The sequence below is a fragment of the Streptacidiphilus pinicola genome, assembly GCF_003258295.1.
Taxonomy (GTDB): domain Bacteria; phylum Actinomycetota; class Actinomycetes; order Streptomycetales; family Streptomycetaceae; genus Streptacidiphilus; species Streptacidiphilus pinicola.
The window spans coordinates 1-57,671 of record NZ_QKYN01000039.1 but is presented as its reverse complement, the minus strand read 5'-3'; the positions used below and the strand labels follow the sequence as shown (position 1 = coordinate 57,671).

Below are 57,671 nucleotides of genomic sequence, written 5' to 3'. Positions count from 1 at the left end.
CCGAGGCCGCCGGGCAGTTCGCCGCGGCCTGCGCGTTCGGGTGGTTCCCCGAGTCCCCGCACTGGCGGGCGGGTGCGCTGCGGTCGCTGGAGCGGCACCTGCGGAGCAACACGTTCGACTCCGGCCTCAACCGCGAGCTGGCCACCGAGTACCACGGCCTGGTGCTGGAGCTCGGCCTGGCCGCGCTGGCCGAGGCCGACGCGGTCGGTGTGCCGGTCCCCGTGTCGATCCGGACGGTGCTGCTGCGGATGACCGACGCGCTCGCGGCCGTCGTGGACGTCCGGCTGCGGCCGCCGCGCCAGGGGGACGCGGACGACGGGTACGGCCTGGTCGTCGACGGCGCGGGCACCGACCGCTGGGCCTCGCTGCTGACCACCGGGGAGGCCGTGTTCGGGCGCCTCGCCTGGTGGCCGGCGGTGACCGGCACCGATGTGCGCACCTCGCTGCTGGCCGCGCTGATCCGGCCCACCACACCGGCGGAGATCCGCCCCGCGCGCCGGCCGGACCACCTCGCCGACGCGGGGATGACCCTCCTGCGTGACCCGGGTGCGGGCGGCGCGGGGGAGATCTGGTGCCGCTGCGACGGCGGCCCGCACGGCTTCCTGTCCATCGCCGCGCACGCCCACGCGGACGCCCTGTCCGTGGAGGTCCGGCACGACGGCGTCGACGTGCTCGCCGACCCGGGGACGTACTGCTACCACGGCCAGCCCGAGTGGCGGCGGTACTTCCGCTCGACCCTCGGTCACAACACCCTCCAGCTGGACGGCGCCGACCAGTCCGTCTCCGGCGGCCCGTTCCTGTGGACCCGGCACGCCCGCAGCCGTGTCCTGCTCGCGGACACCTCCGAGGAGGGCGTCCTCCGCTGGGGCGCCGAGCACTCCGGGTACCGGCCGACCGTGCACCGCCGCTGGGTCGAGCTGACGGCCGCGCGCCGGGAGCTGCGCGTGGTCGACGAGGTGCGCGGGCCGAGCCCGGAGGTGCGCCTGGCCTTCCACCTCGGTCCGACGATCGCCGCGGAGCTGACCGGGAGCCGGGCGGAGCTGCGCTGGACCCGCGACGGCGAGGACCGCTCGGCGGTGCTCGACCTGCCGGAGCAACTGAGCTGGCGGGCCCATCGGGGCGAGATCGACCCGCCGCTGGGCTGGTACTCGGTCGGCTTCGGGCGCAGGGAACCCGCCACGGTCCTGGTCGGCACCGGCCCGGCCGACCGGGTGCGGGGACTGACGACGGTGCTCACGTTCGGGTAGCCGGGGAGTCCGGGACCAGGGAGGGGAGGACGGGTGGGGGGCACGATGCGGCGTCGGACGCTGTCGCTCGCGTGGCCGGTGGCGGCTCTGCTGGCGTTGGCCGGCTGTGTGAGCACGCCGGGCACGGGCACGGTGCCCTCTGCTGTGCCCTCCACGTCCGCCGCGCCCGTGGCCCGGGTGTGCGCCGCACCCGCGGCCGGACCGGCGCAGGCGCCCGCGGGCGCGGTGACGGTCGACCCGGCGGTGGTCGGCGACCTGGCCACGAAGACCCTCGACAGCCCTCCGCACACCACGTTCTGGCTCCGACCGGGCACCCACACCCTGAAGCCGGACCGCTACGCCCAGGTCGTCCCCAAGGAGGGGGACGTCTATCTCGGCGCGCCCGGCGCGGTGCTCGACGGCCGGAAGGTCAACGCGTACGCGTTCAGCGGCCCCGCCACCGGCGTCGTGATCCGCGACCTGACGGTGCAGCACTTCGTCGCCCCGCCCGACGAGGGAGTGGTCAACCACGACTCGGCCGACGGCTGGGTGATCGACCACGCGACGGTGCAGGAGAACTCCGGCGCCGGGCTGATGGCCGGCGCCCATCAGCAGGTCCGCGACAGCTGTCTGCGCGCCAACGGCCAGTACGGCATGAACGCCTACAAGGGCACCGGCGCCCTCACCGGTCTGGTGCTGGAGGGCAACGAGATCACCGGCAACAACACCGACGACTGGGAGCACAGGCGCCCGGGGTGCGGCTGTTCCGGGGGCGTCAAGTTCTGGGCCGTCAACGGCGCCGACGTCCGCGGCAACTGGGTGCACGACAACCGGGGGGCCGGGTTGTGGGCGGACACGAACAACAACGACTTCCTCATCGAGGACAACGTGATCGAGGCCAACGACGGCCCCGCGCTGATCTACGAGATCAGCTACAACGCGGTCATCCGGAACAACACGATCCGGCGGAACACCTGGGTCGAGGGACGCGCGTACGCCGACCGCGGCGACGACTTCCCCTACGGATCGGTCTACGTCTCTGAGTCCGGCGGCGAACCGCGGATCCCGGCCCGCACGAACAAGATCGACATCTACGGCAACCTGCTGGACGACAACTTCTCCGGGATCACCCTGTGGGAGAACGCCGACCGGTTCTGCAACAGCCCCGCCAACACCTCCTCGGGTGACTGCACGCTGCTGGTGAAGTCCGCCGGCAGCTGTGTGCGGCCGGGGATCGCCGCCGCTCCGCTCTACGACGACTGCCGGTGGCGGACCCAGCGGGTGGACATCCACGACAACCGCTTCGTGCTGGGCGCGGACGCCGCCGAGTGCCCGGGGAGCTGCGGCCGGATGGCCCTGCTCTCCAACTACGGCACCTATCCCGACTGGTCGCCCTACCAGGGCGACCGGGTGGCCGACGCGATCACCTTCAAGCAGCAGAACGTCTGGCACGACAACCTCTACGTCGGACCGTGGAGCTTCGTCGTCCACGACGCGAGCCAGACCATCGACTACGCGCGGTGGCGGGACACGCCCTACCAGCAGGACGCGGGCAGCACCTACCGTCCCGGGGACGGTGACTACGATGGCTGAAGCCAGCGGCACACCGAAGACCGTCGGGACCGTCTGGGGCCTGCTGATCCTCAACACGCTCGGCTCCGCCGGCGCGAAGACCATCGTCCCGCTGCCCCGCTCCTTCATCCAGATGGTCACCATGGGAGCGCTGGTCAGCGCCTTCCTGCTGGCGCTGGTCCTCAACCCCCGGGTGCGCATCCGCACCAGCGCCTACCTGCTGCTGCTGACCCTGCTCCTGGTGGCGAGCGTGGTGTCCAGCGCCCGCCTGGAGTCCGGGCTCGGCTCGCTGTTCCGCTGCTTCCGGCTGACGCTCTTCGTCGGCACGCTGTGGCTGCTCAGCCGCTGGTGGGACGGTGGCCTGGGCTTCGTCCGGCATCACGTCCGGTGGTACTTCGCGGTGCTGGTGACGGTGGCCGCGGGCCTCGCCGTCTCACCGGGCGCGGCCCTGCCCGATCTCTACGGCGGGCGACTGGTCGGCGATCTGTGGCCGCTCACCCCGCCACAGATCGGGCAGTACGCCGCGGTGATCATCGGACTCGCGGTGCTGCTCGCGCTGGGCCGGCAGACCACCTGGCGCAGTGCGGCGGTCGTCATCGTGCCGTCGTTCGTCCTGCTGGCGCTCACCCACACCCGGACGGCCACCCTCGGCCTGATCGTCGGTCTGGTGCTGGCGATCGGCTCGCTCATCCTGACCAGCGCCGCCGCGCGCCGGTTCTTCTCCTGGACGGTGCTGATCGCCCTGGTGGCGGCGGTCGGGTTCAGTTCGGCGCTGCAGACGTGGTTCCTGCGCGGACAGAGCCAGGACAACTTCAGCAGTCTCACCGGCCGGGCCAAGGTCTGGGACGCCCTGCTGACGGCCCCTCGGACGGCCCTGGAGACGACGTTCGGGGTGGGCCTGGGCGACAAGTCGTACGGCGGGCTGCCGATCGACAACAGCTGGCTGGCCGTCTTCCACGAGCAGGGCCTGGTCGGCGTCGCGCTGGTGGCCGCGTTCCTGCTGGTGCTGGGCGGCATCGCGCTGCTGCGGCCGCCGTCGCTGGCGCGGGCCTGCGCGATCTTCCTGATCAGCTACTGCGTGTCCGCCTCCTACACCGAGGCCGGGTTGGGCGACGCGTCTCCCTATCTGCTGCATCTGGCCCTGGCCGCCTCGCTGTTGGCGGCTCCCGCCCAGGCGGTGAACGTCCCGGTGCCCCCGCTGCCCCGGCCTCGGCGGCCCCGACCCCGGGCCCCCGGCACCACCGCGGCCGGCCCCACGGCAGAACGCGCCACGGCAGAACACACCACGGCAGGAAGGGAGGTGGCCTGAGCATGCACGTCCTCGTCGTGCACAACCGCTACTCCTCGGGGCAGCCGAGCGGGGAGAACAACGTCGTCGACCAGGAGGTGGGTCTGCTGCGCGAGGCGGGCCACCGGGCCGAGGTGCTCGAGCGCCGCAGCGACGACATCGCCCGCAGGTCCCTGGCGGGCAAGGTGGCGGTGCCGCTGCTGGTGCCGTGGAACCCGGCGGTCCGCGCGGAGCTCGCCGCCCGGCTCCGTACCGAGCGGCCGGATGTCGTGCACGTCCACAACGTCTTCCCGCTGCTGTCGCCCGCGGTGCTGGCCGCCTGCGCCGACGTCGGCGTGCCCGTCGTCGCCACGCTGCACAACTACACCCAGGTCTGCCCGCCCGGCACGCTGCAGCGGGACGGGCGGCCGTGCGGCGAGTGCGTCGGGTCGGCCCCGCTGCCCGCGGTCCGGCACGGCTGCTACCGGGGTTCCCGACTGGCGACGGTGCCGCTGGCGGTCAGCCTGGCGGTCAACCGGCGGCGGTGGTGGTCCGGGGTGGAGCGCTTCTTCTGCATCTCCGCGGCGCAGCGCGACGTCCTGGTGCGGGCCGGCATGCCGGCCGAACGGCTGGCGGTGAAGCACAACTTCGTGCCGGACCCGGGTGCGCTCCGGGTCGGGGCCGGCGAACACGTGCTCTTCCTCGGCCGGCTGGCGGAGGCCAAGGGGCTGCGGCTGCTCATGGCCGCCTGGGACGCGCTCGCAGCGGACGGCGGCGTGGGTGTGCCGCTGGTGGTCGCCGGCGCGGGGCCACTGGAGGGCGAGGTCGCCGCCTGGGCGGCGGGCCGTCAGGACGTGCGCCACCTCGGCCTGTGCGACCGGGCGGAGAGCCGGGCGCTGCTCGCACGGTCGGTCGCGGTGGTGGCCCCCTCGACGTGGCTGGAGGCCTTCGGCCTGGTGGTCGTCGAGGCGATGGCGGCCGGGGTCCCCACCGTCGCGGCCGGCCACGGGGCCTTCGTCGAGCTCGTCGAGGACGGGGTGACCGGGTTGCTGCACCGGCCGGGCGAGGCCGACTCGCTCGCGTCGTGCATCCGCCGGATCACCGCCGATCCGGCGCGCGGACAGGCGATGGGCCAAGCGGCCCGGCGCCGTTACGAGCAGGGTTTCAGCCCGGCTGTCGGGCTGGAGCGACTGGTGGAGGGGTACCGCTCCGCGATCGCGGAGCGGTCCGGCGGCGGGGACTTCGCGCCGCCGGTGGAACCGGGAGAAACAGCCTCGCGCGGGGATGCCCGCGCGAGCGCGGATGGGGGGCAGTAGATGACCCGATGCCGACTCTGCGGCTCGGCGGCGCTGGCCAGCGTCGTCGACCTGGGGGCGACACCGCCGTGCGAGAGCTTTCTCGCGGCGGACGAACTGGACCGGCCGGAGCCGGCGTACCCGCTGCACCTGCGGGTCTGCACCGACTGCTGGCTGGCGCAGATCCCGCCGCTGGTCACGCCGGAGGAGACGTTCACCGAGTACGCGTACTTCTCCTCCTACTCGACCTCCTGGGTGGAGCATGCCCGGACCTTCGTCGCCGACGCGGTCCGGCGGCTGGACCTCGGACCGGACGCCTTCGTGACCGAGGTCGCGAGCAACGACGGCTACCTGCTGCGGCATGTGGTGGACCGCGGCATCCGGTGCCTCGGCATCGAGCCGTCGGCGAACGTCGGTGCCACGGCGCGGGAGGCCGGGGTGCCCACGCTCACCGCGTTCCTCTCCCCGGACACCGGTGCGGCGGTCCGCGCCGAGCACGGTCCGGCGGACCTGGTCGTGGCGAACAACGTGTACGCGCACATCCCGGACGTGGTCGGGTTCACCGAGGGGCTGCGGGCCCTGGTCGCCGACGACGGCTGGGTCTCGATCGAGGTGCAGCACCTGCTGACCCTGATTGAGCAGAACCAGTACGACACCATCTACCACGAGCACTTCCAGTACTACACGGTCGCGTCCGCGATCCGCGCGTTGGCGAGCGGCGGCCTGACCCTGGTGGACGTCGAGCTGCTGCCGACGCACGGAGGCTCCGTCCGGCTCTGGGCCAGGCCGGCGGAGGCGGCGGGCGAGCCGACCCAGCGCGTGCTCGACGTGCTGGCCAGGGAGAAGGCGGCCGGGCTGCAGGAGCTGTCCGGCTACACCGAGTTCTCCGCCCGGGTGGCCAAGGTCCGCCGGGACCTGCTGCGGTTCCTGATCGAGGCGGCCGACCGCGGCGAGACGGTGGTCGGCTACGGCGCCCCGGGCAAGGGCAACACCCTGCTCAACCACTGCGGCATCCGGCCCGACCTGCTGCCGTACACGGTGGACCGGAACCCCTACAAGCACGGCCGGTTCACCCCCGGCACCCGGATTCCGATCCTGCCGCCCGAGCAGATCGCCGTCGACCGGCCCGACTACGTGCTCGTCCTGCCGTGGAACCTGCGGGCCGAACTGGTCGAGCAACTCGCGTTCGTGCACGCCTGGGGCGGCCGACTGGTCTTTCCCATCCCGGAACTGAGCATTGTCGAGGTGGAGCGATGAAGGTCGTCCTGTTCTGCGGCGGTTACGGACAGCGCATGCGCAACGGCGCCTCCGACGACACCCCCAAGCCCATGGCGATGGTCGGCCCGCGCCCGCTGATCTGGCACGTCATGCGCTACTACGCGCACTACGGGCACAAGGACTTCATCCTCTGCCTCGGCTACGGGGCGCACCACATCAAGGAGTTCTTCCTCAACTACGAGGAGACGACCTCCAACGACTTCGTGCTGCGCTACGGCCGGACCGAGCTGCTGTCCACGGACATCGCCGACTGGACGATCACCTTCGCGCAGACCGGGATCGAGTCGCCGATCGGTGAGCGGCTGCGCCGGGTGCGGCACCACCTGGACGGCGACGAGATGTTCCTCGCCAACTACGCCGACGTGCTCACCGACGCCCCGCTGCCGGAGATGATCGACCGGTTCGCCGGGGTCGACGCCGGCGCGTCGCTGATGGTGGTGCCGCCGCAGTCCTCGTTCCACTGCGTGGACCTGGGCGAGGACGGCATGGTGGGCGGCATCACCGCGGTCAGCGAGATGCCGCTGTGGGAGAACGGCGGCTACTTCGTGCTCCGGCAGGAGGTCTTCGACCACATCCCGGAGAACGGCGACCTGGTGGCCGACGGCTGCGCCCAACTGGCCAAGCGCGGCCGGCTGGCCGCCTACCGGCACCGCGGCTTCTGGAAGCCGACCGACACCGTGAAGGAGCGGGCCCAGCTCGACGCCGCCTACACCCGTGGCGACCGCCCTTGGGTCGTCTGGGAACGGGACCGGGACGGCGCCGCGGTGGGTACCGCGTGATCCGGCTCGGGACCGGGCGGCTGCACCGGATCGTCGCGGTGGGCGCGCACTGCGACGACATCGCCATCGGCGCCGGCGGCACGCTGCTGGCCATGAGCCGCGCCCGGCCGGGCCTGCGTGTGGACGCCATGGTGCTCTCCGGCGGTGGCACCGAGCGGGAACGGGAGGAGCACGCCGCGCTCGCCGCCTTCTGCCCGGACGCCGAACTCCGGTTGACCGTCCACAAGGTGCCGGACGGACGGCTGCCCGCGCACTGGGACGAGGCCAAGGCGGCCGTCGAGGAGCTGCGCGCGCAGAGCGACCCCGACCTGGTGCTGGCGCCACGCACCGACGACGCGCACCAGGACCACCGGGGCCTCGCGAAGCTGATGACCACCGCCTTCCGCGACCACCTCGTGCTCGGCTACGAGATCACCAAGTGGGACGGCGATCTCGGCCGCCCGGCCGCCTACCAGCCGCTCTCGCCGGACACGGCCGAGCGCAAGGTGCGGCTGCTGCAGGAGCACTACCCCTCACAACGGCACCGGCCCTGGTACGACCGCGAGGCCTTCCTCGGGCTCGCCCGGATCCGTGGCATCGAATGCCACGCGCGCTACGCCGAGGCGTTCGCCGTCACCAAACTCACTCTGAACCTGGGGGATTGACCCGTGCGCGTGCTGCTGACCGGACACCAGGGCTACCTGGGCACCGTGATGGCCCCGATCCTCACCGCCGCCGGACACGAGGTCGTCGGCCTCGACGCCGGCCTCTTCGCCGACTGCGTGCTGGGCCCGACGCCCGCCGACCCGCCCGGGGTGCGGGTGGACCTGCGCGACGTCACGGCCGACCACCTGGCGGGCGTGGACGCGGTGATCCACCTGGCCGCGCTCTCCAACGACCCGCTGGGGTCGCTGGCGCCCGAGCTCACCTACGACATCAACCACCGCGCGTCCGTGCGGCTGGCCCGGCTGGCCCGCGACGCCGGGGTACGACGGTTCCTGTACGCCTCGACCTGCTCGGTCTACGGAGCCGCCGGCGGCGACGACCTGGTCGCCGAGGACGCCCCGCTGCGCCCGGTGACGCCCTACGCGGAGTCCAAGGTGCGGGTGGAGGACGACCTGCACGCGCTGGCCGACGGGGACTTCACCCCGGTGTACATGCGCAACGCCACCGCGTTCGGCCACTCGCCCCGGCTCCGCGCCGACATCGTGCTGAACAACCTGGTGGGCCACGCCTGCCTGTCCGGCGAGGTCCGGGTGCTCTCCGACGGCACCCCGTGGCGCCCGCTGGTGCACGCCGCCGACATCGCGCGGGCCTTCACGGCCGCCCTCGAAGCGCCCCGGGAGGCGGTGCACGACCGGGCGTTCAACATTGGCAGCGAGAGCAACAACGTCACGGTCGCCGAGATCGCCGGTCAGGTCGCCGAGGCCGTCGCCGGGTCACAGGTGGTGATCACCGGGGAGACCGGCGCCGACCCGCGCTCGTACCGGGTGGACTTCTCCCGGTTCCGCGCCGCGGTGCCCGGCTTCGACTGCGAGTGGTCGGTCAAACGCGGCGCGCTCGAACTCGCCGACGCCTACCGGGCCCACGGGCTGACCGCGGTGGACTTCGAGCGGCGCTTCACCCGGCTGGCCGTGCTCCGCGCGGCCGCCGAGGCCGGGTCCGTCGACGAGACCCTGCGGTGGCGCCGATGAGCTCGACCGGCGAGGACATGTACGGGCTGGTGGAGCGGCTGTACCCGCTCTGCCGGAGCATCACCGGCGACGGGGTGCGCGCCACCCTGGACATCGTCGGCGAGTACCTGCCGCTGGACGTGCACGAGGTGCCGACGGGGACTCAGGTGCTCGACTGGACGGTGCCGCAGGAGTGGAACATCCGCGACGCGTACGTCGCCGACACCACCGGCCGCCGGGTCGTCGACTTCGCCGCGTCCAACCTCCACGTGCTCGGCTACAGCGTGCCGGTGTCGGCCACCATGCCGCTCGCCGAGCTCCGCGCCCATCTGCACACCCTGCCGGAGCAGCCGACCCTGGTGCCCTACCGCACCAGCTACTACGCGCCGACGTGGGGGTTCTGCCTGTCCCAGGAGACCCTGGACGCGCTGCCGGACGGCGAGTACGAGGTGCGGATCGACTCCACCCTCGCGGACGGCCACCTCACCTACGCCGAGCACGTGGTGCCCGGTCAGGTCGCCGAGGAGGTGATCGTCTCCTGCCACGTCTGCCACCCCTCGCTGGCCAACGACAATCTGGCCGGGATCGCGGTGGCGACCTTCCTGGCCCGGGAGTTGGCGGAGCGGACCCCGTGGTACACCTACCGCTTCCTGTTCGCCCCCGGCACCATCGGGGCGATCACCTGGCTGGCCCGCAACCGAGTGGAACGGGTCCGCCACGGGCTGGTGCTGGCCTGCGCGGGCGACCCCGGGCAGCTGACGTACAAGCGGAGCAGGCGCGGCGACGCGGACATCGACCGGGTGCTGCAGCACGTGCTGACCGCATCCGAACGCCCGCACCGCGTCGTGGAGTTCACGCCCTACGGCTACGACGAGCGGCAGTTCTGCTCACCCGGCTTCGACCTCGGCGTGGGCTCGCTCACCCGGACCCCGTACGCCGGCTACCCCGAGTACCACACCTCGGCGGACAACCTGGACTTCGTCTCCCCGGAGGCGATGGCCGACACCCTGGCCGTCTGCCGCGAGGCCTGCGCGGTGCTGGACCGCAACCGGCGCTACCTCAACCTCAGCCCCTACGGCGAACCGCAGTTGGGCCGCCGAGGGCTGTACGGGTCGCTCGGCGGCCGCAGCGACGCGAAGGACGCCCAGTTGGCCATGCTGTGGGTGCTCAACCTCTCCGACGGAGAGCACAGCCTGCTGGACGTCGCCGAGCGGTCCGGCCTGCCGTTCGCGTCGGTGGCCGCCGCGGCCGACGCCCTGGACGAGGCCGGGCTGATCAAGGCGGGGAGCCCGTGACCACGGACAGCGGGACGGCGCCGCCGGGGACCGCGACCGGAGCCGCCCCCGCCTGGCGGACCGCCACGCGGGCCGTGGCCGGCCGGCTGTCCTGGGGGCTGGCCGACCAGGCGGCCTGCAGCCTCAGCAACTTCGCGGTGGGGATCTATGTCGCCCGCTCGCTGGGGCTGGCCGCCTTCGGTGTGTTCAGCCTGGCGTGGGCGACCTACGGCGTGGTCATCAACGTCTCCCGCGGTCTGGCCACCGACCCGCTCATGGTGCGCTTCAGCGGTGTGCCGGTCGCGTCCTGGCGCGGAGCGGTGGCCAAGGCGACGGGCACCGCGCTCGGGGTCGGGGCCGCGCTCGGCACGGCGTGTCTGGTGCTCGGCCTGGGCGTCGGCGGCCAGGTGGGGTCCGCGTACGTGAGCCTCGGCGTCATCCTGCCGGGCCTGCTGCTCCAGGACGCCTGGCGGTTCTCGTTCTTCGCGGCCGGCACCGGGCGGAAGGCGTTCGCCAACGACGTCGTCTGGGGCGTGGCGTTGATCCCGGCCATGGTGGTGGCGGCCCGGGTGGGCAGCGTGGCCGCCTTCCTGCTCGCCTGGGGCGCCTCCGCCGCGGTGGCCGCGGGCTACGGCTGCCTCCAGTCCGGCCTCCGGCCGCAGGTGACCGGAGTGCGCGGATGGCTGCGCGAGCAGCGCGACCTCGGCTACCGGTACCTGGTCGAGAACGTCAGCCTCAGCGGCGCGTACCAGCTGCGGGCGTCCGGACTCACCGCGCTCGTCGGGGTCAGCGCGGTGGGGGTGGTCCGGGGCGTCGAGCTGCTGCTCGGGCCGTTCTACGCGGTGCTGACCGGGCTGTCCCTGGTCACCGTGGCGGAGGCGGCGCGGGTGCTGCGGCGGGCCCCGCACCGGCTGGGCCAGTTCTGCCTGCTGCTCAGCGTCGGGCAGGCCGTCGCGGCGCTGCTCTGGGGCGGGGCGCTGCTGCTGATGCCGGACCGGGTCGGCCACCTCCTGCTCGGCGGGGTCTGGCACTCCTCCGAGCAGCTCATCGTGCCGGCCACCCTCAGCGTCGCCGGCGCCAGCCTCGGCATCGGCGCGACGGCCGGGCTGCGCGCGCTCGGCGTGGCCCGGCGCAGCCTGCGCGGCCAGCTTTTCGCCTCCGCCTGCTACGCGGGCGGCGGGATCGGCGGGGCGGCCGTGGCCGGCACCGTCGGCTCCGCCTGGGGCGCCGCCGCCGCGACCTTCAGCGGCTCGGTCGTGTGGTGGCTGCAACTGCGGACCGCCCTGCGCGAGCACCAAGAGAACCCATCCGTGAAGTGAGGACGCCATGACCGCGCCCAGGACCGCCCGGCCCCGGCTGAGCATCGGCCTGCCCGTCTACAACGGCGAGGAGTACCTCGCCGAGTCGCTCGACGCCCTGCTGGGCCAGACCTTCGAGGACTTCGAACTCGTCATCTCGGACAACGCCTCGACCGACGGGACCGCGGACATCTGCCGCCGGTACGCCGCGCGGGACTCGCGCATCCGCTACCTGCGGCTGCCCCGGAACATCGGGGCCGCGCCGAACCACGGCCACGTCTTCGACGAGAGCCGCGGCGAGCTGTTCAAGTGGGCCTCGCACGACGACCTCTACGCCCGGGACCTGCTGCGGCGCTGCGTGGAGGCGCTGGACGAGCGACCGGGGGTGATCCTCGCGCACGCCGACGAGGCCGTCGTCGACGAGGACGGCAAGGTCAAGGTCCCCTACGAGTACCGGATCGCCACCGACTCGCCCCGCGCGCCCGAGCGCTTCCGCAGCCTGCTGTTCGAGCCCGGCGGCGACGACTACTACGGGGTGATCCGCGCCGACGTGCTGCGCCGGGTGAAGCCGCTCGACAGCTACCACCACGCCGACCGCACCTTCGTCGCCGAGATCGCCCTGCACGGGCCGTTCCACCAGGTGCCGGAGCTGCTGTACTTCCGCCGCGACCACCCCACCCGCGCCGAGCGGGCCAACCCGGACAAGCGCTCCCGCTGCGTCAACCTCGACCCGCGCCGGGCCGGGCCGCTGCACCCGACACCCCGTCTGCTCGCCGAGTACGTCTGGGGTTTCGTCTCGGTGGTCCGGCGGGCGCCGCTGAGCCCGGCCGACAAGCGCGCCTGCTACCGCCACCTGGTCGACTGGGCGGCCAGCCGGGCCCGGCCCGGAGCCGGCGAGCGGGTCGAGGACCGCGCCCCGGTCGACCCCGGCCTGCTCAGCGTCTCCGTCGACGAGCTGGTCGCCGGGCGCGAGGGGAGGCGGGCATGACCTCCGCGAACGGGACCCGAACTCCGGTGCGGATCGGGGTGTTCGGGCTGCTCGGCTCCGGCAACCTGGGCAACGACGGCTCCTTGGAGGCCCTGCTCGGCCACCTGAGCGCCGAGCACCCGGAGGCCGTTGTGGACGCGCTGTGCGGCGGGCCCGAGTTCGTCTCCGCCCGGTTCGGGATCCCCGCGACACGCATGCACTGGAACCGCGGCGAGTACCGCACCGCCTCGCGGGCGGGCGCCCTCGCGACGAAGAGCCTCGGCAAACTCCTCGACGTCGCCCGCACTGCCGCGTGGGTGCGCCGGCACGACGTGGTGATCGTGCCGGGCATGGGCGTCCTGGAGGCCACGCTGCCGTTGCGCCCCTGGGGCTTCCCCTACGCGCTGTTCCTGCTCTGCGCGACCGGCCGGCTGTTCGGCACCCCGGTCGCGCTGGTCAGCGTCGGCGCCGCCGTGATCGGCAACCCGGCGACCCGCGCCCTGGTGCGCTGGTCGGCGCGGCTGGCCCGGTACCGGTCCTACCGGGACGCCCCGTCCCGGGAGGCGATGCGGGCGATGGGCGTGAACACCGCGCGCGACGGGGTCTACCCGGACCTCGCCTTCGCGCTGCCCACCCTTCCGGCGAGCGCCCCCGCGGACCCGCGCGGACCCGTCTGCGTCGGCGTCATGGACTACCACGGCAGCGACGACGACCGCGCCCGGGCGGACGAGATCCACCGGCGCTACCTCGACGGGACGATCCGTTTCGTCCGCACGCTGGTCGAGGACGGCCGGCCGGTCCGACTGCTGTACGGCGACGGGGTGGACGCGCCGGTGGTCGCCGCGATCCTCGACGCGGTGCCCTCGCCGCTGCTCACCGCCGCCGACGTGACCTCGCTGGCCGACCTGATGAAGGAGACGGCGGCCGCCGCGACCGTGGTGGCGATCCGCTACCACAACCTGATCTCCGCCTTGAAGGTCGGCACGCCCACCCTCGCCCTCAGCTACGCGGCCAAGACCGAGGCGCTGATGGCGGACCTGGGGCTGGCCGCGTACTGCCACCCGGCCCGCGCCGTCGACGCCGACCGACTGCTGGAGCAGTTCCGGGAGTTGGAACGGCACTCGGCACAGCTGCGGCAGACCCTCGCCGAGCGGAACGTGGTCGCCGCCCGGCGCGTCCAGGACCAGTTCACCGATCTGACCGCGGCTCTCTTCCCGGTCGCCCAGGAGGCCCGATGAAAGCGACCGAGGTCCCGGCCATCGCCGGCGCGTACCTCTTCGAGCCGACACCGCACGCGGACGAACGCGGCTTCTTCTGCCGCACCTTCGACGCCGACGTGCTCCGCTCCGTGGGCCTGGACCCGGACGCCTTCGTCCAGGACAGCGTCTCCCGCTCGGTCGAGGGCGTCCTGCGCGGGCTGCACCTGCGCTCCGGCGCCGGCGAGGCCAAGCTGGTGCGCTGCTCCTACGGCAAGGTCTTCGATGTCGTCGTGGACCTGCGGCCGGGCTCGCCGACCTATCGCAACCGGGCCTTCTTCGAGCTGTCCGGCGAGACCCAGACCACCCTCTACGTCCCGGCGGGCTGCGCCCACGGCTTCCAGGCGCTGACCGGGACTGCCGACGTCTCCTACCGGATCGACCGGCCGCACGATCCGGCCGAGGACGTGACGATCGCCTTCGACGACCCCGAACTCGCCATTCCCTGGCCGCTGCCGGTCACCTCCATGTCCAAGCGGGACGCGGACGCACCCCGGCTCGCCGAGGTCGTCCGAACGAACGAGAAGTGAGGTCGGTGTGCACTCCGAAGAGCTCCTCCTGCCCCGCTCGCGGCAGGCCAACGAGCGACTGCACGCCCTGATCCCCGGGGGCGCGCACACCTACGCCAAGGGCGACGACCAGTACCCCGAGAACCTCGCGCCGGTCATCAGCCACGGCCGCGGCGCCCACGTCTGGGACGTCGACGGCAACCGGTACGTCGAGTACGGCTCCGGCCTGCGGTCGGTCAGCCTCGGCCACGCCCACCCGCGCGTCACCGAGGCGGTGCGGCGGGAGCTCGACCGCGGCAGCAACTTCGTCCGGCCGTCCATCCTCGAGGTCGAGGCCGCGGAGCTCTTCCTGGCCACGGTGCCGACCGCGGAGATGGTGAAGTTCGCCAAGAACGGCTCCGACGTCACCACCGCCGCGGTACGCCTCGCCCGCGCCGTCACCGGACGTCCGCTGGTGGCCGTCTGCGCCGACCACCCGTTCTTCTCCGTCGACGACTGGTTCATCGGCACCACGCCGATGTCCGCCGGCATCCCGGCGGAGACCACCGCGCTCACCGTGGCCTTCCCCTACGGGGACCTGGCCGCCACGGAGGCCCTGCTGGCCCGGCACCAGGGGGAGGTGGCGTGCCTGATCCTCGAACCCGCCACCGCCACCGAGCCTCCGCCCGGGTACCTCGCCGGGCTGCGCGAGCTGGCCGACCGGCACGGCTGCGTCCTGGTCTTCGATGAGATGATCACCGGCTTCCGCTGGTCCGAGGCCGGCGCCCAGGGCCTCTACGGCGTCACCCCGGATCTCTCCACCTTCGGCAAGGCGCTCGGCAACGGGTTCGCCGTCGCCGCGCTGGCCGGGCGCCGCGAGCTGATGGAGTGGGGCGGGCTGCGCCACTGCGGCGAGCGGGTCTTCCTGCTGTCCACCACGCACGGCGCGGAGACGCACGCGTTGGCCGCGGCGATGGCCGTGCTCGACACCTATGTCGAGGAGGGCGTCAGCGCCCGGCTGGCCGCCCTCGGCGAACGCCTGGCCGCCGGTGTCCGCCAGGCCGCGGCCACCATGGGCGTCGGCGAGCACGTCGTCGTCCGCGGCCGGGCCGCCAACCTGGTCTTCGCCACCCTCGACGAGCAGCGGCAGCCGTCGCAGTCCTACCGCACCCTGTTCCTGCGCCAGCTCCTGCTGGGCGGGGTGCTGGCCCCGTCGTTCGTGGTGAGCAGCGCGCTCGGCGAGGACGACGTCGACCGCACCGTCGAGGCGGTGGCCCAGGCCTGCGCGGTGTACCGGAAGGCCCTGGACGCCGCCGATCCCACCCCCTGGACGGGCGGGCGACCGGTGAAACCCGCCTTCCGTCGCCGGGTGTGAGCCGACGTCAGCGCCGCCCCGGCCGAGCGGCGTCGACGGTCCGGTCGATCAGCCAGGCGGTCGCCGGAAGCACCGTCAGTGCGGTGCACCAGCCGGCGAGTGCGTCGGTCGGGTAGTGCGCGCCCAGGGAGACCTGGGCCCAGCCCGCGGCGGCCCCGGCGACCAGCGCCGCGGTGAGGACGAGCAGCGTGCCGGCCGTCCTGCCCAGCCGGGCCCGGCCGGTCACCGGCAGCGCCACCGCGAGGGCGAGCGCGGTCAGCAGGGCGGTGTGCCCGCTCGGGTAGGAGAGGTTGTCGCCGTGGATGGTGCGCCCCACCAGGTGCTTGAGCAGCGTCGTCGTCACCACCGTCAGGCCGGCGCCGACGACCACGAGCGCCGCCGCGCGAGGACCGCGCAGCGGCAGGCAGCCCACCGCGAGGACGCCGACCAGCAGCACCGCGCCGACCGGTTGCCCCAGGAAGTCCAGCGCCAGCGCGATGGTCCGCCACGGCGAGGAGAGCTCGGTCGAGGCGGGCTGGACCCAGGTGTCCACCCGGCCCGGCTCGCTGTGGCTCGCGGAGACGACCCCGAGCAGCACGACCACGAGCGCGCCGAGCGCGGCGGCCAGGCCGAGCGGTGCGCGCAGTGACGCGGGCAGCGCCGGAGGCGGAGTCGCTCGGACGTCCGGGCGGCTCCGGGTCTCCGTCACGTTCCCCACCGCCCCCGTGCGGACCTCCGCGCCGCAGCAGGCGCAGGTCATCGTGACGCTCAACTCATGTGCTGGTCAAGAGTCCTGGATGTCGCCGTCGACGTAGACCCAGGCGCCGTCCTCGCGGCGGAAACGGCTGTTCTCGTGGAGCACCCCGCCGCCCCGGCCCTCGCGGAAGTGGGCGCGGAACTCGACCGTGCCCTGCTGGTGGAAGGGGCCGCCTTCCGTCGTGCCCACGATCTCCAGGCGCTCCCAGCGCAGGTCCGGCTCGAGATCGATCGCCGGCGGACGCGTCTCCGGGGCCCAGGTGCGCAGCAGGTAGGGAACCTCGCGCTTGGCGAAGGCCGAGAAGCGGGAGCGCATCAGGGCTTCGGCGGTCGGGGCCTGGGCGTTGCCCGCGTGGAAGGGGCCGCAGCAGAAGGCGTAGGGGCGGCCGGTGCCGCAAGGGCAGAGGGCGGTGCTGGTCATGGGGTCATTCTGCCGCGTGGGCGCGCGCGTGCCGGACGAGGCGGAGTGCGACGGACGGAGCGGCGGTCCAGTGGAGGTGGAGGTAGGAGGCGTGCAGGGACGGGGAGGTGAAGCCCTCGGTGGTCAGCTTGCCGTCGTGGGGGCGCCAGCCCCAGGCAGGGGAGGGGCCGGATCCGGGGACGGTGCGGGTGCGGTGGAACTCGTGTCCCGGGAGGCGCAGGCCCGCCGGCGCGAGGGGGCTGTCGCTGAGGGCGACGGCCTCGCGGTAGCCGAGGGTGAGGCGGGGGGACATGCACGCCTCCGCGTCGAGGACGCCGCACATGGGGGCGCCGTCCAGCGAGCGGCAGAGATAGAGGAGCCCGGCGCACTCCGCCGCGATCGGCGCCCCGGACGCCGCGAGAGCGGTGATCTCGTCGCGGAGCGCCTGGTTGGCGGAGAGCTCCGACGCGTAGATCTCCGGGAAGCCGCCGCCGACGACGAGGGCGGACGCGCGCTCGGGCAGCTTCTCGTCGTGCAGCGGGTCGAAGGTGACCACCTCCGCACCGGCGGCGGTGAGCAGCTCGGCGTTCTCGGCGTAGGAGAACGAGAACGCCGCACCGCCCGCCAACGCGATCACGGGACGCGGCTGTGACGCGTGCTCAGGATCGAGAGCGGTGATCTCCTCCACCGGATCCCACGGCAGGTCCGGCAAAGCGGGTGCGCTGCGAGCCAGGGCGAGCAGCGCGTCCAGGTCCACCCCGGCGGCCACCAGCTCGCCCATCGCCCGAACGGCCTCCAGCGCCGCCGCGTCCCGCTCGACCGCCGGCACCAGCCCCAGGTGGCGCGACGGCGTCGCCACCGCGTCCGTCCGCCGCAGCGCGCCGAGCACCGGCACGCCGCCGCCCTCCTCCAGCGCCTCCCGCAGCATCGCCTCGTGCCGGTCGGAGGCGACCCGGTTGAGGATCACCCCGCCCAGCCGCACCTCGGGATCCCAGGACGCGAAGCCGTGCACCAGTGCGGCCACGGACCGGCTCTGCGAGGAGCCGTCCACGACCAGGACCACCGGCGCCCGCAGCAACTTGGCGACGTGCGCCGTGGACGCCAACTCGCCCCGTCCGGCCGCGCCGTCGAACAGGCCCATCACGCCCTCGACGACGGCCACGTCCGCCCCGGCCGCGCCGTGCAGGAACAGCGGCGCGATCCGCTCGGGGCCGCTCATGAAGGCGTCCAGGTTGCGCCCCGGACGGCCGGTGGCGAGCGCGTGGTAGCCGGGATCGATGTAGTCGGGCCCGACTTTGTGTGGGGAGACCCGCAGGCCGCGCGCGGTCAGCGCCGCCATCAGGCCCGTCGCCACGGTCGTCTTGCCGCTGCCCGAGGCGGGCGCGGCCAGGACGACGCGCGGCACGTCCGCTACCACTCGATGCCCCGCTGCCCCTTGCGGCCGGCGTCCATCGGGTGCTTCACCTTGGTCATCTCGGTGACCAGGTCGGCGGCCTCGACGAGCTTCTCGGGCGCGTAGCGGCCGGTGATGACGACGTGCTGCGAGCCGGGCCGATCGGCCAGCACCTCCAGCACCTCGTCCACGTCGATCCAGCCCCAGTGCATCGGGTAGGTGAACTCGTCGAGCACGTAGAAGCGGTAGGTCTCGGCGGCGAGGTCGCGCTTGACCTGCTCCCAGCCCTCGCGCGCCGCGTCCTCGGACTCGGCGATCTCGCGCTGGACCCAGGACCAGCCCTCGCCCATCTTGTGCCACGAGACGGTGCCGCCCTCGTCGCTCGCACCGAGGACCTTCAGCGCGTGCTCCTCGCCGACCTTCCACTTGGCGGACTTGACGAACTGGAACACCCCGATCGGCCAGCCCTGGTTCCAGGCACGCAGCGCCATGCCGAAGGCGGCAGTCGACTTGCCCTTGCCGGGGCCGGTGTGGACGGCCAGCACGGGCAGGGTGCGGCGCTGACGCGTGGTCAGGCCGTCGTCGGGAACGCTGGTCGGCTGTCCCTGGGGCATCGCTACGCCGCCTTCTTCTGCATCGTCTTCTGCGTCGTCATCGTCTGTACCAGCGCGGTCATGGTGTCCGCGCGCAACTCGTCCAGCCGGACGGCCGGGGCCTGCAGGTGACCGGCCAGCTCGCCGGCCAGTCCGAGCCGCACCGGACCGCTCTCGCAGTCCACCACCACGCTCGCCGCGCCGGACGCGGCCAGCAGCCCCGCGGCGCGCCGGGCGTCGTCCAGCGCGGAGCGGGCGCCGGTCGCGCGGCCGTCCGTCACCAGCACAACGAGCGGACGGCGCAGCGGATCGCGCAGCCGCTCGACGCGGAGCGTCTCGTGGGCGCGCAGCAGCCCCGCCGCGAGCGGTGTCCGGCCGCCCGTCGGCAGCAGCTCCAGCCGCGCCGCGCCCGCCTCGACCGAGGAGGTGGGCGGCAGCAGCAGCTCGGCGCTCGCGCCGCGGAAGGAGATCATCCCGATCTTGTCCCGGCGCTGGTAGGCGTCCATCAGCAGGGAGAGCACCGCGCCCTTGACCGCCGACATCCGCTGCCGCGCGGCCATCGAGCCCGAGGCGTCGACGACGAAGAGGACGAGGTTGCCTTCGCGGCCCTCGCGCACCTGTTGGCGGAAGTCGTCACGGCGCAACACCAGCGCGCGCCCGTCGCGCCCGCGCGCGAGCTGGTGCGGAGCGGCGGCCTGGAGCGTGGCGGACAGGTGCAGGCGCTGGAGCGCGCCGGTGGGGCGCGCCGCGCGGATGGTGTGCCCGCCGTCGGTCTCGGCGCGCGAGCGGCGGCCCTGCACGCCCTGACCGGTGCCGGGCACCTTGAACAGCCGCGTCCGGTAGGGCTGGTCGGCCGCGACCGGCGTCGCCTCGCGCGGAGCGGGCGCCCCGGCGGTGGGCTGCGGCTGATCCGAGGCGGGGGTATCGGCCGGGCTCTCGGGAGCGGACGCCTCCGACTCCGGTCCGCCGGGTGCGTCCTGGCCCCCGCCTCCGCCACCACCGCCGTTGTCGGGACCGTCCGGGCCGTCACCATCGGGGTCGCCGTCGGGGTCCGTCTCACCGTCTTCGGAGTCCGCGGTCTCGCCCGCGAACTGCTGGAGCGTCTCGTCCAGCTTCTCCTCGTCCAACCCCGGTGCGTCGAACGGGTTGCGGCGTCGCCGATGCGGCAGCGCCAGCTGCGCGGCGACGCGGACGTCCTCGGCCAGCACCTGCGTGCGGCCGGCCCAGGCGGCCAGCGCGACGGCCGTACGGGCCATCACGATGTCCGCGCGCAGCCCGTCCACCTCGAACGCCGCGCAGACGGCGGTGATCTGACGCAGCGCCGCATCGCCGAGCACCACCTGCGGCAGCAGCTCCCGTGCGGTGACGATGTGCTGGGCCAACGCCCGTTCCTCGTCACGCCAGCGTGCGGCGAAGCCGTCCGGGTCGGCGTCGTAGCCGAGGCGACGCCGCACGACCTCCGCGCGCTGCTCGGGCTCGCGGGTGGCGGCGATCTCGACGGTCAGCCCGAAGCGGTCCAGCAGCTGCGGCCGCAGCTCGCCCTCCTCCGGGTTCATCGTCCCGACGAGCAGGAACCGGGCGGCGTGCCGCACCGACACGCCCTCGCGCTCCACGTAGGAGCGACCCATCGCGGCCGCGTCGAGCAGCAGGTCCACGAGGTGGTCGTGGAGCAGGTTGACCTCGTCGATGTAGAGCACGCCCCGATGAGCCGCTGCCAACAGGCCCGGCTCGTAGGCCTTGACGCCCTCGGCGAGGGCACGCTCCAGGTCCAGCGAACCGACGATGCGGTCCTCGCTGACACCGACCGGCAGTTCGACCAGCGAGGTCGGGCGCTCGTCCGCCACGGTGCCCACGTGCGGCCCGTCCGGGCACTGCCGGTCCGGCGACGCGGGGTCGCAGGCGAAGCGGCAGCCGGACACGACGCCGATCGCGGGCAGCAGCCCGGCCAGCGCGCGGACCATGGTCGACTTGGCGGTGCCCTTCTCGCCGCGCACCAGCACCCCGCCGACCTGCGGCGAGACGGCGTTCAGCAGCAGCGCGAGCCGCAGGTCGTCCATGCCGACGACGGCGGTGAACGGGTAGCGGGCGTCCTGGTTCTCGGTGGTGGTCACTCCGCGTCCCCTTCCAGGTCGCCTTCGAGCTCCAGATAGGTCGCTCGCAGCCGGTCCAGCGTCTCCTGGTCGGGTTCGGCCCAGAGCTTGCGCTCGGCCGCCTCCAACAACCGTTCGGTGATGCCGCGCAGCGCCCAGGGGTTGGACGTGCGCATGAACTCCTGGTTGGTGGGGTCGAAGACGTACTCCGCCGCCAGCTTCTCGTACATCCAGTCGTCGACGACGCCCGCCGTGGCGTCGTAGCCGAACAGGTAGTCGACGGTCGCGGCCATCTCGAACGCGCCCTTGTAGCCGTGGCGGCGCATGGCCGCCATCCAGCGCGGGTTGACCACGCGGGCGCGGAAGACGCGGTGCGTCTCCTCGCCCAGGGTGCGGGTCTTGACCTGGCTCGGCGTGGCGCTGTCGCCGACGTAGGCGGCGGGGGAGTCGCCGGTGAGGTGACGGACCATCGCCACCATGCCGCCGTGGTACTGGAAGTAGTCGTCCGCGTCGACCAGGTCGTGCTCCCGCGTGTCGACGTTCTTCGCCGCCACGGAGATGCGGCGGAACGCCTGCTCCATGTCCCCACGGGCGGCTCGGCCGTCGAGGCCGCGGCCGTAGGCGTAGCCGCCCCAGACGGCGTAGACCTCGGCCAGGTCGGCGTCGGAGCGCCAGTTGCGGGCGTCGATCAGCGGCAGCAGGCCCGCGCCGTAGGCACCGGGCTTGGAGCCGAAGATGCGGGCGGTGGCGCGGCGGCGGTCGCCGTGCTCGACCGTGTCCTCGTCCACGTGCGCCCGCACGTAGTTGGCGTCGGCGGGCTCGTCCAGCTCCGCCACGGCCCGCACCGCGTCGTCCAGCAGCGCGACGACGTGCGGGAAGGCGTCGCGGAAGAAGCCGGAGATGCGGACGGTCACGTCGATGCGCGGACGGCCCAGCTCCGCGAGCGGCACGACCTCGAAGCCCGTGACGCGCCGCGAGGCGTCGTCCCAGACCGGGCGGCAGCCGAGCAGCGCCAGGATCTCGGCGATGTCGTCGCCCTGGGTGCGCATGCAGGAGGTGCCCCAGACCGTGAGGCCCACGGACTTGGGGTAGGCGCCGGTGTCCTGGAGGTAGCGCGCGACGAGCGAGTCCGCGAGCGCATGCCCGACCTCCCAACTCAGGCGCGACGGGATGGCCTTCGGGTCGACCGAGTAGAAGTTCCGGCCCGTCGGCAGCACGTTGACCAGCCCGCGCGTCGGCGAGCCGGACGGGCCGGCGGGCACGTAGCCGCCGCGCAGCGCGCGCAGGATGTGGTCCAACTCGTCGGTGGTGCGGGCCAGTCGGGGCACGACCTCCTCGGCCGCGAACTCCAGCACCGCGACGGCGGTGTCGAGTGGTCCGCCCAGCACCTCCAGCACCAGGCCCGGAGCGGCCTCGACCGCCCAGCCCCGCGCCTCCATGCCCTCGGCGAGCCGCCGGCACAGCTGCTCCAGCAGGTCCAGCGCGTCGGCGCCCGTCCGTGCCGGGCCGTCCACGAGCACCCGCAGCTGCGGCGAGACCGTCACGACCGCGCCCGGCTCGCCCAGCAACTCCTTCTCGACCAGCCCGAAGTGGGTGGCCAGCGCGGCCCGCAGGCCGGGCAGCGCGTCCGCGCGCCCGCCCCAGATCTGCGCCGAACGCAGCACCGCCAGCACCAGGTTGACGCGCGCCTCGTCCACCGGGCCGCCGCCCAGGATGTGCAGGCCGTCGCGGATCTGCACGTCCTTGATCTCGCACAGGTAGCCGTCGATGTGCATGACGAACGAGTCGAACTCGTCGTCGTCCGGCTGCTCGTCCACGTGCAGGTCGTGGTGGAGCTCGGCGGCCTTGACGAGGGTCCAGATCTGCGCGCGGACAGCCGGGGCCTTGGTCGGGTCCAGGTCGCTGACCAGCGCGTACTCGTCCAGCAGCTGCTCCAGCTTGGCCAGGTCGCCGTAGGTGTCGGCGCGCGCCATCGGCGGCACCAGATGGTCGACGATGGTGGCGTGCCCGCGCCGCTTGGCCTGCGTGCCCTCGCCGGGGTCGTTCACGATGAACGGGTAGATCAGCGGCAGTTCGCCCAGCACCGCGTCCGGCGCGCAGCCCCGCGACAGGCCGAGGCCCTTGCCCGGCAGCCACTCCATCGTGCCGTGCTTGCCCAGGTGCACCACGGCGTCGGCGCCGAAGCCGCCCGACGATGTCGCAGCCTCCAGCCACCGGTAGGCGGCGAGGTAGTGGTGCGACGGCGGCAGGTCGGGGTCGTGGTAGATCGCGATCGGGTTCTCGCCGAAGCCGCGCGGCGGCTGGATCATCAGCACGACGTTGCCGAACGCCAGCGAGGCGAGCACGATCTCGTCGCCGTCGACGTAGAGCTGGCCGGGGGCCTCGCCCCAGTGCTCCAGCACGCCCTCGCGCAACTCCTCGTCCAGCGCGTCGAACCACTGCTGGTAGTCCTTGAGCGGCACGCGCGCGGGCGCGGCCCGCAGCTGTTCCTCCGTCAGCCACTCGACGTCGTGGCCCCCTGCGGCGATGAGCGAATGGATCAGCTCGTCGCCGTTGTCGGGGTAGCCGTCGACGGTGTAGCCGGCGCCGCGCAGCGCGTCGAGCAGGCGGACGGCCGAGGCCGGGGTGTCCAGGCCGACGGCGTTGCCGACGCGGGAGTGCTTGGTCGGGTAGGCGGTGAAGACGATCGCGAGCTTCTTCTCGGCGTTCGGCTTGTGGCGCAGCGCGGCGTGCCGCAGCGCGATCCCGGCGACGCGGGCGGCACGCTCCTCGTCGGCGACGTAGACGGGGATGCCGTCGGCGCCGGTCTCCTTGAAGGAGAAGGGCACGGAGATCAGCCGGCCGTCGAACTCGGGGATGGCGACCTGCATGGCCGCGTCCATCGGCGACAGCGCGGCGTCGGACTCGTCCCAGACGGCACGGGAGGTGGTGAGGCAGAGGCCTTGGACGACGGGGATGTCCAGCTCGGCGAGCTGCCCGACGTCCCAGCTCTCCTCGCCGTCCCCGCCCGCCGAGGCGTCCGCGGCCACCGTCCCGCCGGCCGCCAGCACCGTAGTGACCAGCGCGTCGCACCGGCCCACCAGCTCGAAGAGACCGGCGTCGGCGCCACGCAGCGAACCGCAGTAGATCGGCAGGGCGTTGCCGCCCTTGGCCTCGATCGCCCGCACCAGCGTGTCCACGAACGCGGTGTTCCCCGACAGCTCGTGGGCGCGGTAGAAGAGCACGCCCACGGTGGGACGGCCCTCCCGGACGTCACCGGCGCCCCGCACGCCGTACTGCGGCATGGCCTGCGGAGGCGCGAATCCCTCGCCGGTCAGCAGGACCGTGTCGGACAGGAAGCGGGCCAGCTCCGCGAGGTTGGCCGCGCCGCCCTCGACGAGGTAGCGCAGCGCCTCGGCGACGACGCCCGCGGGGGCCGAGGACAGGCCCATCAGCTCGGCGTCCGGCACGGCCTCGCCGCCCAGCAGCACCGTCGGCACGCCGGAGGCGGCGATGGCGTCCAGGCCGTCCTCCCAGGCGCGGCGGCCGCCGAGCAGGCGGACCACGACGACGTCCGCGTCGGCGAGCAGCCCGGGGAGCTCGGAGGCGACGTCCGTCCGGGTCGGGTTGCCGATCAGGTACCGCGCCCCGGAGGCGCGTGCCGCGAGCAGGTCGGTGTCGGCGGTCGACAGCAGCAGGACCGTGGTCCCGCGCTCCCGGTTCTCAGCCACCCGGTCAACTCCCTCGTTCGTGTTGCTGGTTGGTGCGAATTGATGGCTCATGCGGGCGCCCCCGGCGGCACGAACGGCAGGCCCTGCGGCGCGCCGCCCTCGATCAGCCGCCACAGCGCGTCGGTGTCGGCGTGCTCGGCGATCAGGTCGCCGAGGCGGTCCAGCCGCTCCTCGCGGGCGGCTTCGAAGCAGGTGTCGGGCGCGGGCACGAAGGCGCGCCCGGCGGCCGCGGCGACCTCGCGCAGGAAGCCGCGGCGGAAGCCGTCGTTCTCCAGCGCGCCGTGCCAGGTGGTGCCCCACACGGACCCCGCGCGGCACCCGTCCAGCCACTTCTCGCCGCCCTCGACGGTCCCGGTGCCGTGGTGGATCTCGTAGCCGTGCACGACCTCGCCGTAGCCCTCGCCGACCGGTCGGGCCAGCGTCTTCTCCTGCGCGAACGCGATCCGCACGGGCAGCAGGCCGAGGCCGTCGACCTCGCCCTGCTTCGACTCGAAGCGGTCGTCGATGGTGCGGGCCAGCATCTGGTAGCCGCCGCAGACGCCCAGCACCGGCAGCCCGCGCGCCGCGCGCTCGGTGACGGCCTTGTCCAGGCCCTGGTCGCGCAGCCAGGCCAGGTCGGCGACGGTGGCGCGGGTCCCGGGCAGGACGACCAGGTCGGCGTCGGCCAGCTCCTCGGGGCGCGTCGCCCAGCGGACCAGCACGCCGGGCTCCTGGGCGAGGGCGTCGATGTCGGTGAAGTTCGACAGTCGGGGCAGCCGCACCACCGAGACCCGCAGCACGTCGTCGCCGACGGGCGGGCCGGAGGCGCCGCGGGCCATGACCCCGGCCAGGTCGAGCGAGTCCTCGGCGTCCAGCCACAGGCCCGGCAGCATCGGCAGCACGCCGAGCGCCGGTCGGTGTGTCACCTGGCGCAGCATGTCCAGTCCGGGCCGGAGCAGCCGCGCGTCGCCGCGGAACTTGTTCACCAGCCATCCGGCGATGTGTGCCTGGTCCTCCGCGGACAGCAGCGCCAGCGTGCCGAACATCGAGGCGAAGACGCCGCCCCGGTCGATGTCGCCGACCACGACGACGGGCAGGTCCGCGGCGACGGCGAGGCCCATGTTGGCGATGTCCCGGTCCCGCAGGTTGATCTCGGCGGGGGAGCCGGCGCCCTCACAGATCACCACGTCGTGACGGCTGCGCAGGTCGGCCAGGCAGTCGAGCGCGATGCGCAGCAGCGCGGGCTTGCGGTCGCGGTAGTCGAGCGCGCCGACCTCCGCCACCGGCTTGCCCAGCACCACGACCTGGCTGCGCCCGTCGCCGCCGGGCTTGAGCAGCACCGGGTTCATCGCCGCCTCCGGCTCGACCCCGGCGGCGGCCGCCTGCATCGCCTGGGCCCGGCCGATCTCCGCGCCGTCGAGGGTGACGAAGGAGTTCAGCGACATGTTCTGCGCCTTGAACGGCGCGACCTTGACGCCCTGACGTCTCAGCCAGCGGCAGATCCCCGCCGTGACGACGCTCTTGCCCGCGTCCGAGGTCGTCCCGGCGACCAGCAGTGCCCCACTCACTTGTGCGTCCCCCTCAGCAGTGCCACCGCGACGGTGGTCGCCAGTGCCAGCGCGCCGACCCGGCGCGACAGCCGGCAGGCGCGTTCCACGTCCCCGACCGCGACCGGCCGCAGTTCCGCGCCGAGCACGGGCCGGTGTTCCGTCTTCGCCCCGTACTGGAGCGTGCCCCCGAGCCGGACGCCCAACGCGCCCGCGAAGGCCGCCTCGGCGTGTCCGGCGTTCGGGCTGGGGTGCGAGGCGGCGTCACGCCGCCACACCCGCCACGCGCGCCCCGGGTCCTCGCTCGCGGCCACGGTCAGCAGCCCGGTCAGCCGCGCGCCCGGCCAGCCCGCGACGTCGTCGAGGCGGGCCGAGGCCCAGCCGAAGCGGATCAGCCGCGGGTTGCGGTGCCCGACCATCGCGTCCAGGGTGTTGACGGCCCGAAAGGCCAGCAGGCCGGGCGTGCCGGCCAGGGCGCCCCAGGTCAGCGCGTTGACGACGGCGTCGGCGGTGTTCTCGGCGACGGACTCCACCACGGCGCGCGCGAGCTGCTGCGCGTCCAGGGCGCTCGGGTCGCGCCCGCACAGGTGCGGCAGGCGCTCGCGCGCTGCCGCGACGTCACCCCGCTCCAGCGCACCCGCGATGACGCGCGCCTCGCGCGTGAGTGACGCGCCGCCCAGCACGGTCCACGTCGCGGCGGCGGCGAGCGCCGCCTGCGCCGCGGGCGACCGGCGGGTGGCGCGCTCCGCGGCCAGCGCGGCGGCGGTGACGGCGCCCACGGCGGCGAGGGTGAAGGCGGTCCCGACGCCGCGATGGTCCCGGTAGAGGCGCTGTTCCAACGCGCCCGCGAACCGACCGAAGCCTGCTACGGGGTGACCACGCCTGGGGTCGCCGAACATGGCGTCCGCCGCGTAACCCACCACGGCCCCGAACGCGAATGCGCTGTTGCGCATGGTGCTGGTGCGCACCGGTGCGTGTCCTCACTCAGGGTCCGCGCCCTGGATCGACGATCCGAAGGCGAGAGTCTCCTGGCTTCCGGATCGACGCACCGGCGGGCCTTCCAGCAGCGTCGCGCTGCCGTGGCCGTCGTTCGCAGGTGCTCCCCGGTGACAGTGGCGGGACCGCGCCGGATTCGCACCGGCTTCCTCTCCTTGCCTCCGATTGGCGTAGAGATCCCACCATGTCGCCGGAGGCAGCGTCAACCGGTCCTGCCGGTGTCACCGGTCACGGTCACGCACGGGGCTTGTTGAGCAGTTCTACGGCCTTCTGCAGGGCCTGGTCCGCGGGGCTCGCGGGCGGACGGAGGACGTGGTCCTCGAACCAGGAGAGGCCGAGGATCAGGACGAGTCCCAGCGGGGCGACAAGCAGGCACAAGATGACAGACATGGGCACCCCAAGGTGTCGAATGCTGCTGCGGCCTGGACGGACCCCGATCCGTCCTCCCAACAGAGTCCGACAAAACGGACACATCCGCACCTTTTGAGGGGCGCCCCTGGAGGGTGTCTAGTGCCGTCCTGAGATCACGTCGGCGACGCGCGCAACCGGAGAGGTCGTCGCGCGGCCGCCGCGCTCCTGTGCGTCGGCGAAGTGGTAGGCCGCGTACATGCCGTGGACGCCGAGCCAGCGGAAGGGTTCCGGTTCCCACTTGCGGACCTTGTGGTCCACCCACGGCAGGGCGGTCAGCTCCGTGTGCTCCCCGAGCACCAGATCACGCAGGGTCCGCGCGGCGAGGTTGGTCGTGGTGACGCCGCTGCCGACGTAGCCGCCGGCCCAGCCGAGGCCCGTCGCCGGGTCGACGGCGACGGTGGTGCACCAGTCGCGCGGGACGCCCAGCACGCCGGACCAGGCCTGGTCGATCGGGACACCCCGCGCCGCGGGGAAGAACCGGGTCAGGATCTCCGTCAGCTGCTCGACCGTCCTGGCCTGGGTGGTGCCGTCGTTGTCCGTCCGGGATCCGAAGCGGTAGGGGACGCCGCGGCCGCCCAGCGCGATGCGGTCGTCCGCCGTGCGCTGCGCGTACATGTACGCGTGCGCGAAGTCGCCCAGCGTCTCGCGGCCGCGCCAGCCGACGGAGTCCCAGAACGAGGCCGGCAGCGGCGCGGTGACGATCATGGAGGAGTTCATCGGCAGCCAGGTGCGCTTCTCGCCCTGCAGGTTCGCGGTGAAGCCCTCCGTGCAGCGCAGCACGTACTTCGCCGAGACGGTGCCGCGCCCGGTGACCGCGCGGGCGGGGGCCGCGCCGCGCGCGGGGTGGATCTCGGTGACCGCGGTCTGCTCGTAGATCTTGACACCGAGCCGCTCCGCGGCCTCCGCGAGGCCGCGCACCAGCTTGGCCGGCTGCACGCGCGCGCCGTGCGGGGTCCAACTCCCGCCCAGGGCACCGGCGACGGCGATCCGCTCGGACGCCTCCGCGGCCGTCAGCCGCTGTACGTCCTTCTCGCCGAAGGCGTGCTCGCCCGCGACGAAGGCGTCCAGCCGCTCCAGCTGGGCGGGGGTGAGCGCGACCTCCAGAACGCCGCCCTTGGTCTGGTCGGCGTCGATGTCCTCGGTGTCGCAGACCCGCAGCACCTCGTCCACCGCGGCGTTCATCGCCTGCTGCAGGGCGACGGCGCGCGGCTTGCCGTAGCGCCTGGCGAAGACGGAGCGGCCGGCGAACCCGTTGTAGAGCCAGCCGCCGTTGCGGCCGGAGGCGCCATAGCCGCAGAAGCGCTGCTCCAGGACGGCCACCCGCAGGGTCGGCTCGGCCTGTTTGAGGTAGTAGGCCGTCCACAGGCCCGTGAAGCCGCCGCCGACGACGGCGACGTCCACCTCGACGGAGCCGTCCAGCGCGGGGCGCGGCGCGGGGAGGCCGATCGCGGAGTACCAGAAGGAGACACCGCCGTTGACGGTGGTGGACGTGGTCACTTCAGACCTGCTTCCTCTGTCGTCCCTGGGGAGATCCGGGCACGCTATCCGGGGCTGCGAGCTGCGGCAATGCACAGAGTGTCAAGGTCGGGTCCGTTTCTTGGGACAAAGCGTCGACTGACAGCGGACGTGTCCCGCGCGCCCCGTCCGGGCGCGCCCCGGTGGCGGGCGGAGGTCCGGGGTACTGGGATGGAGAGAACATCCGATCGAGGGTCCGTCGGGAGAGCGACATGCGTTGGGGCAAGGCAGCCGTTGTGGTCACCGCCTCCGCCGTCGGCGCGGGTGCGGCGGCGCTCGTGGTGGGACGGGTGGTCTCCGAGATCTCGGTGCGGTCGGGTGGCGCGGCGCCCGCCTCCGTGGGCGGTCTGCGGGTGCACTCGGTGGCGGCGGACCGGGTGGAGCTGACCCGCGCTCCGGAGACGGAGCGGCCGGGGGTCTGGGCGCTGGAGTGGGGGGCGGACGGCCACCTTGTCCTCGGCGACTTGCTGTCCACGACAGCGCAGACCGTCGTGCGCGCGATCCGCTCCGAGGGCGCGACGCTGCCGAAGCCGGGCGAGAAGGTCGTGCTGACGCCGTGGGTGCTGCGCGGGGACCCGCGCTCCGCGCTGGGCCTGGAATTCTCCGAGACCGCGGTGGCCACCGAGTTGGGCGCGATGCCGGCCTGGTACCTGCCCGGCCTGCGCGACCCGTGGGTGATCGCCGTGCACGGCACGGGCGCGGACCGCGGCCAGGTGCTGCCGCTGCTGCCGATGTTCGAGCGGTTCAAGCTGCCCGTACTCAGCGTCAGCTACCGCAACGACCCGGGCGCGCCGCCGTCGCCGGACGGGATCGGTCACTTCGGTGAGACCGAGTGGCGCGACGTGGAGGCGGCGATCCGCCTCGCCGTGGACTCCGGCGCGAGCCGGGTGCTGCTGCTCGGCTGGGGGGTGGGCGCGACCATGGCGTTGCAGGCCGCGGAGCGGTCCGCGTGGCGGGAGGTGATCCGCGGGCTGGTGCTGGACTCGCCGGTCCTCGACTTCCGCACGTCGGTGCGGCGACAGGCGACCCGCCGCGGCGTCCCGCACGCCCTCGCGGAGCTCGGCGCCCGTGCGGCGGAGGGCCGCGCGGGTGTCGACACGACCACCTTCGCCCACTTGGCGTCCGGCGACGGCCTCCAGGTCCCGGCGCTGGTGCTGCACAGCCCGGACGACACCATCGCCCCCATCGAACCGGTCCGAAGGCTGGCTTCCCGCCGGGACGACCTGGTCCTCTTCCGCGAGTTCCCCGGCACCGAGCACGAGGCGTTGTGGAACGCCGACCCCCACGCCTACGAGGACATCCTCCGCCGGTTCGTGACGCCACTGCTGTAATCGCACTCACCTGAGCGAGTGCAACGTGACGTGCGTCACGGAGTCTCCCGGTGGTTCGGGGTCCGCGCAGGCGGTGAACGTGCAACTTGGCTGCTGTCTTGTCCCGCCTGACGCAGCCCGCACCGCGCCACGCCTGGGAATGTGACAAGTTGCCGTATGACGGGGAAGACTGCACCGCGTGACGTCCCGGAATCCGCGTGACCGTGATGCCGATATCCCTGCCGCCCGTGTGGCCCGGCTGCCCCGCCCCAAGGGGCAGGTGCGTCGGACGCCGCCGGCTGATCTGCCCGGACCGGGCAACCTCGCGCCGCCGGCGCGGCGTCTGCTCGCGGACGCGGTGCGGGTCGCCCGCTGGGCGGGCGAGCTGGAGGCCGTGGACCGGCGCGGGGACCTGCTGCCGACGGACGCCGCGGACGCGGCGAAGGAACTGGATCTGACCGTGGACCAGGCCCTCGCGGCCTGGGAGCGGGCGCGGCTGACGGGCCTGGTGGAGCTGCGGGGTGCCGGGGCCGGCCCCGGTTGGCGGTTGCACGCCTGGGCGCACGACGACGAGGCGGTGCTGCGCGGGTGGGCCGCGCTCTTCGACGCGTGGACGCTGCTGGTCTCCGTCCCGGACCGGGCGCTGACCCGGCTGGCGGGTCGGGCCGTCGACCACGCGCCGCAACTGCTGTCGTTCCTGCACCTGGTGGACGCGCCGGTCGCCGAGACCGAACTGCTGGAGCTGCTCCGTCGCGGACTGGAGGAGCAGTGGTTCGCCGGTCTGCACCCCACCGCCGCCACGCCCGTGCCGCACGCCGCGCTCGCGGTCTCCGCGGTCCGCGCCGACGCGCGGGACGGGGACGCGGCCGCGCCGCCGTCCCAGGGCGAGATCGTGGCCGTGCTGCGCTGGATGCTGGACGGTTTCCGCGCGGTGGGGGCCCTGGTGCGCAGAACCGGTCCGGAGGACCCGGAGCAGAGCTACGAGTTGACCCCGCTCGGCCACTGGGCGGTGCGCGCCAAGCTGGAGGAGATCTGCACGGTCGCGCAGACCGCGGCCGGGCACATCGAGCAGTCCGCCCACGAGCTGCTGGCCGCCTGCGCCGGCTACTCGCCCGGCCCGGCGCGCGCGGAGTACCGCGCCTGGCTGGCGGCCCGTCAGGTGGACCGCGCGGTCGCGGACCTGCTGGACGTGGCCCGCGGCGAGGACGCGCTGCTGCGCGGGCTTGCCTTCGAGGCGCTGCGCGTGGCGGGACAGCCGGCGGAGCCGAGCGTCCGGCACGCGGTGGACGAGCCGATGCTGCGCCCGTACGCGCTGCTGTGGCTGGCCGAGCACGCCGACGAGGGGGTGCTGCCGGCCGATGTGCTGGGCCAGCAGGACGCCGCCTGGCTCTGGGTGGACACCGGCGCGGCGGTGCTGGAGCACGGCGACACCGGCATGCTGGTGCGGCACGTGCAGGGGGCGGCCGACGGCGATCCCGGGCGCCTCTTCGCTCTCGCGCGCCAGGTGGGTCACCCGCGCGCCGGGCATGTCCTGGCGGCTGTGGCGTCCGCGCACCCCGATCCTGGTGTGGCGAGGGCCGCCCGGCGCAGCGCGTTCAGCGTGCACGACGGCGGCGCCTGACGACTCGCCCGACGGCGGGGACCGACCCGGAAAGGGGCCACAGGTGGACCAGGGCCAAGAGCCGCCCACGGCGGACATGCCGCACGGCCGGACGCCCGAGGAGGCCCGCGCCGAGGCGCGGTTGACCGCGGCGCGGCTCAGCGGCGAGGGCGTCGTCGCGCTCGCGCTCACCTGGGTCGACAACGCCGGCGTGGCCCGCGTCAAGGGCGTTCCGCTGCAGCGGCTGCCGGAGGTCGCGGTGGAGGGCGTCGGCTTCTCGCCGGTCTTCGACGTGTTCCTGGTCGACGACGCGGTCACCACCAGCCGCTATCTCGGCGGCCCCGACGGGGATCTGCGGGTCTTCCCGGTGCTGGACCGGGCCGTGGCGCTGGCGGCGCAGCCGGGCTGGGCCCTCGCGCCCGGCGAGCGGTACCGGCAGGACGGTCTGCCCCACCCCGCCTGCCAGCGGCGTTTCGCCGCGCGCATGGTGGAGGCCGCGGCCGAGCGCGGCATCGCCTTCCGGGCCGCGTTCGAGACCGAGTGGATCGTGCAGCGCGCCGCGGACGGCTCCTACCCGACCGACGGCCCGGCCTACGGCCTGCACCGGGTGACCGACTGCTCCGACTACCTGCGCGACGTCCTGCTGGCCCTGGAGGCCCAGGGGTTGACCGTGCAGCAGCTCCATCCCGAGTACTCGCCCGGGCAGTTCGAGGTCTCCGTGGCCGCGAAGGACCCGCTCGGCGCGGCCGACGACGCGGTGCTGGTCCGGGCGACGATCCGCGGGGTGTCCGCGCAGCACGGGCTGCGCGCCTCCTTCGCCCCGGCCTTCGAGCCCGACGGCGTCGGCAACGGCGGCCACCTGCACCTCAGCGCCTGGCGCGACGGACACAACCTGCTGGCGGGACCGGCGGGGGAGCGCCCGGCCGGTGACGGCGCGTCGTTCCTGGCCGGGGTGCTGCGGGAGCTGCCCGCGCTGCTCGCGCTCGGCGCGCCCAGCCCGGCGAGCTACCTGCGGCTGGTGCCCTCGCACTGGGCCGGCTGCTTCCGCTGCTGGGGCGTGGAGAACCGCGAGGCCGCGCTGCGGCTGATCCAGGGCGCGGACGACCAGGCCAACGCCGAGGTCAAGTGCTTCGACCAGGCCGCCAACCCCTACCTCGCCGTCGGCGGCGTCATCGCGGCGGGACTGGCCGGGCTGGACGCCAAGGCGCCCCTCCCCGAGCCCGTCCAGGGCGACCCGGCGCTGCTGCCGCCCGAACGGCAGCCTCCGCGCCTGCCCACCAGCCTGGACGCCACCCTGACCGCCTTCCGCACCTCGACGGCGCTCCGCGACGCCCTCGGCGACGTCCTCTTCGAGGCGATCGCCGCCGTCCGCGCCGCCGAGAACGCGGCCTACGCCGAACTCCCGCCCGAGGACCTGATCGCCGCGACCCGGTGGCGGTACTGATGCACGAGCTCGGGGCTCCTGTCCTCATCGATCAGCACTGTCACAGTGTCGTCGGTGCGGAGCTCGGTGAGGACGCGTTCGCGTCCCTGCTCACCGAGTCGGACCGGCCGCTCGGGCCCGGGGCGTCGCCGTGGGACAGCGCGTTGGGGCTGGCTGTGCGGCGGTGGTGCGCGCCGGTGCTGGAGCTGCCGCAGTTCGCGTCCGTCGAGGCGTACCGGGAACGGCGGCGGGAGCTCGGCGTCGCCGAGGCGACGCGGCGGTTGCTGCGGGCGGCGGGGCTGGGTGCCTGCCTGGTGGACACCGGCCTCACGGAGGCGGCCGGGGTGCCGCTGCTGTCCCCGGAGGAGCTCGGTGGGGTCGCGCACGCGGACGTGCACGAGATCGTGCGGATCGAGCGGGTCGCCGAGCTGGCGACGACGCCCGCCACCGCCGCGCACACCTGGGCGGCGACGGTCGGAGACGCGCTGCGCCGGGCGGCGCGGAACGCGGTGGGACTCAAGTCGGTGGTGGCGTACCGCTGCGGGCTGGACTTCGACGCGCGCCGGCCGGCCCCGGCCGAGGTCGCCAACGCCGCGGCGGTCCACCTGGCCTCCGGCGGCGGCAGGTTGACGCACCCGGTGCTGCTGCGCCATCTGCTCTGGGAGGCGCTGGAGCTGCGCCTGCCCCTGCAACTGCACACCGGCTTCGGTGATCCGGACCTGGTGCTGCACCGCAGCGACCCGTCGCTGCTCACCGGGTTCATCCGCGCGGTCGAGCCGTTGGGCACGCCGCTGGTGCTGCTGCACGGCTGGCCGTACCACCGCCAGGCGGCCTGGCTGGCCCAGGCCTTCCCGCACGTCTACTGCGACCTGGGCCTGACGCTCACTCACGTCGGTGCGGGCGCCCGGCGGGTGCTGGCCGAGACCCTCGAACTGGCGCCGTTCCACAAGCTGTTGTTCTCCACCGACGCCTACGGGCTTCCCGAGCTCTACCTGGTCGGGTCCGCCGCCTTCACCGACGCCCTGGACGCGTGGCTCGGCGAGGCCGTGCCCGTACCCGCCGAGGCGGCCAGGATCGTCGCGCTCATCAGCGGCGAAAACGCCCGAAGGCTGTACAAGCTGCCCTAAGTGCCGCAGTTGGCGCGATCGGGTCCGAAGTGACCAGGTGTCACTCCAGCCTCGATAACGGTTGGATAAATCGCGGCTCCTTCCCGTAGCTGTCACCCCCGTGAGTGTGGTCAAGTCGCTCGCGGCCTGTCACCCAGGCCGTGCACAGCGCAACGAACCGGTGGGCATCCACACGTCCGGGGAGGACCCGTTGACCATCCCGCACCGCGGCCGCAGGCGCCTTGTCCTGCTCTCGATAGCCACCGCCGCCGCAGGCGCGCTGGTGGCCACCACGCCGGCGATCGGCATGCCGGTCCACCACCGCCACCCCGTCAGCGGCGGCATGCACGCCCAGGTCAGCACCGGTGGCGGTGACGACGGCGGCGGCGAGGAGTCGGACTCCATCCAGGAGGGCGCCGACCAGCGCGCCGAGGCGCGCAACTCGCCCGGTGTCGTCCAGCCCGGCGCGTACGGCGCGGCCTGGGCCGCGATGCAGGGCCTGAAGCGCACCGGCGGCGACTGGCGTCAGGTGACCAAGCTGCCCTACAACTCGGACGACCCGCGCTACCGCGACTACAACTCCAACTCCACCGCGGGCATGGGCAATGTGACCGGCCGCGCCGCGGCCGTCGTCGCCGACAACCACGGTGACGTCTACGCCGGTTCGGCCGGCGGCGGCGTGTGGCGGTCCACCAGCGGCGGTGGCAACTGGCAGTCGATCAGCGACCAGCTGCCCGCCCAGGCCACCGGCGCGCTGGCGCTGGACGGCAGGGGCCGTCTCTGGCTCGGCACCGGCGAGGCGACCACCAACGCGGACGCCTACCTCGGCGCCGGCGTCTACATGCTGGACGACCCGTCCCACAGCCGCTTCTCGCCGCACAACCGCATCGGCGGCGACGAGCTGCAGAGCACGAGCATCCACGAGCTGCGCATCTCGGGCGACAAGATCTGGGCCGCCACCACCGAGGGCCTGTGGTCGCACTCGATCACGAACCTCGGCGGGCCGTGGAAGCTGGAGTTCGCGCCGAACCCCGACTACCTGCCGGGCCACTCGCTGGCGAGCGACTCCAACGCCGCCTACGAGAACATCGTCAGCGACGTCGCCTTCGACCCGGCCAACCCCGACCACGTGCTGGCGGCCGTGGGCTGGCGCTCCGGCGTGCTGCCCAACGGCTCCAGCTACAACGGGTACTACACCAACACCGGCGGCAGCTGGCAGCTCGTCACCTCCGGCCTGGGCGACCTGCCGACGGACGCAGGCAACGTGGGCGCGGTCACCTTCGCGGCCTCCGTGGACCACCAGCGCTACTACGCGATCACCGAGTCCCCGAAGTCGCTGAACGCGGGCGGCGGCCTCGGTGGCATCTACGTCTCCAAGTCGGGCTCCCCGTTCGGTCCGTGGACCCAGATCGCGAACGCCACGACGCTCGCGGCCTCGGGCTCGGCGCTGTCGAACGTCGGCGGCCAGTCCTGGTACGACGAGTCGCTGATCGTGGACCCGAACAACCACGACCACGTCTACGCGGGCCTGGAGGAGGTCTTCCAGACCACCGACGGCGGCGCCACCTGGACCACCCCGGGCATCTACTGGAACTTCCCGCTCGCCTGCTGGAGCCTGGACCCCAACGCGCAGAGCGGCACCTGCCCGCAGACCACCCACCCGGACCAGCACGGTCTGGCCATCGGCAGCATGAACGGCCAGAGCTACGTCGTCGCGGCCAACGACGGCGGCCTGTACCGGCGCCCGGTCGACGGTGCGGCCAACTCCCTCGGCCACGCGACCGACTGGACCTCGCTCAACGACGGAACCATCGACACCCTGCAGTTCTACTCGGTCGGCGTCGGCAACGACCCGGCGGGCAAGGGCGTCGTCGTCACCGGCGGTCTGCAGGACAACGGGCAGTCGGTGCTGCGCGGTTACGGCTCCAAGGCCGTCGACACGGTGATGGGCTCCAACTTCGGCGGCGACGGCGGCATGACGCTGGTCGACCCGACCAACGGCTGCAACGAGGCCCAGGAGTACGTCTACCTGGAGATCAACGTCACCCAGGACTGCGCCGTCAACAACGGTCTGACCGCGCCGACGACGTATGACGTGCCGCCGCCGGACCAGGCCACCTCCGCGGCGCGCTTCATCGCGCCGTTCACGGCGGACCTGAAGAACCCGAACCTGTGGGTCGCCGGCGGCCAGCACGTCTGGGTGCAGAACCAGGGCTTCGCCATCCGCTCCTCCTCGGCCTGGACCAGCGCGTTCGACCTCGGCGCGGGCCACGTGGCCACGGCGGTCGCCTCCTCCGGCGGCAAGGTCTACGCGGCCTGGTGCGGCCCGTGCAACAGCCAGGGCTTCACGCACGGCGTCGCCGTCGGCAACGCGGACGGCACCGGCTGGCAGCAGCTCGCGCTGCCGGCGAACCTGCCGAACCGTTACATCAGCGACATCACCGTCGACCCGGCGGACAGCTCGCACGCCTACCTCACGTTCAGCGGCTTCTCCCGCGAGTGGAACGAGGGGCCGGGCTCGGGCATCGGCCACGTCTTCGAGACCCACGACTCGGGCGCGAGCTGGACGGACATCTCGGCGAACCTGCCGGACGTCCCGGTCAACTCGCTGTCGCTGACCCCGGCCGGCGGTCTGCTCGTCGGCACGGACCTGGGTGCGGTCTACCGCGCCCCGGGCCGCGCCCAGTGGCGCGCGATGGCCGAGCTCCCGGCGGTCTCCGTCGACCAGATCCTGCTCGGCCCGGACGGCCGCGTCTACGCGGCCACCCACGGCCGCGGTATCTACTCGATCGAGCTGCGCGACCTCGGCAACGGCTGAGCCCCCTCCGCACCACCGGTGCCCCCGTCCGCTCTTCGCGGACGGGGGCACCGTGCTTTCCGGTAGCGTCGAGCCATCCTGTCGCCTGCCCCCGGGAGGTTCCCGTGCCGCAGATCCTCGTCGACCACTCCGCCGAAATCCCCTTCGACCGCCAGGCTTTCGCCAAGGAGCTGCATCCGCTGATCGCCGAGGTGATCGAGGCCAGGATCTCCGAGTGCAAGACCGTCTTCCGTGCCGCCGCGGACGACTTCGTCGGCGACGGCGCCGCCGGTCACCCGGTCGTGCTGCTCGAGGTCAAGCTGCTCTCCGGCCGCAGCGCCGAACTCCGCGCCGAGCTCTCCGCCCGCGTCCTCGCGCTGCTCCAGCGGCACATCCCGGTCCCGGCCTCCCTCGCGGTCGAGATCACCGAACTGGACCGCGCCACCTACCGCTCCGTCCACTCGGTGGGGTGATCCGGAGCCGTGACCGCCTACGAGCTGCGCCCGATCGGGCATGTCGAGTCCCCGCTCACCCGGCGGGAGGGTGCACCCCGCCAGCCCGACGAGGGAGCGCCCGCCGCCTGGCTGGTCTTCCAGGAGGCGTACGCCGCCGCCCTGGACGGGCTGGCTCCCGGCCAGGAGGTGCTGCTCCTCACCTGGCTGGACCGGGCCGACCGGGCCACGCTCACGGTGCGCCCGCGTGGCGACGCCACCCGCCCGCCCACCGGGGTCTTCGCCACCCGCTCGCCGGACCGGCCGAACCCGATCGGCCTGCACGACGTCCACGTCCTCGCCGTCGAGGGGCTGCGGGTCCGGGTGCGCGGTCTGGAGGCGCTCGACGGGACGCCGATCCTGGACGTCAAGCCGCACCTCACCGGAGACCGCTGACCGGGCCGGGGCCGGGGAATGAAATCTGAGCAGTCAGATGTTCTGGGGAGTGGAAGCGCGGAGAATCCGCTCCTCATGACATGAAAGGCCCAGCTCATGGCCAAGATCGCTGTTCTCGGAGCCAAGGGTGCCATCGGATCCCGGGTCGTCACCGAGGCGCTCGCCCGGGGCCACCAGGTGACCGCCGTCGTCCGGGACCCCGCCACGTACAGCGCGCCGGAGGGCGTCACCGCCGTGGTGGCCGGTGACGTGCTGGAGTCCGCCGCCGTCGCCGAGGCCGCGACCGGGCAGGACGTGCTGGTCAGCGCCGTCGGCGGGGGCGACGGACCGGGGCACGCCGCGGTGATGGTGCCCGCCGCGCAGTCGCTGGTGCAGGGCCTGCGTGGGCTGGGCTCGGCGGCCCCGCGCCTGATCGCCGTCGGCGGCGCCGGCAGCCTGGAGACCGCGCCCGGCGTCAAGGTCTGGGACGCGCCGGGCCTGCCGGACTGGCTGCTGCAGATCATGCACGCCCACGGCGACGCCCAGGCGTTCTACAACACCGTCGACGACGTCACCTGGACCGTGCTCAGCCCCGCCGCCCTGATCCAGCCCGGCGAGCGCACCGGCAGCTACCGCACCGGCCTGGAACAGCTGGTGGTCGACGCCGAGGGCAACAGCCACATCAGCACCGAGGACTACGCCGTCGCGCTGGTCGACGAGATCGAGCAGCCGGCCCACCTCGGCCGCCGCTTCACGGTCGGCCGCTAACGGCCGACCGCCCCGGAGGGTAGTCGGTGACGAACGGGCGGTAACGTGTGCACGATCCCCTGGGGAAGGAGCCGCACGATGACCGCTGCCAGCATCAGTATCCGGACCGCCGCCGACGCCGTGGCCGACGAACGGGTCCAGGCGTTCGGGGTCCTGCTGACGGCGGCCGCACGGTTGGAGCGACTGCTCGGCGCGGCCATGGAGCGCGAGAGCGGCATCTCGCACGCGATGTTCGAGGTGCTGCTCCGGCTCGCCGCCGTGCCCGAGGGCGCGACCATGGGGGACCTCTCCCGTGACGCCGTCCTCACCAGCGGCGGCGCCACGCGCCTGGTGGACCGGATGGTCGAGGCGGGACTGGTGCTGCGCGAGCGCTCCCGCACCGACCGCCGGATCCAGGTCGTCACCATCACACCGCTCGGCGAGAGCAAGCTCGCCGAGGCGGCCCAGCGGCACGCCCGCGCGATCGACGAGCACGTCTTCCAGGTGCTCAAGCCGGAGCAACTCGCCGCCACCATCGAGGGCCTGGACGAGCTGGGGCAGCACGCCCAGCAGGCCCTGCCGCCGCTGGGCTGAGCCGGGCCGGCATCGCCGAGTTCGTCCGCCTGGGCGCCCGCGTGCTGAGCGCGGCGGAGAAGGCCAAGCTGGAGGAGTTCGTCTTCGGCGTCACCGCGGGCGGCGCCAACTGCGGTGGCGCAAAGCTGAACGCGGCGGTGGTCGGCCGGTCGCCGCAGTGGATCGCCGAGCAGGCGGGCTTCGAGGTCCCGGACGGTACCGCGATCCTGCTCGCCGAGTGCGCCGAGTGCGCCGAGGTCGGCCCGGCCGAGCCGCTGACCCGTGAGAAGCTCTCGCCGATCCTGGCCGCGCTGCGCGCCGACGATGCCGCGCACGGCATCGAACTGTCCGCGCGGATGGTCGAGTTCGACGGCCTGGGCCACTCCGCCGCGATCCACACCGAGGACGAGGCGCTGGTCGAGGCGTTCGGCCGGGCCGTCAAGGCGGTCCGGGTGATCGTCAACGCGCCCTCCACCTTCGGCGGCATCGGCGACGTCTACAACGCCTTCCTGCCCTCGCTGACCCTCGGCTGCGGCTCCTACGGCCGCAACTCGGTGTCGAACAACGTCACCGCGGTCAACCTGCTCAACATCAGGCGGATAGGACGACGCAACACCAACATGCAGTGGCACACGGTCCCGCCGAAGATCTACTTCGAGCGCAACTCGCTGCGCCACCTGGGCGAGATGGACGGAATCCACCGCGTCTCGCTGGTCACCGACAAGACCATGGGCGCGATCGGCATCGTCCGGCGCGTCACCGACATCCTGAACGCCCGTCAGGAGCCGGTCGCCATTCAGGTCATCGACAATGTCGAGCCCAACCCCGAGCTGGAGACGGTGGTCCAGGGCGCCGCGATGATGCGGGACGTCCAGCCCGACACCATCGTCGCGCTGGGCGGCGGCTCGCCGATGGACACCGCGAAGATCATGTGGTTGATGTACGAGCACCCCGAGGTGGCCTTCGCGGACACCAAGGAGAAGTTCTTCGACATCCGCAAGCGCGCCTACACCTTCCCGCAGTTGGGTGAGAAGGCGCAGCTGGTCGCGATCCCCACCACCTCGGGCACCGGCTCCGAGGTCACCCCGTTCGCGGTCATCTCCGACCCGGCCGCCGCGCAGAAGTACCCGCTGGCCGACTACGCGCTGACCCCGTCCGTCGCGATCGTCGACCCGGTGCTGCCGATGAACCTGCCACCGACCGTCACCGCCGACTCCGGCTTCGACGCGCTGACCCACGCGACGGAGGCCTATGTCTCCGCCTACGCCAGCGACTTCACCGACGGCCAGTGCCTGCAGGTGATCCGCCTGATCTTCGAGAACCTGGAGCGCTGCGTCACCGACGGCGCCAAGGACCCGGAGGCGCGCGAGAAGATGCACAACGCGTCCACCATCGCGGGCATGGCCTTCGCCAGGGCCGTCGAGGAGCTGCGCGACCGCTGCGGCAGCCCGCGCTCCTTCCAGGGCGAGGGCGTCGACGAGCAGGCCTTCCTGGCCGCCCTCCCGCAGCAGGCGCTCAACGCCTACGCCGACCAGTGCGCGCCCGCGAACCCGCGGATGCCGATGATCGACGGCATGAAGCGGCTGATGACCCGGGCCTACTACGGTCGCTGAACCGACCCCACCGCGGTGACCAGGAGCTTCCCGCCTATGCTGACGGTCATGTTCCGCTTTTCCCGCGCCGCCGTGGCGCTCTCCTGCCTGCCCGTGATCGCACTCGCCGCCGGATGCTCGGGCCACTCCGGGCCCACCCCGGCCGAGGCGAGCGCCTCGGCGGCGAGCGCGTCCGCGGCGGCGGCGAGCAAGGCGGCCGCGGCCGTCCACGCGGCCCAGCTGGCCGCCGGGGCGCAGCGCCAGGCGGAGTACCGGCGGGTCGGGCAGCAGCTGGACCAGGCCCTGGAGCGGGCGGGGATCACCGAATCCGGCCGGAAGGACGCCGCGTACCCGGCCTCGCCCACGGGCTGCCTGGTGGGCTACGCCTTCTACCTCCCGGAGGGCGTCGAGCCGGACCTCGCGCAGACGCTGCACAAGGAACTGCTCCAGGACGGGTGGACCCAGGCGCCGCCCGTGTCCGACGGCTACGAGCTGACCTGGCACAACTGGCAGGCCTGGATCAACCCCACCAAGCTCCCGAATCCGGCCTGGGTCGACGTCCCCTTCTCCGGCCCCGGCCAGGTCGTCGAGGTCAGGGCCCAGAGCGGCGACGCCGACTGCCAGTGACGCTCAGGCGGCGGTCTCGGCCGCCGTCTCCTGCTCCGCGGTCTCCTCGGCGGAGGCGGGCGCCCCGGCCGGGTGCTGCTCGCGGCGGGTGAAGAGGTAGAGGGCGCTGAGGGTGAGGAGCGCGGCGGCGGCGTAGGCGATGTCGCGGTAGAAGACCACGGAGATCAGCGCCGAACCGGCGGCCATGCCGAGCGCCTGGCCGGCGGTGATGGCGAAGGCGCGGGCGCCGGAGACGCGGCCGAGGAGCTCGTTCGGGGTGGTCAGCTGGAGTGCCGTGATCGCGCCGACGATGATGCAGGGCAGCCCGAAGCCGAAGAGCAGGGCGGCCGCGACGACCACGGCCGTCATCGGCACGGCCATGCCCAGCGCGCCCACACCGAACAGGGCCAGGCCCAGGGCGGTGAGCCTCCCCGCGCCGAGCGGGGTGAGCAGCCTGCCGGCCAGCAGGCCGCTGAGGATCCCGGACACGCCCATCACGGTGACCAGCACGCCGACCCAGGTCGGCGCGCGGTGCAGGCCGACGGTGGTGACCGCCAGCGAGAGCGTCTCGAACATGCCGATCACGAACAGGCCGAGGACCATCGCGCCGGTCAGCTGCCGCAGCGACGGCGTGCGCAGCAGGAAGCCGAAGCCGGCCGTGGTCTCCTGACGCCAGTTCAGCTCGGTGGGCCGCGGGCGCGGGTCGTCGACCTTGATGAAGGCCCAGCACAGGAAGCCCACGGCGAAGGAGGCCGCGTCGATCGCGGCCACCACGCCGCCGCCGAAGGCGGCCAGCAGCCCGATGCCGAGCGCCGGGGTGATCAGCCGCTGGCCCTGGGTCAGCGCCTGCGTCAGACCGTTGGCCGCGCCGAGCTGTTCCGGAGCGACCAGGCGCGGCAGCAGTGCCGTCGTCGCGGAGTCGGTGAGCGAGACGGCGAGGCCGTTGACGAACATGACGGCGTAGATCAGCCACACGTCGCCGGCCCCGTGCACCTGGGTGAGCGCGAGGACCAGCAGGCCGGTGACGGCGTTGGTGGCCAGCAGCAGCGGCTTGCGGCGCATGCTGTCCGCGACGTAGCCGGCGACGGGGGAGAGCAGCGTGCCGAGGATCAGGGCCAGCATGCACAGACCCGCCTGCGCGGTCGAGCCGGTGAGCTCCTTGACCCAGACACCCGCGGCGAGCCAGAGCGCGTAGTCGCCGACGGTGCTGAGCGTGGTGCCGAGGAAGTACAGGCGCATACGCGGTTGTGAGAGCAGGGTGCGCACGGGTGGTCCCCCTATCGGATCATCATGGGCATGACAGATATACCCTCGCCGTGACGGAGGGGGTAGGTGTTCGACCTGAGTCGCCGCTCAGGCTTCCGGCTCGACTGCGAACGGGACGTTGGAGACGACGACCTCGAACGGCACCGAGCCCTCCGGTCGCGCGGACGGGTCCTCGACGCGGTTCTGGAACCGCATCAGCAGGGCGAAGACCTCGTCCTTGACCTGTTCCATCTCCTCCGGTGTCACGAACAGGACCGCCTGGCCCTGGCCGGCGGCGCGCCGGACCGGCTCGGGGTACTGGTCGCGGGTCTGCTGGTAGCGCCGCCGCCGCTCGGCCCAGCGCTCGCTGAGCACGTCGGACAGGGCCGTCGCCGCCTGGGCGACGCTCGGGTCCGCGTCGTTCTCGTCGAACGACATTCCGGCGCCGTCCAGCCGCCACGGCCGCTCGCGCCCGGCGCCGCCGTCGGCGTGGGTGACGTACCCGTGCGCGGCGAGCGTCCGCAGGTGGTACGAGGCGTTCGAGGCGTTCCCCCCGACGATCTCCGCGGCCTCGGTCGCCGTCAGCGTCCCGCGCACGGCGAGCGCCTCCAGCAGCGCGATCCGCACCGGATGCGCCAGCGCCCGCAGCGTCCGCGGATCGCGGACGGACCGGAGAGGAGGGGTCGGTTCGGTTGGGCTCATGGCAGGAGCGTAGCCCTTGGGCGGGAGGTTGGAAAGAGTTCTTTCGAAAGAAGTCTTTCAGATCAGGACGAAGCAGCCCCGGACCGCGAGCTCGGCGAGCAGCGCCTCGCCCGGCCGGACGTCGGTCCAGCGCAGGTCGAGCTTCTCCAGGGCCGGGAGCCCGCTGAGCCAGCCGGGGAGGGTGGCCACGCGGTTGCCGCGCAGGTCGAGGTGGCGCAGCCGGGGGAGGGCCCGCAGGGCGTCGGGGACGGCGGTGAGGGCGTTGTCGCGCAGCTCCAGCACGCGCAGCTCCCGCAGCCCGGCCAGCTCGCCCGGCAGCGTGGTCAGCGCGTTGCCGCGCAGGTGCAGCTCGCGCAGCCGCGCCAGTCGGCCGAGCGAGGCGGGCAGGGCCGTCAGGCCGCAGTCCTGGGCCCGCAGTTCGACCAGCGCCGTCATCCCCCCGAGCGTCTCCGGGAGCCCGCCGAGCGGATTCTCGCCCACGTTGAGGTAGCGCAGCGCGTCCAGGCGCCCGAGGGAGTCCGGCAGCGCGGTCAGCCGGTTGTCGTGCAGGTAGAGGCAGTCCGCCAGCCCCACGAGCTCGCCGAGCTCCTCCGGCACGGCCGCCAGCGCGTTGTGGCCGACGTCCAGCGTCCGCAGCCGCCGCAGCCCGCCGATCCGCGGGGAGAGCCGGGTCAGCCCGGTGTCGGCCAGGATCAGCACCTCGGCCTCGCGGTCCGCCCACACCTCCTCCGGCACCTCGTCGAGCCGCTGTCGCCAGAGGTTGATCACGGTCGCCAACGCGGCTCCTTCCACGAAAAGGCGAGGGCGCCCGGCCGCAGTGCGGCCGGGCGCCCTCGGGACGTGTCGTCAGACGTCAGTTCGTCGCGCTCCGTGCCTCGGCGCGCTTGGCACGGACGTCGCCGACCTTGCGGCGGATGACCATGAGCGGAGCCATCAGCGCCAGGGCGACCTGGAGCGAGGCGCCGATCTGCAGCAGGGTCGCGCCGCCCGGCAGGCCCGTGGCCCAGGCCGTGAGGCAGCCCATCGAGACGACGATCCAGACCAGCGTGGCCGTGGCCAGCTTGCCCTGCGGCTTGGGGTACTCGACCTGGCTGACCATGAGCGCCGAGACCGCCACGATGCCGACCGCGCCCAGTGCGAACGGTGGGTTCAGCAGCACGATGGAGATCACCGTCAGCGCGCCCATCGGCGAGGGCATGCCCTGGAAGACGCCAGGACGGGCGGCCGTGCAGGAGAAGCGCGCGAGCCGCAGCACCACCGCCAGCAGCACCATGATCGCGATACCGGCGCTGATGCGCTGGTGCGCGCCGCCGGCGGTCATGCCCCAGACGACGACGAAGTACGCCGGCGCGATGCCGAAGCTGATCAGGTCCGCGAGGTTGTCCAGCTCCGCGCCCAGCGCGGAGGAGCGCAGCTTGCGCGCCACCAGGCCGTCGAAGAGGTCGCACATCGAGCCGATGAGCAGCAGCGTCACCGCGGCGGCCGCACTGCGGCGGTCCCCGCTCGTCGCCACGCCGGTGAGGTGCGGGATGAGCACGCCCGTCGTGGTGCAGTAGATCGCCAGGAAGCCGCAGACGGCGTTGCCCAGCGTGAACAGGTCCGCCGTGGAGAGGTGCTGGGGCGACAGCGGGCGGCGCAGCTCGCGGTCGCGGGCCCAGCGCAGCCGGCGCGCGACGCGCTCCTGCTCCTCGTCGTCCTGGTCGGCGTAGGCCGGTTCGTAGTGTTCAGGGTCAGTCACGGTCAAGGCGAGTCACCCCTGCCGTCGTCTTCTGCCCCACCTCGACGCCGGGCTGGACGCCCTCCGGGAGGTAGGTGTCGACGCGCGAGCCGAAGCGGATCAGGCCGACCCGCTCGCCGCGCTCGACCTTGGTGCCACTGGTGACGTACGGGACGATGCGACGGGCCACCGCGCCCGCGATCTGCACCATCTCGATGTCACCGAGCTCGGTGTCGAAGTGCCAGACGACCCGCTCGTTGCGGTCGCTGTCCTTGTTGAACGCCGGCACGTACCCGCCGGGCACGTGCTCGACGGAGCGCACGACGCCGTCCAGGGGAGCCCGGTTGACGTGCACGTTGAGCGGGCTCATGAAGATCGCCACGCGGGTGCGGCCGTCTGGCCAGGCGTCGATGCTCTGGACCACGCCGTCGGCGGGGGAGATCACGCGGCCGGCACCGAGCTCGCGCTCGGGGTCACGGAAGAACCAGAGCATGCCCGCGCTCAGCGCGGAGGCCGGTACCGCCGCCAGGGCCCATCTGCCGTTGCGCCGGGTGAGGGCGGTGCACGCGGCGGCCGTGAGCACGGTCGGGACGAGCCAGGGGGACGCTCCGCGGGCCAGCGTCACGCGCGGCCGGGAGGCGTCGGTCGGAAGGGACGGACGAAGGGGCATCGAAGACCTTTGTCGCGACCGACAAGGTCGCGGTGTCGAGGGGTTCGGGGACGACTGTGTCGAAGGCGACCTGTAATCGTCCGAGGGGATGCTATCGGCAGCGGGTGGTGCCGAAGCAAGCTCCGGGAACCCTGGTGGGGTGCTCCCGCGTTTCTCTCGGCTTTCTCTTTGCTCCGCCAAGGTAAGCCGGTTGGGCTGCCTGGGCCAAGGGTTGTAGGCGAACGGTGACAAACCCCTCAGATCCCTGGCCTGCGGGCCAGTTGAGCAGGGCAGGGAGGAACACAAGGAAATGGGGGCGTGAATCCTTACGATTCACGCCCCCAGGCTGCCGAAGTGCGCCATGCTCCCCAGCCTGCGCGCCCGGCAAGTCTGCTGCCTCACTCTGCGAGCTTGTACTCCTCCAGCAGGCGGCGGCCCACGATCATCTTCTGGATCTCCGCAGTACCTTCACCGATGAGCAGCATCGGGGCCTCGCGGTAGAGGCGCTCGATCTCGTACTCCTTGGAGAAGCCGTAGCCGCCGTGGATCCGGAAGGAGTCCTCGACGACCTCCTTGCAGTACTCGGAGGCCAGGTACTTGGCCATGCCGGCCTCGAGGTCGTTGCGCTGGCCGGAGTCCTTCTTGCGCGCGGCCATCACCATCATCTGGTGCGCGGCCTCGACCTTGGTGGCCATCTCGGCCAGCTTGAACTGGATGGCCTGGTGCTCGGCGATCTTCTTGCCGAAGGTCTGCCGCTGCTGCGCGTAGCGGATACCCAGCTCGAAGGCGCGCTGCGCGACACCGCAGCCGCGGGCGGCGACGTTGACGCGGCCGACCTCGACGCCGTCCATCATCTGGTAGAAGCCGCGGCCGGGGACGCCGCCCAGGATCCGGTCGGCGGGCAGCTTGACGTCCTCGAGCACCAGCTCGGTGGTGTCGACGCCCTTGTAGCCCATCTTCTCGATCTTGCCGGGGACGGTCAGACCCTTGACCGTCTCGTTCGGGCCGAAGCCCGGGGTCTTCTCGATCAGGAAGGTGGTGAGGTTCTTGTACGGCGAGGCGTGGCCCTCGTCCGTCTTGACCAGGCAGGCGATCACGGAGGACGTGCCACCGTTGGTCAGCCACATCTTCTGGCCGTTGAGGACGTAGAACTCGCCGCTCTCGTCCCTGGTCGCCTTGGTGGAGATGGCGGAGACGTCGGAACCCAGGCCCGGCTCGGACATGGAGAACGCGCCGCGGATCTCGCCGGTGGCCATGCGCGGCAGGAAGTAGTCCTTCTGCTCCTGCGTGCCGTGGGCGTTGATCATGTAGGCCACGATGAAGTGGGTGTTGATGATGCCCGACACCGACATCCAGCCGCGGGCGATCTCCTCCACGGTCAGCGCGTAGGTGAGCAGCGACTCGCCTAGGCCGCCGTACTCCTCCGGGATCATCAGGCCGAAGATCCCCATCTCCTTGAGGCCCTCGACGATGTCGGTGGGGTACTCGTCGCGGTGCTCCAGCTCGGTGGCGACCGGAATGATCTCCTTGTCGACAAAGCTGCGAACGGTCGCGAGGATCTCCTGCTGGATCTCGTTGAGACCTTCGGTCTGGGCGAGGCGTCCCATGGGTCGTGTCCTTCTGCGTCGGCGGCTGGGGGCCGGTCCGGGCGCCCCACGGGCGTGGCATACACCGTGGAGCGCCCGAGCACTGGGGGGGGGAGGGTCAGTCCTGGAGCTCCGGGCGGCCGGGCTGCTCGCCCCCGCGCTCCTTGATGTACGTCTCGGTCGGCACCATGACCTTGCGGCGGAAGACGCAGACCAGGGTGCCGTCCTGCTTGTAGCCCTTGGTCTCGACGTAGACGATGCCGCGGTCCGGCTTCGAGGTCATGTTCTTGTCGAGGACCGTGGTCTCGCCGTAGATCGTGTCGCCGTGGAAGGTCGGCGCCACGTGCTTGAGCGACTCGATCTCCAGGTTGGCGATCGCCTTGCCGGACACGTCCGGGACGGACATGCCGAGCAGCAGCGAGTAGATGTAGTTGCCGACCACGACGTTCTTGCCCTGCACGGTGGTGGTCGCGTAGTTCGCGTCCATGTGCAGCGGGTGGTGGTTCATCGTGAGCAGGCAGAAGAGGTGGTCGTCGTACTCGGTGACGGTCTTTCCGGGCCAGTGCTTGTAGACCGCGCCGACCTCGAACTCCTCGTAGGTGCGTCCGAACTGCATCGCGCCCCTCAGCTTTCCGGAATCTCGAACTTGGTGGTGCGCTGCATGCCGGCGGCGCGGCCCTTGCCGGAGATGACCAGGGCCATCTTGCGGGAGGCCTCGTCGATCATCTCGTCGCCGAGCATCGCGGAGCCCTTCTTGCCGCCCGCCTCGGAGGTGCACCAGTCGTAGGCGTCCAGGATCAGCTCGGCGTGGTCGTAGTCCTCCTGGGAGGGCGAGTAGACCTCGTTGGCGGCGTCGACCTGGCCGGGGTGCAGCACCCACTTGCCGTCGAAGCCCAGCGCGGCGCTGCGGCCGGCGACCTCGCGGTAGCCGTCGACGTTCTTGATCTGCAGGTAGGGGCCGTCGATGGCCTGCAGGTCGTTGGCGCGGGCCGCCATCAGGATGCGCATCAGGATGTAGTGGTACGCGTCGGCCGGGTAGCCGGGCGGCTGCTCACCGACGACCAGGGACTTCATGTTGATGGAGGCCATGAAGTCGGCCGGGCCGAAGATGATGGTCTCCAGACGCGGGCTCGCCTCGGCGATCGCGTCCACGTTGATCAGGCCCTTGGCGTTCTCGATCTGCGCCTCGATGCCGATCTTGCCGACCTCGAAGCCCATGGTCTTCTCGATCTGCGTCAGCAGCAGGTCCAGCGCGACGATCTGCTGGGCGTCCTGGACCTTGGGCAGCATGATGCAGTCCAGGTTCTGCCCGGCGCCCTCGACGACGGTGACGACGTCACGGTAGGTCCAGTGCGTGGTCCAGTCGTTGACCCGGACCACGCGGGTCTTGCCGGTCCAGTCGCCGTTGTTCAGGAAGTCGACGATGGTGTGGCGGGCGCCCTCCTTCGCCAGCGGCGCGCAGGCGTCCTCCAGGTCCAGGAAGACCTGGTCGGCGGGCAGGCCCTGGGCCTTCTCCAGGAAGCGCGGGTTCGAGCCGGGGACGGCCAGGCAGGAACGGCGCGGACGCAAGCGGTTGACGTTGCTCATGAGGCGAGGGTCTCTTCCTTCTGAGTCTTACGGGTGGTGAAGATCGGGTCCAGGCCGTGGGCCAGACGGATCTCGTCGACGATACGGCCGATGATCGCGGTGATCCCGAAGTCCTTCGGAGTGAACACCGCCGCCACGCCCTGGGCAAGCAGGGCCTGCTCGTCCGCGGCGGGGATGATCCCGCCGACCACGACCGGCATGTCCTCGACTCCCGCGCGCCGCAGGCGCTGGAGCACGTCCGGCACCAGCTCGGCGTGGGCGCCGGAGAGGATCGACAGACCGACGCAGTGGACGTCCTCGGCGATGGCCGCGGCCGTGATCTGCTCGGGCGTCAGCCGGATGCCCTGGTAGACGACCTCGAAGCCGGCGTCGCGGGCGCGCACGGCGATCTGCTCGGCGCCGTTGGAGTGGCCGTCCAGGCCGGGCTTGCCGACCAGCAGCCGCAGCTTGCCGCTGCCGAGCTCCTCGGCCGTGCGGGCGACGGCCTCGCGGACCGTGAGCAGCTCGGAGCCGGACTCCGGGTCGATCGTGCCGGTGATCGGCGCGCCGCCGACGCCCGTGGGGGCACGGTACTCGCCGAAGACGTCCCGCAGCGCCTGGGCCCACTCGCCCGTGGTGACGCCCGCGCGGACGCAGGCCAGGGTGGCGGTCATCAGGTTGGCGTCGGTCGCGGCCTGTGCCTTGAGCTCGCCCAGCGCCGCCTGCGCGGCGGCCTCGTCGCGCTCGGCCAGCCAGCCGGTGAAGGCCTCGGCCACGGCACGCTCGGCGTCCCCGTCCACGACCATGATCGCGGTGTCCAGGTCGGCGGTCAGCGGGCTCGGCTCGGTGGTCTCGTAGCAGTTGACGCCGACGACCTTGTCCTCGCCCGACTCGATCCGGGCGCGCCGCTCGGCGTGCGAGGCGACCAGTGCGGCCTTCAGGTAGCCGGACTCGACGGCGGCCACGGCCCCGCCCATCTCCTGCACCTTGGCGATCTCCGCCTCGGCGCCGGCGAGCAGCTCGGCGACCTTGGCCTCGACCACGACGGAGCCGGTGAACAGGTCCCCGTACTCCAGCAGGTCCGACTCGAACGCCAGGACCTGCTGGATGCGCAGCGACCACTGCTGGTCCCAGGGCCGGGGCAGACCCAGCGCCTCGTTCCAGGCCGGCAGCTGCACGGCGCGCGCCCGCGCGTCCTTCGAGAGCGTCACGGCGAGCATCTCCAGCACGATGCGCTGGACGTTGTTCTCCGGCTGCGCCTCGGTCAGGCCCAGAGAGTTGACCTGGACGCCGTAGCGGAACCGGCGCTGCTTGGGGTCGGTGACGCCGTAACGCTCCAGCGTCACCTTCTCCCACAGCTGGGCGAAGGCCCGCAGCTTGCACATCTCCTCGACGAAGCGGACGCCCGCGTTGACGAAGAAGGAGATCCGGGCGACGACCTCGCCCATCTGCTCCGGCTTGACCTGGCCGCTGTCACGGACCGCGTCGAGCACGGCGATGGCCGTGCACATCGCGAACGCCAGCTCCTGCACCGGCGTGGCCCCGGCCTCCTGCAGGTGGTAGCTGCAGATGTTGATCGGGTTCCACTTGGGGATGTTGGCGACCGTGTACGCGATCATGTCGGTGGTCAGCCGGATGGAGGGCCCGGGCGGGAAGACGTGCGTCCCGCGCGACAGGTACTCCTTGATGATGTCGTTCTGGGTGGTCCCGGTCAGCTTGGCGATGTCCGCGCCCTGCTCCTCGGCGACCACCTGGTACATCGCCAGCAGCCACATGGCCGTGGCGTTGATGGTCATCGAGGTGTTGGTGCGCTCCAGCGGGATGCCCTCGAAGAGGGTCCGCATGTCGCCCACGTGGCTGACCGGGACTCCGACCCGCCCGACCTCGCCGCGGGCGAGGACGTGGTCGGGGTTGTAGCCGGTCTGCGTCGGCAGGTCGAAGGCGACGGAGAGGCCCGTCTGACCCTTCGCCAGGTTCTTCCGGTACAGCTCGTTCGAGGCGGCCGCGGAGGAGTGCCCCGCGTACGTCCTCATCAGCCAGGGCCGGTCCCGATGGACAGTCATCTCTGGTTACTCCCCGCGGAAGCGGTTGATGGCCGGGAGGTGCTTGGCGCGGAGCTCGTGGTCCGTGACGCCGAGGCCCTCCTCCGGCGCCAGGCACAGGACGCCGACCTTGCCCTGGTGCTTGTTGTGGTGCACGTCCAGCGAGGCCTGGCCGGTCTCGGCGAGGGTGTAGGTCTTCGACAGCGTCGGGTGGATCTTGCCCTTGGCGATCAGGCGGTTGGCCTCCCACGCCTCGCGGTAGTTCGCGAAGTGCGAACCGACGATGCGCTTGAGGGACATCCACAGGTAGCGGTTGTCGTACTGGTGCATGTAGCCCGAGGTCGAGGCGCAGGTGACGACGGTGCCGCCCTTGCGGGTGACGTAGACCGAGGCGCCGAAGGTCTCGCGGCCCGGGTGCTCGAAGACGATGTCGACGTCCTCACCGCCGGTCAGCTCGCGGATCTTGCCGCCGAAGCGCTTCCACTCGCGCGGGTCCTGGTTGTGCTCGTCCTTCCAGAACTTGTAGCCCTCGGCGGAGCGGTCGATGATCGCCTCGGCGCCCATCTCCTCGCAGATCTTCGCCTTGGCCGGGCTGGAGACGACGCAGATCGGGTTGGCGCCGCCGGCCAGCGCGTACTGGGTGGCGTAGGAGCCGAGGCCGCCGGAGGCGCCCCAGATCAGCACGTTGTCGCCCTGCTTCATACCGGCGCCGTTGCGGGAGACCAGCTGACGGTAGGCGGTGGAGTTGACCAGGCCCGGGGAGGCGGCCTCCTCCCAGGTGAGGTGCTCCGGCTTGGGCATCAGCTGGTTGGACTTGACCAGCGCGATCTCGGCCAGACCGCCGTAGTTGGTCTCGAAGCCCCAGATGCGCTGCTCGGGGTCCAGCATGGTGTCGTTGTGGCCGTCGGCGCTCTCCAGCTCGACGCTGAGACAGTGGGCGACCACCTTGTCGCCGGGCTTCCATGCGTGCACGCCCGGCCCGGTGCGCAGCACCACGCCCGCCAGGTCGGAGCCGAGGACGTGGAAGTCCTGGTTGTGACGCGCGGTCTCGGGCGAGAGGCGGCCATAACGCTCCAGGAATCCGAAGGTGGAGACCGGCTCGAAGATCGAGCTCCACACGGTGTTGTAGTTGACCGCGCTGGCCATCACCGCGACCAGGGCCTCGCCCGGGCCGAGCTCCGGCAGGGCGATCTCGTCCAGGTGCAGGGACTTGCGCGGGTCCTTGTTGCGGCTCTCCTGGCCCGCGAACATCTCCTGCTCGTCCTTGTGGAGCGTGATCGCGCGGTAGGACTCCGGGAGCTCCAGCGCCGCGTATTCGGCGGCGGTGGTCTCCGGGTTCTGGATCGCGGCGAGGATTTCCTTCATGGCTGCCATGGCTGCCTCCGGCGGCGGCGTACCTGCACGAGGGATGCAGGGTGCGTCAGTGGGACGGGGGGCGGTCTGTTGTGTGGCCGGGAGCGGACGCCGGCTACGTCAGTCGCGGTAAGGATCTGAAACGGTGCTGCTTCGAGATTGGGGCCTGCGCAGGGGTGGCGCGCGGGCGGGAGGTCGAGGCGCGCCGGGGTGGGGAGCCGCGGCGCCGCGACCAGTGGGTAACAACGTACTGGCACCCTGTGCCACTCGTAAAGACACTGCGTGCCACCAATTGCATCCAGTGTCACGTGAGCGTCATCACCTTGCAACACGACACAGCAGTCCCCCGCCGAATCCGGCGGGGGACTGCTGTGTGTGACTGGTGTGACCTGCGATTATTCCTCGTTCTGGCCGGTCAGGGCGGCGCGGATGCCGGCCATGACCTGGTCCAGCGGGGCGTCCGCGCGGGCGACGGTGATGACGAAGTCGTCGCCGTGGGTGTCACTCGGTGCCAGCTGGAGTGCCGGGCGGTCGCCGCGGCGGGTGGAGAGGTCGCCCCAGAAGGTCCGCCGGATGGCCTCGAAGGCGTGGTCCAACTGGGACTCCACCTCGCCCCGGCCGCCGGCCCGCAGCCAGCGCCGCAGCACGTGGTTGTGGGCCGCGACGACGGCCGCCGCCGAGACCTCGGCGAGCATCGCGTCGTCGCCCTGGTCGGTGTCGAACCGGCCCAGCAGGTAGCGGGTGAACAGCCGCTCGTAGCGGGCGACCACCGCGATCTCGCGCTCGCGCAGCGTCGGCACCTGACGGATCAGCCGGTAGCGGGCCACCGAGACCGAGGGGGTGGCCGCGTACATCCGCAGCACCTCCTTGATGCCCCGGCAGACCACGTCCAGCGGATGCTCGCTCGGGTCGGCGCTGGCCAGCAGGTCGGCCACCCGGACCAGGGTGTCGTCGTGGTCCGGGAAGATCGCCTCCTCCTTCGACCGGAAGTACCGGAAGAAGGTGCGCCGGGCGACGCCCGCCGCCGCGGCGATCTGGTCGACCGTCGTCTCCTCGTAGCCCTGCGAGGCGAACAGCTCCATGGCCGCTGTGGCCAGTTCCTGGCGCATCAGCTGCCGTTGGGCCGTCGCCCGGCGGGTGGCACCGCCGTTGCCGCCGGACGTCCCCGCGTCGCTTGCGGCGCCGTCCAGGCCCGCCTGCTCCAGCAGCTGCTGTTCCGTGGTCATGACGGGAAGGCTACCTGGCCTCATCGACGCGCGTGGTCGCGGAAGCCGCGGCCGGTCTTGCGGCCCAGGCAGCCCGCGGTCACCAGGTGCTCCAGCAGCGGTGCCGGCGCCAGGCCCGGCTCGCGGAACTCCGCGTGCAGCACCTTCTCGATGGTCAGCGAGACGTCCAGGCCGACCACGTCCAGCAGCTCGAACGGGCCCATCGGATAGCCGCAGCCCAGCTTCATCGCGGTGTCGACGTCGTCGACCGAGGCGTAGTGCTCCTCGATCATCCGCACGGCGTCGTTGAGGTACGGGAAGAGCAGCGCGTTCACGATGAAGCCGGCCCGGTCGCCGCACTCCACCGGGTGCTTGCGGACCGTGGCGCACAGGTCCAGCACGGTCTCGGTGACGTCCTCGGCGGTCAGCACGGTGGAGACCACCTCGACCAGCTTCATGGCCGGGGCCGGGTTGAAGAAGTGCATGCCGATGACGTCCTGCGGGCGGCTGGTGGCCGTCGCGCACTGGATCACCGGGAGCGAGGAGGTGGTCGTGGCCAGCACCGCGCCCGGCTTGCAGATCTTGTCGAGGGTGGCGAACAGCTCGCGCTTGACCGCCAGGTCCTCGGCGACGGCCTCCAGGACCAGGTCGACGCCGTGCAGGTCCTCGTAGCTGCCGCTCGGGGTGACCCGGGCCAGGGTGGCGTCGCGGTCCTCCTCGGAGAGGCGGCCCTTGGCGACCATGCGGTCCAGCGACTTCTGGATCGCGGCCTTGGACCGGTCGGCCTTCTCCTGGCTGCGGGCGACCTGGGTGACGGTGTAACCCGCCTTGGCGAAGACCTCGGCGATGCCGTTGGCCATCGTGCCCGAGCCGCAGACTCCGACGCTGCGCACCTCGCGGCCCGCGACGCGCACCTTGTTGGCGGAGCCCTCCTCGGCGACGACCTCGGAGGAGCCGGGCGCGGCGTAGCTGTAGAAGCCGCGACCCGACTTGCGGCCCAGCAGGCCCGCGGCGGCCAGCTGGCCGAGGATCGGCGCGGGCGCGTGCAGGCGGTCGTGGGACTGCGCGTACATCGCCTCCAGCACGGTCTTGGCGGTGTCGATGCCGATCAGGTCCAGCAGGGCCAGCGGGCCCATCGGCAGACCGCAGCCGAAGCGCATCGCGGCGTCGATGTCCTCGCGGCTGGCGTAGCGCGACTCGAACATCGCGGCGGCCTGGTTCAGGTAGGCGAAGAGCAGCCCGTTGACGATGAACCCGGCCCGGTCCCCGGCGGCGACCGGCGACTTGCCGAGCGAGCGGGCGAACTCCGCCGCGTCCTCGGCGGCCTGTGGGCTCGTCAGCACCGTGCGGACCACCTCGACCAGCTGCATCACCGGCGCGGGGTTGAAGAAGTGCAGGCCGAGGATGCGCTCCGGGCGGCCGGTCGCGGCGGCGATGCGGGTGACCGAGAGGGCGGTGGTGCCGGTCGCGAGGACGGTCTCCGGCGGGCAGATCTTGTCGAGCTCGGCGAAGATCTCGCGCTTCAGCTCCAGCTGCTCCGGCACCTCCTCGATCACCAGCTGCGCCCCGGCGGCGGCGGTGAGCTCCTCGGTCACCGTGATCCGCCCGAGCAGCGCGGCGCGCTCCTCCTCGGACAGTCGGCCACGGCGCACGGAGTGCGCGGTGGCCTCCTCGATCCGCGCCCGCGCGGCGTGCGCCTCGGCGGCGGTGGCCTCGATGCCGATCACCTGGCGGCCGCTGCGGGCGACGATCTCGGCGATCCCGGCACCCATGGTGCCGAGGCCGACGACGGCGACGGTGGGGAAGACGGAATTCTCGGACATGGCGTGACTCCTGGGAAGCAGGGAGTACGCCGCGGTCGTTCCGCTCCGACGCGGCGGCGAGAGAAAAGGGTGCACACGGTGCGACTGAGGACCGTGAAGAGAAGTCGCCGAGGGCGCAGGCTCAGCGTGAAGAAGGCCGTGGTGATGAACCACGTGAACGCTCCGTCGCGGCGGCTCCCAACGCCGACGGAGGTGGTGCCGACACCATACCCCGGCTACCGCCCGGTAGGAAGAGGGCGCCGAGCGTCAGCGCGAACTGCAGCGCTGTCCCGAGGACCATGGCCAGCCAGACCCCCTGCGCGCCCCCGGCGCTGCTCAGCGCCCAGGCGAGGGCGATCTGGACCGCCGCGCCGACCAGGGTGATCCGGAACATGACCGGGGCCCGGCCCGTCGCCAGCAGCGCCCCGGCGAGGGCGACGACCCCGGCGAGGGCGAGCAGGTAGCCGGCCAGGTAGCGCAGCAGGACCACGCCGGTGTGGACGACGGCGGCGTCGTGGGTGAACAGGCGCAGCAGCGGTTCGGGCGCGGCGAGCAGGACCGCGTCCGCGACGAGCGCCGCACTCCAGGCGAGGCGCAGCGCCTCGCGTCCGATCGGGGCGAGCGCGTCCGGGGCGGTGCTGAGCCGGATCGAGGCCGCCTGACGGACGGCGTAGAACGCCATGGTGGCGAGCAGCATGATCCGGGTGCCGATGCCGTAGGCGGCGAGCGGTACCGCGCCGAAGCGTGCCGTCAGCGCGACCATGGCCAGGCCGATCAGCATCCGGGTGACGAAGTCGGCGGCGGTCGGCACGCCGACGCGCAGGATACGCCGGGCGGCCTGGCGGGTGGTCAGGCGGTCGGTCGGGCCGGATGTGCTCGCGTCGTCGCGTCCCAGCAGGCGGCGCACCCGGAGCAGGCTGATAACCAGCGGCGCCACCCGGGAGGCGACCAGGGCGAGCGCGGCGCCGGTGACGCCGAGTCTCGGCGCGCCGAGCAGCCCGTAGATCAGCACCGGGTCCAGGACGAGCAGGGTGGCGTTGGCCAGCAGGGCCATCCGCATCGGTGTCCGGGTGTCGCCGAGTCCCTTGAAGACGCCGTCGACGACGTTCTGCGCGAAGAAGACGGCGATCCCGGGCATCGAGATCGCGAGAAAGGCGGCGGTCGGCCCGCTCTGAGCGGCGTCGCCGCCGGTCAGCGCGGCGGCCAGCGGCGCGCGGGCGGCCCAGCCGCCCAGCGCCACCAGCGGGGTGACGGCCAGCCAGAGCAGGCCCGCCGCCCGGGCCGTGACCCGCAGCGCGCCGCGGTCGGGGGCGAGCAGCACGGTGGCGCCGATGCCGATCGCCAGCACCACCCCGAGCAGCACGTTCTCGACGGTGCTCGCGACGGCGACCGCCCCGATCGCGGTGCGTCCCAGCCGGGCGACCCAGAAGGTGTCGACGATCCCGGCGACCACGCCCGAGAGCAGTTCCACGTAGACGGGCCCGGCGAGTCCGAGCAGCTTGGAGGAGGCCATGGGCAGGAGGCTACCTCTCATCGAGTGTCTCGAATAGAGGTAGCCTGAGAATGGTGGTCGTCGCTCGTCGTCGCTCACGGAAAGGAGTCGGCCCGGTGCTCACCCTGGCCGTCCTCGGCTTCCTCGCGGAGGAGCCGCTGCACGCCTACGAGCTGCGGCGACGCATCTCCGATCTGATGGGCCACGCCCGCCCCGTCAGCGACGGCGCGCTCTACCCGGCCCTCAACCGACTCCAGAAGGCCGGCCTCCTGACCCGCCACGCGGAGGAGACGGGCACCGGCCCGACCCGCCAGGTCCTCACCCTGACCGAACCCGGCCGGGCGGAACTCCTGCGGCGCCTCACCGAGCCGTCCGAGATCGAGATCTCCGACGGCTCCTCCTTCTTCACCCTCCTCGCCTTCCTCGGCCACCTGCCCGACCCGGCCGACCAGGCACGCGTCCTGCGCCGCCGGCTCGCCTTCCTCACCGGGCCGGCCGGCTTCTTCCATGCGGACGGCCGTCCGCTGCGCGCGGCCGAGGTCAGCGACCGGTACCGCAAGGGGATGCTGGTGGTGGCCCGCGCCCAGAGCAAGGCC

At 72.7% G+C, this 57,671-nt stretch carries 47 protein-coding genes, 2 pseudogenes and 1 riboswitch (1 of these 50 running past the window's edge); of the genes and pseudogenes, 26 read left to right on the top strand and 23 right to left on the bottom strand.

The features are described 5' to 3' along the window. The 14 genes and pseudogenes from DN069_RS10960 to DN069_RS10895 all read left to right on the top strand — a co-directional run. On the top strand, positions 1-1,247 hold the 3' portion of the coding sequence (locus DN069_RS10960) for an alginate lyase family protein (protein WP_111500712.1). 715 nt of this gene lie to the left of the window's left edge; 1,247 of the gene's 1,962 nt are visible here — the last part of the coding sequence; the start codon falls outside the window, past its left edge; its stop codon occupies positions 1,245-1,247. 45 nt (positions 1,248-1,292) lie between these two features. Continuing rightward, positions 1,293-2,819: a right-handed parallel beta-helix repeat-containing protein gene (locus DN069_RS10955; protein WP_111500711.1), complete on the top strand. Its 1,527-nt coding sequence runs from the start codon at positions 1,293-1,295 to the stop codon at positions 2,817-2,819. Then, positions 2,812-4,107 (top strand): O-antigen ligase family protein, encoded by a 1,296-nt coding sequence (locus tag DN069_RS10950; RefSeq protein ID WP_243639087.1) that lies wholly within the window; start codon positions 2,812-2,814, stop codon positions 4,105-4,107. Before DN069_RS10955 ends, DN069_RS10950 begins: the two co-directional genes overlap by 8 nt. Before the next feature lie 2 nt (positions 4,108-4,109). Further along, positions 4,110-5,381: a glycosyltransferase family 4 protein gene (locus tag DN069_RS10945; RefSeq protein ID WP_111500710.1), complete on the top strand. Its 1,272-nt coding sequence runs from the start codon at positions 4,110-4,112 to the stop codon at positions 5,379-5,381. Then, the gene (locus tag DN069_RS10940; protein ID WP_111500709.1) at positions 5,382-6,617 is read left to right on the top strand and encodes a class I SAM-dependent methyltransferase; all 1,236 of its coding nucleotides are present in this window, start codon (positions 5,382-5,384) and stop codon (positions 6,615-6,617) included. After that, positions 6,614-7,417, top strand: coding sequence for a glycosyltransferase family protein (locus DN069_RS10935; RefSeq protein WP_111500708.1), 804 nt, complete (start codon positions 6,614-6,616; stop codon positions 7,415-7,417). Before DN069_RS10940 ends, DN069_RS10935 begins: the two co-directional genes overlap by 4 nt. Next, positions 7,414-8,061 (top strand): PIG-L deacetylase family protein, encoded by a 648-nt coding sequence (locus tag DN069_RS10930; protein WP_111500707.1) that lies wholly within the window; start codon positions 7,414-7,416, stop codon positions 8,059-8,061. The genes DN069_RS10935 and DN069_RS10930 overlap by 4 nt, the downstream gene beginning before the upstream one ends. Before the next feature lie 3 nt (positions 8,062-8,064). Next, positions 8,065-9,090, top strand: coding sequence for an NAD-dependent epimerase/dehydratase family protein (locus DN069_RS10925; protein WP_111500706.1), 1,026 nt, complete (start codon positions 8,065-8,067; stop codon positions 9,088-9,090). Beyond that, complete coding sequence (locus DN069_RS10920; protein WP_111500726.1) at positions 9,087-10,364, top strand: DUF4910 domain-containing protein; 1,278 nt, start codon at positions 9,087-9,089, stop codon at positions 10,362-10,364. The genes DN069_RS10925 and DN069_RS10920 overlap by 4 nt, the downstream gene beginning before the upstream one ends. 74 nt (positions 10,365-10,438) lie before the next feature. Continuing rightward, positions 10,439-11,673: pseudogene (locus DN069_RS10915) on the top strand (hypothetical protein). Then, on the top strand, positions 11,670-12,629 hold the full coding sequence (locus DN069_RS10910) for a glycosyltransferase family 2 protein (RefSeq protein ID WP_111500704.1): 960 nt from the start codon (positions 11,670-11,672) through the stop codon (positions 12,627-12,629). Before DN069_RS10915 ends, DN069_RS10910 begins: the two are co-directional and overlap by 4 nt. Continuing rightward, positions 12,626-13,846, top strand: coding sequence for a polysaccharide pyruvyl transferase family protein (locus tag DN069_RS10905; RefSeq protein ID WP_111500703.1), 1,221 nt, complete (start codon positions 12,626-12,628; stop codon positions 13,844-13,846). Before DN069_RS10910 ends, DN069_RS10905 begins: the two co-directional genes overlap by 4 nt. Beyond that, complete coding sequence (locus DN069_RS10900) at positions 13,843-14,394, top strand: dTDP-4-dehydrorhamnose 3,5-epimerase family protein (protein WP_111500702.1); 552 nt, start codon at positions 13,843-13,845, stop codon at positions 14,392-14,394. The genes DN069_RS10905 and DN069_RS10900 overlap by 4 nt, the downstream gene beginning before the upstream one ends. 7 nt (positions 14,395-14,401) lie before the next feature. Next, a complete protein-coding gene (locus DN069_RS10895; RefSeq protein ID WP_111500701.1) occupies positions 14,402-15,727 on the top strand; it encodes a glutamate-1-semialdehyde 2,1-aminomutase in 1,326 nt (441 codons plus the stop codon). Positions 15,728-15,734: 7 nt separating this feature from the next. Here the strand turns inward: DN069_RS10895 and DN069_RS10890 are convergent, their stop codons facing one another. The 10 genes from DN069_RS10890 to DN069_RS10850 form a co-directional block, all read right to left on the bottom strand. Beyond that, positions 15,735-16,415: a phosphatase PAP2 family protein gene (locus DN069_RS10890; protein WP_243639085.1), complete on the bottom strand. Its 681-nt coding sequence runs from the start codon at positions 16,413-16,415 to the stop codon at positions 15,735-15,737. A 75-nt stretch (positions 16,416-16,490) separates the two neighbouring features. Continuing rightward, positions 16,491-16,883, bottom strand: coding sequence for a YchJ family protein (locus DN069_RS10885; protein ID WP_111500699.1), 393 nt, complete (start codon positions 16,881-16,883; stop codon positions 16,491-16,493). Positions 16,884-16,887: 4 nt separating this feature from the next. Further along, positions 16,888-18,267 carry a cobyrinic acid a,c-diamide synthase CobB gene (locus DN069_RS10880; RefSeq protein ID WP_424556271.1) on the bottom strand — a complete coding sequence of 460 codons (1,380 nt, stop codon included), beginning with the start codon at positions 18,265-18,267 and terminating at the stop codon, positions 16,888-16,890. A 5-nt stretch (positions 18,268-18,272) separates the two neighbouring features. Further along, on the bottom strand, positions 18,273-18,869 hold the full coding sequence (cobO, locus tag DN069_RS10875) for a cob(I)yrinic acid a,c-diamide adenosyltransferase (RefSeq protein ID WP_111500697.1): 597 nt from the start codon (positions 18,867-18,869) through the stop codon (positions 18,273-18,275). A 2-nt stretch (positions 18,870-18,871) separates the two neighbouring features. Continuing rightward, a complete protein-coding gene (locus DN069_RS10870; RefSeq protein ID WP_111500725.1) occupies positions 18,872-20,905 on the bottom strand; it encodes a putative cobaltochelatase in 2,034 nt (677 codons plus the stop codon). A 50-nt stretch (positions 20,906-20,955) separates the two neighbouring features. After that, entirely contained in the window at positions 20,956-24,648 is a 3,693-nt protein-coding gene (gene cobN, locus DN069_RS10865) for a cobaltochelatase subunit CobN (RefSeq protein WP_243639083.1), read from the bottom strand. A 47-nt stretch (positions 24,649-24,695) separates the two neighbouring features. Further along, the gene (locus DN069_RS10860) at positions 24,696-26,195 is read right to left on the bottom strand and encodes a cobyric acid synthase (RefSeq protein WP_111500695.1); all 1,500 of its coding nucleotides are present in this window, start codon (positions 26,193-26,195) and stop codon (positions 24,696-24,698) included. Next, complete coding sequence (locus DN069_RS10855) at positions 26,192-27,127, bottom strand: cobalamin biosynthesis protein (RefSeq protein WP_111500724.1); 936 nt, start codon at positions 27,125-27,127, stop codon at positions 26,192-26,194. Before DN069_RS10855 ends, DN069_RS10860 begins: the two co-directional genes overlap by 4 nt. Positions 27,128-27,173: 46 nt before the next feature. Beyond that, positions 27,174-27,348, bottom strand: a riboswitch (cobalamin riboswitch). A gap of 56 nt (positions 27,349-27,404) precedes the next feature. Next, complete coding sequence (locus DN069_RS39995; RefSeq protein ID WP_165845464.1) at positions 27,405-27,560, bottom strand: hypothetical protein; 156 nt, start codon at positions 27,558-27,560, stop codon at positions 27,405-27,407. 117 nt (positions 27,561-27,677) lie between these two features. Next, positions 27,678-29,078, bottom strand: a complete 1,401-nt coding sequence (locus tag DN069_RS10850) for an NAD(P)/FAD-dependent oxidoreductase (RefSeq protein WP_111500694.1) — start codon at positions 29,076-29,078, stop codon at positions 27,678-27,680. 230 nt (positions 29,079-29,308) lie between these two features. On the opposite strand from DN069_RS10850, the gene DN069_RS10845 reads away from it, so the two are divergent. From DN069_RS10845 to DN069_RS40880, 11 genes and pseudogenes are all read left to right on the top strand, one after another. Further along, on the top strand, positions 29,309-30,427 hold the full coding sequence (locus tag DN069_RS10845; protein ID WP_111500693.1) for an alpha/beta hydrolase family protein: 1,119 nt from the start codon (positions 29,309-29,311) through the stop codon (positions 30,425-30,427). A gap of 229 nt (positions 30,428-30,656) precedes the next feature. Further along, positions 30,657-32,027 carry a hypothetical protein gene (locus DN069_RS10840; RefSeq protein ID WP_111500692.1) on the top strand — a complete coding sequence of 457 codons (1,371 nt, stop codon included), beginning with the start codon at positions 30,657-30,659 and terminating at the stop codon, positions 32,025-32,027. Between the two features lie 76 nt (positions 32,028-32,103). Then, the gene (locus DN069_RS10835) at positions 32,104-33,450 is read left to right on the top strand and encodes a type I glutamate--ammonia ligase (RefSeq protein ID WP_111500723.1); all 1,347 of its coding nucleotides are present in this window, start codon (positions 32,104-32,106) and stop codon (positions 33,448-33,450) included. Further along, the gene (locus DN069_RS10830; protein ID WP_111500722.1) at positions 33,450-34,556 is read left to right on the top strand and encodes an amidohydrolase family protein; all 1,107 of its coding nucleotides are present in this window, start codon (positions 33,450-33,452) and stop codon (positions 34,554-34,556) included. Before DN069_RS10835 ends, DN069_RS10830 begins: the two co-directional genes overlap by 1 nt. Before the next feature lie 190 nt (positions 34,557-34,746). Beyond that, complete coding sequence (locus tag DN069_RS10825; protein WP_111500721.1) at positions 34,747-37,353, top strand: glycosyl hydrolase; 2,607 nt, start codon at positions 34,747-34,749, stop codon at positions 37,351-37,353. A 104-nt stretch (positions 37,354-37,457) separates the two neighbouring features. Further along, positions 37,458-37,805 carry a 5-carboxymethyl-2-hydroxymuconate Delta-isomerase gene (locus tag DN069_RS10820; RefSeq protein ID WP_111500691.1) on the top strand — a complete coding sequence of 116 codons (348 nt, stop codon included), beginning with the start codon at positions 37,458-37,460 and terminating at the stop codon, positions 37,803-37,805. Positions 37,806-37,814: 9 nt separating this feature from the next. Continuing rightward, complete coding sequence (gene tsaA / locus DN069_RS10815; RefSeq protein WP_111500690.1) at positions 37,815-38,219, top strand: tRNA (N6-threonylcarbamoyladenosine(37)-N6)-methyltransferase TrmO; 405 nt, start codon at positions 37,815-37,817, stop codon at positions 38,217-38,219. Positions 38,220-38,315: 96 nt separating this feature from the next. Further along, a complete protein-coding gene (locus tag DN069_RS10810) occupies positions 38,316-38,966 on the top strand; it encodes an NAD(P)-dependent oxidoreductase (protein ID WP_111500689.1) in 651 nt (216 codons plus the stop codon). 78 nt (positions 38,967-39,044) lie between these two features. Next, positions 39,045-39,539, top strand: a complete 495-nt coding sequence (locus DN069_RS10805) for a MarR family winged helix-turn-helix transcriptional regulator (RefSeq protein WP_111500688.1) — start codon at positions 39,045-39,047, stop codon at positions 39,537-39,539. A gap of 8 nt (positions 39,540-39,547) precedes the next feature. After that, positions 39,548-41,131, top strand: a pseudogene (locus DN069_RS10800) (iron-containing alcohol dehydrogenase); the annotation flags it as partial. Positions 41,132-41,179: 48 nt separating this feature from the next. Continuing rightward, positions 41,180-41,737, top strand: coding sequence for a hypothetical protein (locus DN069_RS40880; RefSeq protein WP_207892120.1), 558 nt, complete (start codon positions 41,180-41,182; stop codon positions 41,735-41,737). A gap of 3 nt (positions 41,738-41,740) precedes the next feature. On the opposite strand, the gene DN069_RS10790 is transcribed toward DN069_RS40880, so the two are convergent. The 13 genes from DN069_RS10790 to DN069_RS10730 all read right to left on the bottom strand — a co-directional run bounded on the left by DN069_RS10790 (position 41,741) and on the right by DN069_RS10730 (position 57,096). Then, positions 41,741-42,982: an MFS transporter gene (locus DN069_RS10790; protein WP_133259884.1), complete on the bottom strand. Its 1,242-nt coding sequence runs from the start codon at positions 42,980-42,982 to the stop codon at positions 41,741-41,743. 87 nt (positions 42,983-43,069) lie between these two features. Further along, on the bottom strand, positions 43,070-43,663 hold the full coding sequence (locus DN069_RS10785) for an ArsR/SmtB family transcription factor (protein WP_111500686.1): 594 nt from the start codon (positions 43,661-43,663) through the stop codon (positions 43,070-43,072). Between the two features lie 57 nt (positions 43,664-43,720). Beyond that, positions 43,721-44,428: a leucine-rich repeat domain-containing protein gene (locus DN069_RS10780; protein ID WP_111500720.1), complete on the bottom strand. Its 708-nt coding sequence runs from the start codon at positions 44,426-44,428 to the stop codon at positions 43,721-43,723. 88 nt (positions 44,429-44,516) lie between these two features. Next, positions 44,517-45,407, bottom strand: coding sequence for a CDP-diacylglycerol--serine O-phosphatidyltransferase (gene pssA / locus DN069_RS10775; protein ID WP_111500685.1), 891 nt, complete (start codon positions 45,405-45,407; stop codon positions 44,517-44,519). Beyond that, a complete protein-coding gene (locus tag DN069_RS10770) occupies positions 45,394-46,050 on the bottom strand; it encodes a phosphatidylserine decarboxylase (RefSeq protein WP_111500684.1) in 657 nt (218 codons plus the stop codon). The genes pssA and DN069_RS10770 overlap by 14 nt, the downstream gene beginning before the upstream one ends. Before the next feature lie 377 nt (positions 46,051-46,427). Continuing rightward, complete coding sequence (locus DN069_RS10765; RefSeq protein WP_111500683.1) at positions 46,428-47,636, bottom strand: acyl-CoA dehydrogenase family protein; 1,209 nt, start codon at positions 47,634-47,636, stop codon at positions 46,428-46,430. A 97-nt stretch (positions 47,637-47,733) separates the two neighbouring features. Continuing rightward, a complete protein-coding gene (locus tag DN069_RS10760; RefSeq protein WP_042413683.1) occupies positions 47,734-48,231 on the bottom strand; it encodes a MaoC family dehydratase in 498 nt (165 codons plus the stop codon). 8 nt (positions 48,232-48,239) lie between these two features. Next, positions 48,240-49,202 carry an HpcH/HpaI aldolase/citrate lyase family protein gene (locus DN069_RS10755; protein WP_042441405.1) on the bottom strand — a complete coding sequence of 321 codons (963 nt, stop codon included), beginning with the start codon at positions 49,200-49,202 and terminating at the stop codon, positions 48,240-48,242. Further along, entirely contained in the window at positions 49,199-51,244 is a 2,046-nt protein-coding gene (locus DN069_RS10750) for a protein meaA (RefSeq protein ID WP_111500682.1), read from the bottom strand. Before DN069_RS10750 ends, DN069_RS10755 begins: the two co-directional genes overlap by 4 nt. Before the next feature lie 6 nt (positions 51,245-51,250). Next, on the bottom strand, positions 51,251-52,588 hold the full coding sequence (ccrA, locus tag DN069_RS10745; RefSeq protein ID WP_111500719.1) for a crotonyl-CoA carboxylase/reductase: 1,338 nt from the start codon (positions 52,586-52,588) through the stop codon (positions 51,251-51,253). A 383-nt stretch (positions 52,589-52,971) separates the two neighbouring features. Then, positions 52,972-53,802 (bottom strand): TetR family transcriptional regulator, encoded by an 831-nt coding sequence (locus DN069_RS10740; RefSeq protein WP_111500681.1) that lies wholly within the window; start codon positions 53,800-53,802, stop codon positions 52,972-52,974. Positions 53,803-53,822: 20 nt separating this feature from the next. Further along, positions 53,823-55,604 (bottom strand): 3-hydroxyacyl-CoA dehydrogenase family protein, encoded by a 1,782-nt coding sequence (locus DN069_RS10735; protein WP_111500680.1) that lies wholly within the window; start codon positions 55,602-55,604, stop codon positions 53,823-53,825. 121 nt (positions 55,605-55,725) lie between these two features. Next, positions 55,726-57,096: an MATE family efflux transporter gene (locus tag DN069_RS10730; RefSeq protein WP_243639081.1), complete on the bottom strand. Its 1,371-nt coding sequence runs from the start codon at positions 57,094-57,096 to the stop codon at positions 55,726-55,728. A gap of 95 nt (positions 57,097-57,191) precedes the next feature. On the opposite strand from DN069_RS10730, the gene DN069_RS10725 reads away from it, so the two are divergent. Beyond that, on the top strand, positions 57,192-57,671 hold a 480-nt coding region (locus tag DN069_RS10725), incomplete at its 3' end, for a PadR family transcriptional regulator (protein ID WP_111500678.1).

Excerpts from the sequence above, each read along its gene's own strand:
- DN069_RS10810 (WP_111500689.1), top strand. The coding sequence starts at position 38,316 with ATGGCCAAGATCGCTGTTCTCGGAGCCAAGGGTGCCATCGGATCCCGG.
- DN069_RS10735 (WP_111500680.1), bottom strand. The coding sequence starts at position 55,604 with ATGTCCGAGAATTCCGTCTTCCCCACCGTCGCCGTCGTCGGCCTCGGC.
- DN069_RS10910 (WP_111500704.1), top strand. The coding sequence starts at position 11,670 with ATGACCGCGCCCAGGACCGCCCGGCCCCGGCTGAGCATCGGCCTGCCC.
- DN069_RS10940 (WP_111500709.1), top strand. The coding sequence starts at position 5,382 with ATGACCCGATGCCGACTCTGCGGCTCGGCGGCGCTGGCCAGCGTCGTC.
- DN069_RS40880 (WP_207892120.1), top strand. The coding sequence starts at position 41,180 with ATGTTCCGCTTTTCCCGCGCCGCCGTGGCGCTCTCCTGCCTGCCCGTG.
- DN069_RS10935 (WP_111500708.1), top strand. The coding sequence starts at position 6,614 with ATGAAGGTCGTCCTGTTCTGCGGCGGTTACGGACAGCGCATGCGCAAC.
- DN069_RS10905 (WP_111500703.1), top strand. The coding sequence starts at position 12,626 with ATGACCTCCGCGAACGGGACCCGAACTCCGGTGCGGATCGGGGTGTTC.
- DN069_RS10945 (WP_111500710.1), top strand. The coding sequence starts at position 4,110 with ATGCACGTCCTCGTCGTGCACAACCGCTACTCCTCGGGGCAGCCGAGC.
- DN069_RS10770 (WP_111500684.1), bottom strand. The coding sequence starts at position 46,050 with ATGCCCCTTCGTCCGTCCCTTCCGACCGACGCCTCCCGGCCGCGCGTG.
- DN069_RS10950 (WP_243639087.1), top strand. The coding sequence starts at position 2,812 with ATGGCTGAAGCCAGCGGCACACCGAAGACCGTCGGGACCGTCTGGGGC.
- DN069_RS10830 (WP_111500722.1), top strand. The coding sequence starts at position 33,450 with ATGCACGAGCTCGGGGCTCCTGTCCTCATCGATCAGCACTGTCACAGT.
- DN069_RS10740 (WP_111500681.1), bottom strand. The coding sequence starts at position 53,802 with ATGACCACGGAACAGCAGCTGCTGGAGCAGGCGGGCCTGGACGGCGCC.
- DN069_RS10845 (WP_111500693.1), top strand. The coding sequence starts at position 29,309 with ATGCGTTGGGGCAAGGCAGCCGTTGTGGTCACCGCCTCCGCCGTCGGC.
- DN069_RS10900 (WP_111500702.1), top strand. The coding sequence starts at position 13,843 with ATGAAAGCGACCGAGGTCCCGGCCATCGCCGGCGCGTACCTCTTCGAG.
- DN069_RS10920 (WP_111500726.1), top strand. The coding sequence starts at position 9,087 with ATGAGCTCGACCGGCGAGGACATGTACGGGCTGGTGGAGCGGCTGTAC.
- DN069_RS10785 (WP_111500686.1), bottom strand. The coding sequence starts at position 43,663 with ATGAGCCCAACCGAACCGACCCCTCCTCTCCGGTCCGTCCGCGATCCG.
- DN069_RS10755 (WP_042441405.1), bottom strand. The coding sequence starts at position 49,202 with ATGAGCAACGTCAACCGCTTGCGTCCGCGCCGTTCCTGCCTGGCCGTC.
- DN069_RS10870 (WP_111500725.1), bottom strand. The coding sequence starts at position 20,905 with ATGGACGACCTGCGGCTCGCGCTGCTGCTGAACGCCGTCTCGCCGCAG.
- DN069_RS10805 (WP_111500688.1), top strand. The coding sequence starts at position 39,045 with ATGACCGCTGCCAGCATCAGTATCCGGACCGCCGCCGACGCCGTGGCC.
- DN069_RS10955 (WP_111500711.1), top strand. The coding sequence starts at position 1,293 with ATGCGGCGTCGGACGCTGTCGCTCGCGTGGCCGGTGGCGGCTCTGCTG.
- DN069_RS10835 (WP_111500723.1), top strand. The coding sequence starts at position 32,104 with ATGCCGCACGGCCGGACGCCCGAGGAGGCCCGCGCCGAGGCGCGGTTG.
- DN069_RS10765 (WP_111500683.1), bottom strand. The coding sequence starts at position 47,636 with ATGGGACGCCTCGCCCAGACCGAAGGTCTCAACGAGATCCAGCAGGAG.
- DN069_RS10750 (WP_111500682.1), bottom strand. The coding sequence starts at position 51,244 with ATGACTGTCCATCGGGACCGGCCCTGGCTGATGAGGACGTACGCGGGG.
- DN069_RS10730 (WP_243639081.1), bottom strand. The coding sequence starts at position 57,096 with ATGGCCTCCTCCAAGCTGCTCGGACTCGCCGGGCCCGTCTACGTGGAA.
- DN069_RS10855 (WP_111500724.1), bottom strand. The coding sequence starts at position 27,127 with ATGCGCAACAGCGCATTCGCGTTCGGGGCCGTGGTGGGTTACGCGGCG.
- DN069_RS10885 (WP_111500699.1), bottom strand. The coding sequence starts at position 16,883 with ATGACCAGCACCGCCCTCTGCCCTTGCGGCACCGGCCGCCCCTACGCC.
- cobO (WP_111500697.1), bottom strand. The coding sequence starts at position 18,869 with ATGCCCCAGGGACAGCCGACCAGCGTTCCCGACGACGGCCTGACCACG.
- ccrA (WP_111500719.1), bottom strand. The coding sequence starts at position 52,588 with ATGAAGGAAATCCTCGCCGCGATCCAGAACCCGGAGACCACCGCCGCC.
- DN069_RS39995 (WP_165845464.1), bottom strand. The coding sequence starts at position 27,560 with ATGTCTGTCATCTTGTGCCTGCTTGTCGCCCCGCTGGGACTCGTCCTG.
- DN069_RS10760 (WP_042413683.1), bottom strand. The coding sequence starts at position 48,231 with ATGCAGTTCGGACGCACCTACGAGGAGTTCGAGGTCGGCGCGGTCTAC.